Genomic DNA, 55,108 nt, shown 5'->3' on the forward strand with positions numbered 1-55,108 from the left:
GCCTCCACGAGGCGCTCGGCCTCCGCCAGCAGGGCCCGCTTGTAGACGAAGTAGCGGCTGATGATGCCGTACTTGGGGTACTCCCGGTACCCGATGAAGGTTCTGACCCGGTCGATCATCCGCTTGGCCTCGTCGGCTTTCCGGTCTCCGTCCGGCAGGGCCCGCAAGCGTGACAGTACGTCCCGTTCCTTCTCCCGCGCCTTCTGCCGCCCTTGCTCGAAGCGCCGCCCGGCGGCGCCCGGCTCGAAGTTCCTGACGTTGTCGAGAATCACGGGCACGAGCGTGGTGGGGCGTTCGCGCCACCGTGGCCTCGTGATGTCGATCTCGCCGACGCAGCGCATGCCGTACCGGTCGAGGTAGGACTCGATGGCGTCGCGCGCTTCGGCCCCGCCCGCGACCTTCGCCAGCTCGTCCAGGAAGGCGTCGTCCTCGATGGACTCGACGCCCCGCAGGAACGCCACCACCTCCGGATGCGGGCGGATCACATCCGCGACGTCGAGCAGCGCCAGTCCCATCTCCGATGTGACGTTGTCGGGGGCGGACAGCGTGAGCGTGTCGGCCGCGTTCTTCTCGCCCAGCCACTCCCGCAGCGTGTCGTTGAGCCACCACGTGGCCTCCATCCCCGCCATGATCGCCTGCATGCTCAGCGGATCCGTGAGGACGCGCTTGTGCTCCTCGAAGGCCTCCCGCAGGAAGTCGAACAGCGCCGGTCCGGTCTTCGTCCGGATATCGCGCTCCAGGGCGGCGATGGACGTCCGGCTGCGCTCGATCAGCCCGGTGACGATGGCCGGATCGGTCTCGATCGGAGCGGACGCGCCGCGGGCCGGGGGCCCGCCGGGACCCGCGTCCGGGAGTGACGGGACGAAATCATCGCGTTCGAGGACGGTCTCCAGAGCGTCCCTGATCAGCGGATCGCCTCTGCCCACGACGTCCAGGAGGGCGGCGCGGCTCGCGGGCGAGGCCAGGCGCCGGGTGGCGTCGACGAACAGCCTCCCGCCGGCCTCGTGCATCGGCGCCATGGCCGTCAGCTGCCATACGGAGATCCCCAGGGGCTTCATGGGGTCGGTCATCATCTGCTGATGGCCCACCGAGAGGTAGACGTGATTCTCCTGGTCGCCGCTCTCGGGGATGGGGAACAGTGTCGTGATCGGCCGGCTCTGGACGATCTGGAAGTCATCGTCGACCAGGCACCATTCGATGTCCTGCGGGCGGCCGAAGTGTGCTTCGATCCGCCGCCCGAGTTCCACGAGCCGCACGACCTGCGCGTCCGTCAGCGCCGGCTGCTCCTGCCGCCGCGCGTCGATCGCCGCTTCCCGCGTACCGCCGTCCGGCAGGGCGTGGACGGCACGCTGTTTGGCGGCGATCGTCCTGGCGACGATTTCGCCGTGTCGCACCGTGAAGACGTCCGGGTTCACCAGGCCGGAGACCAGAGCCTCGCCGAGCCCGAAGCCGGCGTCCACGGTGGCGACCTTACGGTTGCCCGTGACGGGGTCGGCCGTGAACAGGATGCCGGCCGCATCCGGGAAGACCATCCGCTGCACGACCACGGCCATGTGGACCGTACGGTGGTCGATGCCGCCGCGCCGACGATAGGTCACCGCCCGCTCGGTGAACAGCGAGGCCCAGCACCGGCTGATGTGCTGGAGGATCGCCGTCGGCCCCACGACGTTCAGGTACGTGTCCTGCTGGCCGGCGAAGGAGGCCGTCGGCAGATCCTCCGCCGTCGCGCTGGACCGGACGGCGTAGGCGGCTTGTTCGCCGTGCCGGCCGAGCGCGCGGGTGATCGCCCCCGCGAGATCGCCCGGGATCGCAATCCCTTCGATGGTCCGACGAATCCGCGCGCTGAGCGTGCGGATCGCCTCCCGGTCGTCCGGGTTCACGCGCGACAACTGATCGAGCTGATCGTCGATCGACGGCACTTCCGCCATGATCCGCCGGAAGGCGTCCGTCGTCACGCAGAAGCCATCCGGCACCCGGATGCCCTCGATCCGCGACAGCCCGCCCAGGTGCCCGCCCTTGCCCCCGACGACCGCGACCTGCGTCTCGGCAACCTCGCGGAGATCCAACACGTACCGCTCACTCATCGCGAGACCTCCGGGGCAGCCGTGCTCGGCCGCACCGCGAGCCGGTCCCACCGCTGGTCCGACGTCATCGCGTCCCCCATACGTCGACAACAACACACGTACGTCGTGCCCCCATTTCCGCAGGTTGTGGCATCGGCCGACGATTGTGCGCCATGCCCCGGGGCTTGCGGCAAGCCCCCCGGCGCGCTATATGTTGAAAGTGGCAAGGAGAGAGTGTTTCTCCTTGCCTTTGCCTTTGCCGTCCATGGGAACCGACCAGCTTCTCCGCGAAGCGGCGACGCACCGCGTAGACGGTCGCCGTAGCTCGGATCGGTCGGCACCCAGCGTTCCCCGGCACGGTGTCCCCTTCACAGACACGAGCCACATGGGCGCCGAGCACTCCCGCGGCCACGGGGAAGCGATGGTCCTGCACGGCTCCGACGAACTGGCCGTCCACGGGACCGCGAAGCGTCGGTCGTCGTCCTCGCATACGCGGTCCGCGGTCAAGCGGTCAGCACCGCGCCCGCCTACGACAACCACTTCGTCTCCATCGTCACGATCAAGGACCGAGAGATCACGCACTGGCGCGACTGCCGCAACCCCGTCGCCGTGTTCGACGCCATGGGCCGGCCGACTCCCCGCGAGTGAACGTCGAAGGGTGCGGCGCCGTCCGCCGCGAGCTGCGCCGCACGGCGCAGCCACGCCGGATCGGCCCGGGTCAGGGCCGTCCGCGCGGCCAGTCGCCAACCGATCTCGTACGCCGCGCCCGGTTGACGCGAGGCGCACTCCCGTCCATCCCGCGGTCTTCGCGCACCCGCCCTCGGATCCCCGCATCAGGGCAGCGCCTCCATCAGGGCGGCGCGTATCAGGCCGGCGCCTGACGTTCGCCGTCCACGCCCGCATCGGACGGCGCGGCGAGCGCGACCGCGATCACGGCGGCGTACGGCCGTCCGCCCGTCCCCGGCACGCCGCCGTGAGCGGCCTGCCGGGTGCCCGTGCGCGGTGCTGAACCGATGCCTGCACGGTTCAGCGATGGCTGGGAGAGCCGGGTGCGGTACGCGGCCGGGAAGGCGAGAGACGACCTCGGGTCAGGCGCCGTGCTCGTCCGGCCGGACGGCGTCGTCGCCTGGGCAGGTGAGCGCCACCCGGACCGTGAGGCGTTCGAGCGGGCCGCGGTCCAGTGGTTCGGCAGCCCCGGTGCTTGAGGTAGCTCCCCCGTGCCCTTCGCGCGCGCCGTCGAAGGTGGCGTGCGCGGATCACGGGGAGACGGTGGCGGCAGGCGGGGTCCACCGGTGGGTGCGGGGCACCGTGCCGGGGATGCCGTAGTCCTTCTTGAGCTGCTCGGGGATGGCGTAGTGCATCACGCGTCCGCGGGTGAGGGAGGACAGTTCGAGGATGGTGGTGAGGTGGCCGAGGCGGTCCAGCGCCCAGGCCCCGAGCGGGGAGCGGTCCTCGATGGTCTCCAGTACACCGAGAAGGTGGGGCACGGCCTTGACGACGGTGTCCCAGGGGGTGCGCGACACCTGGAGCCAGTCGGCGCAGGTGTCGCCGACAAGGTGGCGGATGAGGGCGGAGACGATCGGGTCGAAGAAGGTCCCGGGCACGACCTCCTCGTAGAGGTCGATGAGCTGCCGGGTCAGATGCGCGCCTTCCTCCGTCGGCCCCATGTGCCGGACCATGTACAGGTCGAGGAACCGGCGGGCGTCGTCGAGAGTCGTGGGGACGACGTCCTGGTCGACGCCGAGCATGGCTCCGACCACGCGCCAGGCGTAGTAATACGCCTCCGCGCCCTCCGTCGACATGTGGATGCCGAGGCGGTGCAGGCTGTCCAGGACCAGCAGGGAGAAGAACATCTGCCCGCCGATCATGTCCTCCTGGCAGATCGGCGTCCCGAGCGCGTCGGTGTCCCAGTGGTTCTCCCGCCTCAGGTGGTGGCGGATGGAGGCGTGCAGCAGGCGGACCTTCTGGGCGGCGGGGATGAAGCGGCTGCCGGCCTCGAAGGCGCCGGGCTGCATCAGATAGACGGTGAACTGGCCGGTCTCCGCCATGCGTTTGGAGGGGTACTTCAGCCCGTGGGTGGCCGACAGCAGCTTGGCCACCTGCGGGACGAGGTAGCACGCGGGCATGGAGGCGAAGGACAGCGCGGTGGAGATGTGCACGTTGTTGTCGATGAAGAACAGCCGGGCCTTCTCCATCTCCCCCCAGTCCACCCAGGCCGGCGGGGCGCTGGTGGCCCGAAGGTACTCGCGGGCGACATCGGGCAGCCCGTCCGGCAAGGGAGCGCCGACGGTGGAGACATAGCGCATCAGGGTGTTGAACTTCCCCACCTCCCCGCGCTCGAAGAGGGTGGCGACGGTGGCGTCGGCGAGTTCGTCACCGGCCTGCCGCAGGGCGTCCATCGATGCCTCGGTGTAGGTCATGACGGGACTCCTTGTCATTGACGGGTCGTCCACGACACAGGCGGGAGCGGCGGCCGTCCCGCCTGTGCGGGGGGGGTCAGGACAGGCGGACCGCCGCCGAACGCGCCAGCGCGGTCAGGGCAGCGGCGGCGTACGGGGGTGTGTCCAGCTCGTGCAGGGCGTCGAGGGCCTCCTCGACCCGCGCGGTGATCATGGCCTCGATACGGTCCGGGGCCTTCAGCCGGGACATCACCTCGCGGACCACGTCCAGACCCTCCGCATCCAGATCGCGTCGGCCGAGGAGGGCGCTCAGCCGCTCCCGCTCACCGTCACCGGCGATGCGCCAGGTCTCCGCCAGCAGAGCCGTGGGCCGGTGGCCGCGCACATCGTCGGCGTTTTCCTTGCCGGTGCGTTCCGGGTCTCCGAACAGGCCGAGCAGGTCGTCCCGGAGCTGGAACGCCTCGCCCAGCGGCAACCCGTACGCGGAGTAGCCCTCGCGCAGCCGCCGGCCGGCCCCGGCCAGGGCGCCACCGATCAACAGGGGCTGCTCGACGGTGTACTTGGCGGTCTTGTACCGGATCACCTTCAGCGACGCCGTGGTGTCCGGATCGGCCCCGGTCCGCAGGATCTCCAGGCACTCCCCCGCGATCAGCTCCCGGGCCAGCACCGACCACAGCGGGCGGGCCCGTGCCAGGTACGCGGCGGGCAGACCGCTGGTGGCGAACAGCTGCCCGGCCAGCGACATCAGCAGGTCGCCCACCAGCATCGCCAGCGACCTGGCGGCGGCGACGGCACGCGGCCGACGGCGTACGGCGGCGCGCAGGGCGATATGCGCCGTGGGCCGGCCATGCCGCAGCGGACTGTCGTCGATGAGATCGTCATGCACCACCGCGGCGGCATGCACCAGCTCCATCGAGGCCGCCGCCCGCACAAGCGCATCGCTGTCCGGCTGCCCCACCGCGCGCCAGCCCCAGTAGCAGAACGCCGCCCGCAGCCGCTTGCCGTCGGCGACTGCCGCCTCCAACTGCCCGGCCACGGGGCCCAGGGCCGGGTCGATCGCCGATAACTGCTCGGCCTCCTGGGCGACGAAGCCGTGCAGCACCTCGTCGACGCGGGTCTTGAACGCGACCGGCCTCCAGCGGTCGGACCCCCACCGATCAGACATCGCCGGCGGCCCGCCGGGCCAGCGCGTGCCGGGCGAGAATCTCCAGGTGGGCCGGGGGGACGGCCGCGGTATGCCGATCCAGCGCCAGGCGCCCGCGTGCCATCAGATCGTGCTCGGCCTCCGCCGCCAGCTCCGCGGCATCCGAGCGGCGCAGCAACCCCCGCGCCGCCCCCAGCACCGAACCCAGCGTGCTCACCGCCAGATCGGCCAGCCCGGCCGCCAGCAGCACCGCCCGCTCGTCCAGTCCCCCGCGTCGTCCCGTGCCTTGCGCCATCCCATCCCCCACCCTCAGCCGCCGGTCACACGCCGTGCTGGCCAGCGTGGCATCACACCGGGCATATGAAGGGAACAACTCACGATCGAGTGACGGCATCGCTCGTGCGTACGGACTGCTCCTTCCGTCAGGGGCCGGGCGATCACGGCCCGGCGCACCCCCCTAGCCGCGGGGGCTGCTGATCCGTTCCGGCTGGATCACATAGAGCACCCGGACTTGATCGCGGCCACCGAACCATGGGTAGGGCCCACCGAGGTACTTCTGCGCGAGCGCCTCGCTGTGTTCGGCCGCTCCCTCGGTGGTCACCCGCACCACACGGCCGCGGATCCGGACGTAGGAGGCGGGCTGCGCGGCGGGGTCCACGGCCGGCTGGCCGCGGGCGAGCTCGGCTTCTTCTGGCCCGCCGAGCCGGCCGAACGAGGGCGCGCCCGGCGCCGTGAGAAGACGCGGAAGCCGACGCCGCGGGCAAGCGCGGGCATGGGCCGCTCGGAGGGGCTCGCCGGCGCCTGCCTGATGCTGTGGGAGCTGCGGCGCGGGCAGCGTGCGGCGCCGCCGCCGTGGCTGTACGGCTGGACCCCGGACCCGGTGGCGGAGCGCATTGTGGCGCGGATGGACGAATACGCCGAGCGCTGGCACGCGCTGCCCGACGGCGGCAGCCTCACCGTCGGCTGGACCTGCGAGCCGGCGGCGTGGGCGAGAAGGCCCGCACGGCGGACGGCCGCCCAGCGCCGCCGCTGATCGTGGCGCGGCGACCGGGCACCACGCCCGATTCGCCACGCTCCGGGGTCCAGTGACCGGGGTCGGGGACGGGGCCGGGGACGGGGCCGGGGCCGGGGCCGGCCGCAGGGAGCCGACCCCGGTGGGCCGGGCCCGTCAGGGGGCGATCCCCACACCGTCGATCCTGCTCCACGCCCGCTCCTGCGCCGCGGTCATGGCGGGCCAGCCGAGCCCGCCCGGCCGGGGACGGACCCGCGAGGCGTAGGGCGAGGGGTGGAAGGCGGAGTCGTAGAAGCAACCGCTTCCGTAGATCTCGTCGAAGGCACCGCAGGAGGCCGCGATCGAGGACGGGGTCGGCTTACGGCCGGAGCGCACCCACGTGTCCAGCGCCGAGATCGAGTTGGCGTACTCGGAGTCGCTCAACGCACTGTGCTCGGTCTCCTTGGTGAACGTCTGGACGAGGTTTCCGCCCCGGCCGACACCCCGGAGAGTGGCCCGGTAGGCCGCCTCGTGCTCCACGAAGGCCGTCGGGTCGTCGATCGCGTGCAGGGTGAGGACCGGAAGGGAAACCCTGCCGGTGAGGTCGCTGTCGTAGGAGAGGTCGCGGCGGGCGGCGGGATCGGCCGAGAACCGCTCGACACCCGCGTTGAGCGCCTCGTCGTCGTGTGAACCCGAGTACCACACACCCCGGTTGCCGAACGGATTACGGCCGCCGAGCCGGTTCCACACGATGTCCCGGAAGGTGAAGGTCGAGAACTGCAGATGCGATGCGAGTGAGCGCTCCGGGACGCGGGTGACGGCGAGGATGTCGTCGAGGTTGCGCTGCTGCGCCGCGGTCCGGTCCGCGGGGTCGGACGCGTAGCCGGTGCACTCCTGCAGACGGGCGCGGAGCCCGGTGTTCGTCAGGGTGGAGTCCGGGCGCAGCCCCTGCCACAGCGGGTATTGCGGCTCCGTCGGCCGGGGATGGTTGTGGCAGTAGTACTGGTAGACCACCCGCAGGTCGACGCGGTAGTCGTAGCCGCGCGAGCCGCCGCCGAGGACACCGCTGGTCAGCAGCGCCCCGTCGTAGGCCCCGGGCTGTGTGCCGTAGGTTTCCGCGACCTTCGCGGCGACGTTGCCGCCCCAGGACTGGCCGTGGATGTACGTCCGCTTCGGCTTGCCGAACCGTGCGAGGAACAGGCGGCGTACGTTCTCGGTGTCGGCGGCGGCCATCCGGGTTCCGTAGCCACCGCGGCGGTAGGAGGAGCCGGCCCAGGCATATCCCTGGTCGACCATCACCGCCCAGCGCTCCAGGTCGTCGACACTGCGGGACGGGTCGGAGGAGTCGCCGAGATCGGGTCCGCCGTGTGCGTGCACGACGAGGGATCCGTTCCAGTGCGTGGGCACCGCGATCGTGTAGTACGCCCCGTTGGTGTCCTGGCCGGTGTAGCAGTTCGCCTTCCCGGCCAGCTTGGCCGGGCAGGCGGCGGCCTCGGGCTGGGTGGTCCGGGCGTGGCCGGTGGGTGCGTTGCCGAGGGCGCCGAGGGACACGGCCGCGAGCACGGCCGCCAGTACCGCTGGACGGCGTCGGCGGTGGGAGGCCCACCAGGAGACATGCGTGGGCGCGTCAGATGTGTTCAAGGAGTGGCTCCTATCGTGCTCCGCGCGAAGCTGCGCTGCGCACGGGGATGCTAGGAACCGCAGGGGGCGAGCGCCATGCCGTCGATCATTGCGTTCATATTGTTCGCCGGGTGCGCCGATGACGACGGCGGCGATGAGGTCAGGAGGACGCGCGGACCACGGGGCGTGGCTCGATCACCGTCGCGCCCGTTCCGGCACCGGCCATCTGGGCCGCGACCTGCCCCCGCCGGAGCTTGAGGATCACCGACCACGGCGCGGTCGGCGACGGGCGGACGATGAACACCGCGGCGTTCCGGGCCGCCATCGCCGCCTGCCACCGGGCGGGCGGCGGCCAGGTCGCCGTCCCCGAGGGCCGCTTCCTCACCGGAGCGATCCATCTGGGCAGCCGGGTGGATCCGCATGTCACCGCGGGCGCCACCATCGCCTTCAGCCCCGATCGGCGGCGAGGAGGGGACGCTGCCGGTGTCCGTGCGGAACATCCATATGGACCGTATGGCCATCGACGGCGCCCAGACCGTGCTGCGGCTGGTCGGCCTGGACGCCGACCACCTGCGCGGCGTACACCTCTCCCGCTCCGCCTTCAGCGGTATCCGCAACCCCGACAGCATCGCCTGCACCGACGACCTCACGTTCCGGCGGGTCATCGTCAACGGCCAGGAAGTGCCACCCCTGCCACACCCCTGATCGGCGCGCGGCCGGGAGCCATCGGCCGGGCTACTCGAACCGTGCCGTGTCACCCGCCCCCCGGCGTACGATCTCGGCCTCGCCGCTGGAGAAGTCGATGACCGTGGTCGGCTCGGTGCCGCAGTCCCCCGAGTCGACCACGGCGTCCACCACATGGTCGAGCCGTTCCTTGATCTCCCAGCCCTGCGTCATCGGCTCGTCCTCGTCGGGGAGCAGCAGGGTGCTGGAGAGCAGCGGCTCACCGAGTTCGGCGAGCAGGGCCTGGGTGACGACATGGTCGGGGATCCGGACTCCGACCGTCTTCTTCTTCGGATGCGGAAGCTGACGCGGTACCTCCTTCGTCGCCGGGAGGATGAAGGTGTAACTGCCGGGCGTCGCTGCCTTGATCGCGCGGAACACGTCCTTGTCGATATGCACGAACTGGCCCAGCTGCGCGAAGTTCTGGCACATCAGGGTGAAGTGGTGACGGTCGTCGAGGTTGCGAATCGACCGGATTTGATTGATTCCGTCACGATTGCCCATCTGGCATCCCAGCGCGAAGCAGGAGTCCGTCGGATAGGCGACCAGCCCGCCGGAGCGGATCCTGTCGGCCACATTGCTGATGGTGCGCTGCTGAGGGTTATCGGGATGCACATCGAAATACTTCGCCATCCACCGAGCCTACGTGCACCGCCGGTACGTCTCGACCTCGGTCGCCTGATCGGCCGCGCCACGATGGCCGGGCGGCGCTCGCGGCGACCGTGGCCTGGACCGTATGGAGGTCGAGACCCGCGGCCAGGCTGGTGTCGGAGGGGCCCGGGCCGTGCGGGTGCAGCAACGGGACGATGCCCACCGAGCGGCCGTCCTCGTCCAGCGACCGGCCCATGTGCTTGACCGTGCGCAGGACCGGCGAACGGTCGTCGATGGTCAGACGGGGCAGCCGCCGTCCCGGCCGTTGTCACCCGGACCGTGCGCGACACGGCGGCGGTGCTCGACGCGGTGAGCGGTGGCGCGCCCGGAGACCTGGGTGGCCCCGCGCCACTTCCGCCGGGCGGCCCGGCCGCGATGGCCGGCCGTGATCCGGGGCGGCGGCGGGTCGGTGTCCTCGCCCATGCGCCCGACCACGCGCCGCAGGTGGCGGATGAGGTGCGGGAGGCCGTTCTCGACACGGCCCGGATACTCGAACGGCTCGGCCACGAGGTCGAGGAGGCGTATCCGGCACGCATGCTCGAACCCCGGTGCCTCGAGGCGTTCTTCGACGCGCCGAGTGTCACCGCGGTACCGAGCGTCGAGACCTCGACCAGGGAACTCGGCGAGGAGCCGGGCCCCGACGACCTCGACCCCGTCACCTGGCTCCGGGTGCGGCGCGGGCGCGAGATCACCGGGCTGGAACTCGCCGGCGCGCTGGTCCGGCAGAACGGGCTCCGGGCCGCCATGGCCCACTGGTGGCAGGAGTTCGACCCGCCGCTGAGCCCCGTGTTCGCCACACCGCCGGGGCCGGTGGGGTGGCCGTGGCGGGAGCCGGACGGCCGCCAGAAGTCGGTGGACGCGCTCACCTTCACCGCCGTTCAACACCACCGGCCAGCCCGTGATCGCGGTACCGGCGGCGCTGAACGAGTCCGGCGAGCCCATCGGCATCCAGCTGGCGGCGGCCTACGGACGGGAGGACCTGCTGGTGTCCGTGGCCGCGCGGCCGGCGGCGGAGCGCCCCTGGGCGTCACATCGGCCCCAGGTCTTCCCGGCCGAGGGGATGCAGCACTCCTCGATGGGATGGTTCAGTCCGCCAGGGCCCGGCGGTAGACCGCTGGATCGACGTTGCCGCCCGACGCCACGAGCGCCACGGTCCTGCCCCGAACGTCCACCTTCCCGGACAGCAGGGCCGCCAGGGACGCGGCGCCGCCCGGCTCGACCACGATCTTGAGGAGGCGGTGGGCCGTGTTCATGGCGGCCAGGGCTTCCTCGTCGGTGACGGACAGTCCGGTCACATCGTGGTGGCGCAGGACGGCCAGCGGGCGCGCACCGGCCGCCGGGCCGGAGATGGCGTCCATGAGGCCGCCGGGCGGGTGGGGGTTGGCGCATACGCGGCCGGTCGCCAGCGACCGGGCCATCTTGTCGAAGCCCGCCGGTTCGACGATGTGGTGCGCCAGGCCGGGGAACGCGTGGTGAAGCGCGGTGATCACACCCGCGGCCAGCCCGCCGCCACTGCAGTTCACCAGGACCACCTCCGGGGTCAGACCCAGCTCGCGCGCCTGCTCGGCCATCTCCAGGCCGACCGTGCCCTGCCCGGCCATGACCCCGGGGTCGTCGAAGGGCGGGATCAGCGTCATGCCACGCGCCTCAAGGATCTTCCGGGCGACCTCTTCCCGGTCCTCGGTCCGCGGGTCGTACAGGACCGTCTCGGCGCCCCACCAGCGGCAGTTGTCGACCTTGATACGCGGGGCGTCCTGCGGCATGACGATGACCGCGGGACAACCGGCGAGCCGAGCCGCGGCGGCCACGCCCTGCCCGTGGTTGCCGGCCGAGTAGGCCACGATCCCGGCCCGGCGCGCCTCCTCGTCCAGGGTGAGCAGGGCGTTGAGGGCCCCGCGCACCTTGAACGAGCCGGTCAGCTGCAGGCATTCGGCCTTGATCAGGACGCGGGCGCCGACGAGCTCGTCCAGCATCGGGGAGTTCAGCAACGGCGTCCGGACCACGTGGCCGGCCAGGCGCCGCGCGGCCTCGTGGATGGCGTCCATGCCGAATCCGGGCACGATGCCGTCCGCGACGGCCGCCACGTTCACTTCCGAGGGCTCGGGCGGACGCGCCCCCTGCTCCCCGGTTCGGTTGTGGATCTCGGACAACGGTGGGTGTCCTCTCGCGTGGTCGGGGCGGGGTCCTGCACCGGCAGGGTACGCGTGTTGTATTCCTTCCGCCCGTGTCGTCAGGGTGCGAACGCGCGGCGCACGGTGGCGGCCAGGCTGTCGCGGTGGCGCTGCTGATCGGCTGCGGGATCGGCCGTTCTCGCGGCGCAGGTGAGGCCGGTTGGTGACCAGGTCATGGCCGGCCCGCCCGGTCGCCCGAGAGACGACCGGACAAGGCCGGCCCGGCGGTTGTGTCAGGCGGGCGGCCAGTTGCGCAGGGCCAGGTCGGCCACCTGCCGCAGGTCGTCGCGGGGGGCGCCGCCGACGGCCTGGACGGCGATGCCGTTCGCCACGGTCATGAGGTAGCGGGCGAGCAGTTCGGGATCGGTGTCCGGGGGCAGATCGCCTTCGCCGACGGCCCGCTGGAACCGGTCACGGAGGTGGGAGACGCCCTCGTCGCGCCAGGCGACGAGGGCCTCGCGGGCGTTGCGACCAGGGGCGCCGACGGCGAGGGAGCCTTGGACTCCGAGACATCCGGCGGGGCAGTCGGGGCGGGTGGTGGCCCGGACGGAGCCGTCCAGGAACGCGGTGGCCACCTGCCGGGCGGTCGGCTCCCGCAGGGCCCGGGCCGCGTACGAGGCGGGGCCTTCGGTGTAGCGCTCCAGCGCCCTGCGGAACAGGTCCTCCTTGTTGCCGAAGGCCGCGTACATGCTGGTGCGGGTGATGCCCATGGCGCTGGTCAGGTCGGTGAGGCTGGCGCCTTCGTAGCCCTGTTCCCAGAAGACCCGCATGGCGCGTTCGAGGGCCTCGTCGGCGTCGAATCCTCGCGGCCGGCCGATCGACGCCTTCCGGTGCGTATCCATGTCCCCCACCCTATCTCTTCCGCACCGGTCGGTACGGAAGTGCTACGGCCTTATTCGGTACCGATCGGTACCGAATTCTGGGGAGGTCATTCTCATGGGACAGCTCGAAGGCAAGACCGCCGTCGTGACCGGAGGCGGCACCGGCATCGGCCTGGCCACCGCCGTACGGCTGGAGCTCGCTGGAGGACCACCGCTTCCTCCTGGCCGCCCGTCTCGGCCTGCTCACGCTCGGCCTGCTGCCGAGTGCGCAGCGCACACCGGCTGACAACGGCCACTCAGCCCCCGGCCCGTGACGCTTCCCTGACGTCGCCCGCGGCCGGACCCGAGGCGCGGAAGGTGCGCCGGTACGCCGACGGGGCCACCCCCGCCTCCGCCGCCAGGTGCCGCCGCAGCGAGGTGGCGGTGGCGAAGCCGACCTCGTGGGCGACCCGTTCCACCGGCAGATCGCTGGACTCCAGCAGATGCCGCGCCCGCCGCAGCCGCTGCTGGGTCAGCCAGCGGCCGGGGCTCAGGCCGGTCTCCTCCCGAAAGCGCCGGGCGAAGGTGCGGGTGCTCATCGCCGCGTGCGCGGCCAGCTCGTCCAGCGACAGCGGCAGTTCCAGCCGCCGCAGCGCCCAGTCGCGGGTCGGCCCGGTGCCGGTTTCGCTCGCCGGTGGCAGCGGCCGCTCGATGTACTGCGCCTGCCCGCCGTCCCGGTAGGGCGGCACGACGCAGCAGCGGGCGACATGGTTGGCCACCTCGCTGCCGTGGTCCTGGCGCACCAGGTGCAGGCAGACATCGACACCACTCGCCGCCCCCGCGGAGGTCAGCACATCACCGTGGTCGATGAAGAGCACACCGGCGTCCAGCTCGACCTGGGGAAACAGCTCCTGGAAGTGGCCGGTGAGCGCCCAGTGGGTGGTGGCCCGGCGCCCGTCCAGAAGACCGGCGGCGGCCAGTAGGAAGGCGCCGGTGCAGATGGACACCAGCCGGGTGCCGGGGCGGACACGGGCCAGGGCGGCGAGGGCCCGCGGGTCCGGGGCGGCGGCCGAGGCGCGGGTGATCGCGTACGGCGGGATGACCACCGTATCCGCCTCGGCCAGCACCTCCGGGCCGTGGCCGGGGGTGACGGTCAGATCCGAGTCGGTACGCACGGGCCGCCCGTCCACGCTCGCGGACAGCACCTCGTAGCGGCCGTCGGCGGAGCCCAAAACCCGGTGCGGGATGCCGAGTTCGAAGGGATAGACGCCGTCGAGAGCGAGGACGACGACCTTGTGGGCGCCGGGCCGCGGCTCCGGGCGCATCCGGCGGTCCAGTTCGGCCGCGCGGGCGGCGAGCTCACGGGCCCGGGAGGGCGCGGCGGACGCGGCGGACGCCGGGCGGGCGGTCGGAGTGGTGCGGGCGCCGGGAACGGAGCGGGCGGCAGGGTCGATGGGCATGGCAGGAATGTATCGGAGGCTGACCTTCTGGCCATCGCCCCGGGCCGGACCGTACGGCCAGGATCGAGCCATGACTTCGACGGACACCCCTACGACGGACACCCCTACGACGGGGACCCCTTCGGCGGATACCCCTTCGGCGGACACCCCCGAGCACCTCGACTCCCCGGCCCCGGCGGCCGCCACGGACACCCCGCACCCCCCGGCCCCGGACGGCGCCCCCGTGATGCTCGCCCTGCACCAGACGGCCCTCGGCGGCCCCGAGGTCCTGCGGCTGACCGAGCTGCCGCGGCCCGCGCCCGGCCCCGGGGAGATCCTCGTCGCCGTACACGCGGCCGGACTCAACCCCACGGACTTCAAGCACCGCGCCCTGAGCATCTTCCTGCCGCCCCCGCCGCTGACCCTCGGCTGGGACGTCTCCGGCACCGTGGTGGAGACCGGCTTCGGCGTCACCCTCTTCCAGCCCGGTGACGAGGTGTTCGGCATGCTGCCCTACCCGTACGGGTCGGGCTCCCACGCCGAGTACGTGACCGGACCTGCCCGCGCCTTCGCCGCCAAGCCCGCCGGAATCGACCACGTCCAAGCGGCCGCGCTGCCGCTGGCCGCGCTCACCGCCTGGCAGGCCCTCGTCGAGACCGCGGACCTGCGGGCCGGGCAGCGGGTGCTGATCCACGCCGCGGCCGGCGGTGTCGGCCATCTCGCCGTACAGCTCGCCAAGGAGCGCGGCGCACATGTCACCGGGACGGCGAGCGCCCCCAAGCACGACTTCCTGCGCGGACTCGGCGCGGATGCCTGCGTCGACCACCACTCCGAGGACTTCACCGACACCGAGGAGCGCTACGACGTCGTCCTCGACGCCCTCGGCGGGGAGACCGCCACCCGTTCCGTGAGCGTACTCCGCCCCGGTGGCGTGCTCGTCTCCCTGCTGCCGGGCGCCGAGGACACCCGGGCCGCGGCGGAGCAGGCGCAGGTCCGCGCCGTCACCCTGCTCGTCGAGCACGACCATGCCGGGATGCGCGCCATCGCCGAGCTCGTCGAGCGGGGCAGGCTCCGCGCCCATGTCTCCGGCACCTTCCCGCTCGCCGAGGGCGCACGCGCCCACATCCAGGGGGAGATGGGCCGCACCACGGGCAAGTTGGTCATCACCGTGCGCTGAGGCGGGATGGCTCGGGGCCGTGCCGAGGCGCAGGAGGGCCGACCCACCGTGGCCGATCCGCATGGCGCCTCGCCCACCCGCTCACGATTCAGATACCGGCTCGGCTAGTTCCGCGGCCCAACGCGCTGCGTCCATCCCCGTGCGTACGGCCGGCGCGTAAGCCACGGAACGGCTGCTTCCATCGCTGGAGCACCCCGGTCCGCTCCCGATACGGCGTGTGGAGGCACCGTTGAGCACCGCCCCGAGCCCTCTGCCGGATCCGTGCCCGGCGCCCGCCGACCCGCCGAACCTGCCCCGGCGGAACACCCTCGCCGCCCCCGCCAGGCGCGACGCGGTCGGCACCGACTTCGACGGTTTCACCGCGGCCGTCGCCGATATCCACCGCCATCTGCTGCCCGACCCGGCGGGGCCGGGCGGCCGGACACCTTCCGGCCCCGAGCCAGGCCGGTCCCGACCGGTTCGCCGTGTCGGTGTGCCCGGTCGGCGGGCAGCGGTTCTCCGTCGGTGACTCCGGTACCCCCTTCGCGGTGTGCAGCCGGTGCGCAAACCGGTCAACTGCCTGATGGCGCGGGACGAGCACGGTCCGGAGGTGGTCCACCAGCCCGGCGGACACCAGCCCGGCGGGCACGGCTTCGCCGCGCCGACACTCACCCGTGACGGGCGCCCGCCCAACCCGTGACCAGCTCCGGGGCAGTCACGACCTGCTCGCTGCTGGAGTCGCGCCACCCCGCGACCAGGTTCACCCGGGTCCTGGACACCTGGCGGTGGCTGTACGGCGGCACCACCGCGCCCGAGCTCGACGAGGAGGGCTTCCACTCCGAGAAGAGCACCCTGATCCGCGACATCGCACACCAGTGCGGTGAAGGCGGTCGACCACACCACGGCCGGGACCCTGGTGTTCGACGCCACGCTGCTGCCGCTGCCCGAGCACCCCGGGCACCATCTGATCCTGCACCCCCCGGGCACCGACACCCAGCAGCGGCTGGAGGAGCTGATGCGGCGACGCAGCCTGGTGGCGGCACACCCAGGATGAACGGACACTGCCCGGCCCCCTGACCAAGCGGCAGCATCACTGCCATGAACCGCGATGACACGCAGATGAAGGCAGTGACCATCCCCGAGTTCGGCGACGCCGGGGTGCTCCGCGTCGGCACGGTGCCGATCCCTGCCCCGGGGCCGCGCCAGGTCGCCATCGACGTGGCGTACGCGGGTGCGAACTTCGCGAGCGTCCTGGTGCACGCCGCCGTCGGCGGCGTGGGCAGCCAACTCGGCCAGGCGGCCCGTCTGTTGGGCGCGGGCCGCGTCGTGGGCACGGTCGGGAGCGCCGCCAGGATCGACACCGCCAAGGGCTTCGGCTACGACGAGGTGATCCTCCGTGACCGGCTCGCCGACGCCGGTGAGTTCGACATCGTCGTCGACATGGTCGGCGGCCCCGCCCGCCGGGCGAGCCTGGACCGGCTGACCTCCATGGGACGCCTGGTGATCATGGGCAAAGCCTCGGGCGCCGAGGACGTCGGCGTCCCGGCCAACGAACCGTGGTTCAGCAACAAGACGGTCTCCGGATTCAATCTGGCCGACTTCGCCGCCGCCCACCCCGACGAGGCGGGCCGGGCGCTGCGCCGTGCGGTGGAGGCCGCGGCCAAGGGGGAGCCGCGGGTACAGGTTGAGGCTCCGCCGCTGGAGCGAGTCGCCGAAGCGCACCGCCGGATCGAGGCGGGGGCGACCACAGGCAAGCTGGTGCTGGACGTCGCGGCGCTATGACGTGGTCACGGTGCGCCGGAATTCGCTGGGGTTGACGCCTCGGACCCGTTTGAACGCCGCGCTGAACCCGAACGGGTCGGAGTAGCCCACGGTGCGGGCGATATCCGCGATGGTCGCGGCCTTCCGCTCGACCAGGAGGTCTGCCGCGAGCGTCATGCGCCAGCGGGTGAGGTAGGTCAGCGGGGGTTCGCCGACCAGGTCGGCGAATCGCTTGGCGAGTGTCGAACGCGACACTCCGGTCCGCTCGGCCAGCGCGGCGACCGTCCATGGTGCCGCCGGTTCGGCGTGCAGCAGGCGCAGCGCGTCGCCGACCACCGGGTCCCGCTGGGCGGCCCACCAGGCCGGGGGCTCGCCGCCGGGCCGGTCGAACCACTCGCGCAGCGTGCAGACCAGCATCCAGTCCAGCAGCCGGTCGAGGACGACCTGCTGGCCCGGTGTGTCGATGGCGACCTCGGCGGCGAGGTGGTCCAGCACGGGGTCGCCCGTGCCCCCCTCGTCCACCCGCAGCACGACGGGCAGCGCGTCCAGCAGTCGACGGCTGATCTCGCCGCGCACGGGATAGGCGCCGACGATCAGGGTCGTGGCACCACGGCCGTCGTCGGGGTTCCCGCCCGGGCCGTCACCAGTGTCCCCACCGAGGCCGTGACCGGTGTCCCCGCCCGGGTCGTTCCAGCCGCGCCGGTGCCGGGTCCCGCCCTGCTCGGGTGTCGCGCAGTGCTCGCCGCATGCGATCGGTTCGGCCCGGGTGCCGACCTCGTCGACGAAGGTGAACGTCGCGGGGCCGCGCACGACGATCGTCTCGCGGGCGCGCAGCGGCTCGGGCGGACCGTGCTCCGGCACGATCCAGCCCGCCCCGGTGAGGACGGTGCACAGGGTCAGTGGCGCGCCGTCCACGAAGTGCAGTGCCCAGGGCGGAGACAGGGTCGAGCTGCCGAACAACGAGCCGTGGGCTCGCACCCCGCGGATCAGGTCACTGAAGGCGTCCACCCCAGTGACTTTAGACGCACACACAGGCGATCCGGCTTTTTGCCCATGGGTTCGTCCGAATCGGCCGTGTTCAATCGGCGTTATGAGCAACGACACCACTCTCGTCCTCGGCGCGACCGGCAAGACGGGTCGGCGGATCCTCGCGCGGTTGCGGCTGCGCGGCACGCCGGTGCGGGCCGCCTCCCGATCGAGCCGGACCCGGTTCGACTGGTCCGACCCCGGCGGCTGGGACGCGGCCCTGCGGGGCATCGCCGTCGCCTATGTGGTGGCGCCGCGCGTACCGGGCCCGGTGCACGAGTTCGTGGCCCGGGCCGAGGCCGCCGGAGTGCGGCGGCTGGTCCTGCTCTCCGGGCGCGGCTCCGACACCTGGGGCGACTCCTCGTTCGGCCTTGACATGCGCTCGGCCGAGGACGCCGTACGTGGCTCGGCGCTGGAGTGGACCGTCCTGCGGCCGTCGAACTTCGCGCAGAACTTCGACGAGGACGTCTTCCACGCCCCGCTGGTCGCCGGGGAGCTGGCGCTCCCGGCCGGCAAGGTTCCCGAGCCGTTCATCGACGCGGAGGACGTCGCCGACGCCGCGGCCGCGGTGCTGACCGAGACCGGCCGGCACGCCGGACGGAGCTACGAGCTGACCGGGCCGCGCGCGCTCACCTTCGGTGAGGCCGTCGAGCTGATCTCCCGGGCGTCCGGGCGGCCCATCGCCTACCGGCAGGTCTCCCCCGCCGAGTACACCGCGGCACTGGTCGACGAGGGTGTGGGCGAGGAGGACGCCCACCACGTCGCCGAGATGTTCGTGCTGATGGAACGCGGGCTGCTGGCCGGGACGACGGATGACCTCGCCACCGTCCTGGGACGGGCGCCCCGGACCTTTGAGGACTACGTCGTACGGGCCGCGGCGGCGGGAGCCTGGGGGCTATGACCGCCCGGCGGCGGCCGAGCTGCCCGGCCACCGCCCTGGCCATGCGATCAGAACGAGCCGACGCCTCGTTCCACGACCTCGAAACCATTCCCCTCACTCATCGGAAGGGCCATGATGAGCACCGACGCCACTTCACTGACCACTCAGGACCTCGAGTTCCTCCGACGCCCCCTGTACGGGTTTCTGACCGTGGCCGGGGGGCCGCTTCCGCCACAGCCCCGGCCGGTGTGGTTCGAGGCCACCGCCGAGGGCACGATCCAGCTGTTCACCGGCCCGGACACGCTCAAGGTGCGGCGCCTGCGCCGCGACCCCCGCGCCTCGATCGTGGTCGCCGCCCCGGTGGGTGAACGCGAGCGCTGGCTGTCGGTCGCCGGCCGCACCACGGTGGAAACCGACGGAGCACACGACCTGGCCGCCCGCCTGGCCGCGCGCTACTGGGACCTGGACGACGACCCGGCCCGTGCCGACGACCTCGCCGGGATCCTGGCCGAGGAATGGGTCCGTGTCGTGATTCACCCGGAGACCGTGAGCCGCTACGCGTTCTGACCTCCGCGACACCTCTCGGAAGACCACCGAGGGACTCGGTCCAGGGGATCTCGGGGACGAGACCCCGTAGGTGTGGAGCGCGCTGTTCGACCCGTGGGACGTCCTCCACCTCATCAAGAGTGGACGTACCGAGGACGAGGCGGCCCCGCCGCCTCGTGGCCGCCCTGCGCGGCGCCCCGATCGGCTGGTCCGCCCCCAGCCCCTAATCTGGGCGCGGCAACCGCACGACCCACGGATCCACGCCCGGCTCGCCCTCACCTGAACAGAGAGACACCACATGGACGTCAGTGCCCAGATCGAAGCCGTCTACGACACCCTCCGCCGCCGGAACCCCGGGGAAGCGGAGTTCCACCAGGCGGCCCATGAAGTCCTGCACGCCATAGGCCCCGTGCTCAAGGCACACCCGGAGTACGCGGACGCCCGGATCGTGGAGCGGCTGTGCGAACCGGAGCGACAGCTGATGTTCCGGGTCCCATGGGTGGACGACCAGGGAACGGTGCAGGTCAACCGCGGTTTCCGGGTGGAGTTCAACAGCGCCCTGGGGCCGTACAAGGGCGGCCTGCGCTTCCACCCCAGCGTCAATCTGGGCATCGTGAAGTTCCTCGGCTTCGAGCAGATCTTCAAGAACGCGCTGACCGGACTGTCGATCGGCGGCGGCAAGGGCGGGTCGGACTTCGACCCCAAGGGCCGCTCGGAAGCCGAGGTGATGCGGTTCTGCCAGTCCTTCATGACGGAGCTGTACCGGCATCTGGGCGAGCACACCGATGTGCCGGCCGGGGACATCGGGGTGGGCGGCCGTGAGATCGGCTATCTCTTCGGCCAGTACAAGCGGATCACCAACCGCTTCGAGGCCGGTGTGCTGACCGGCAAGCCGGTCGGCTGGGGCGGTTCACACGCACGTACCGAGGCCACCGGCTATGGCACGGTCTTCTTCGCCCAGGAGATGCTCGCCACCCGCGGTCAGGACTTCGACGGACGCCGGGTCGTGGTCTCCGGGTCGGGAAACGTCGCCGTCTACGCCATCGAGAAGGTCCACGCCCTGGGCGGCCTCGTGGTGGCCTGCTCCGACTCCTCCGGCTACCTGGTCGACGAGAACGGCCTCGACCTGGCCCTGCTCAAGGAGATCAAGGAGGTGCGCCGGGAGCGGCTCTCCGCCTACACCGAGGCGAAGCCGAGCGCGCGGTTCTCCGACCGGGGGTCGGTGTTCGACGTGCCGTGCGAGATCGCCCTGCCGTGCGCGACCCAGAACGAGCTGCACCAGCAGGACGCCGGCGCGCTGGTGAAGAACGGTGTGCTGGCCGTGGCCGAGGGCGCGAACATGCCGTGCACACCCGAGGCGGTCGAGGTGTTCCGCGGCGCGCGGGTCCTCTTCGGCCCGGGCAAGGCGGCCAACGCGGGCGGGGTCGCCACCTCCGCGCTGGAGATGCAGCAGAACGCCTCCCGCGACCGCTGGACCTTCGAGCGCACGGAGGACCGGCTCGCCGGCATCATGGGGCAGGTCCACGCCCAGTGCCGCGCCTCCGCCGAGATCTACGGGGGTGACGCCGACGACTATGTGCTCGGCGCCAACACCGCGGGCTTCCGCCACGTCGCGGACGCGATGATGGCCCAGGGAGTCATCTGAGGCACGGGCGCACCCGACGTTCGCACACGAAGGCGGTTTCATCAGGGCTTGCCTTCGTGTGCGCTCCAACTCCTACTGTCTTCGGGCATGGAGACCACGGCGCACAACAGAACACTGGGCCGCAGCGGCATCGAGGTGAGCGCTCTCGGCTTCGGCTGCTGGGCCATCGGCGGTGAGTGGCAGTCCGCCGACGGGCAGCCCCTGGGCTGGGGCAAGGTCGACGATGAGGAGTCCGTACGGGCGATTCGGCGCGCACTCGACCTCGGCGTCACCTTCTTCGACACCGCCGACGCGTACGGCACCGGCCACAGCGAACGCCTCCTCGGCCGCGCTCTCGGCAAGCACCGCACCGACGTCGTCATCGCGACGAAATGGGGCAACCTCTTCGACGAGCGGACCCGCATCCGCGACGGGCAGGACGACTCCCCGGAACACCTACGCCGCGCCCTGACCGCCTCGCTGCGGCGCCTGAACACGGACCATGTCGATCTGTACCAGCTCCACATTTCCGACGCCGACCCCGAACGCGCCGCCCAACTCCGTGACGTCTGCGAGGAGTTGGTGGGCGAGGGCCTGATCCGCGCGTACGCCTGGAGCACGGATGACCCCGCCCGGGCCGCCGTCTTCGCCCAGGGCCCGCACTGCGCGGCCGTCCAGCACCGCCTGAACATCCTCCAGGACGCGCCCGAACTCCTCGCCCTCTGCGCCGAGTCGGACCTCGCCAGCATCAACCGCAGCCCCCTCGCCATGGGACTGCTCACCGGCAAACACACCGCCGGCCGCGCCCTGGACAACACGGACATCCGCAACGCGCCCCCCGCCTGGCTGCCGGGCTTCCTCGCGAACACGGGCGCGGACCCGGCCTGGCTCCAGCGCGTCGACGCCCTGCGGTCCATCCTCACCAGCGACGGCCGCACCCTCGCCCAGGGCGCCCTCGCCTGGATCTGGGCCCGCAGCCCGCGGACGATCCCGATCCCCGGTTTCCGTACGGTCGCCCAGGCCGAGGAGAACGCGGGCGCCATCGCGAAGGGACCGCTCACCGCCGGGCAGATGGCGGACGTCGACCGGATCCTGGGGCGCTGAGCGCCCGGCCGGGCGGCAGAGGGCCCACGGCGCGACATAGGGTGCGTTCGACTTCTTCAGGCGAACCTCGCCGTGGCGCTCTTCTTGCTTCATCTCTTGACGTGTCTGGTTCAGACCTTTAGCTTCACCCATCGCCCGTCTGCGAAAAGCCGTGCCTCTGCGATGGTGGACGAACCCGCTCCGCAGCTGTGTCGGCGTTGGCCGTCGGTGTCCAGATCCCCCACCCGTGACAGCGGCAACATCCGTCAGCGAGGAGCGCACATGCAGGAGAGCAGAGACGTCGGATCGCCCAGAACGGCATCCGTGGGCATACGGCTGCTGGTGCTGTTGGCCACGCTGCTGGGCCTGGCGGTCGCCCCCGTCCACGCGACGGCGCGCGGCGCGGCCGCGCCGTTCAAGGTCTTGGCCTTGTACAACGGAACGTGGGACGCCGCCCATATCAACTTCGTCCATGAAGCGAACGAGTGGTTCCCCCAGCAGGCCGCGCAGAACGGCTTCACCTACACGGCGAGCGACAACTGGAACCTGCTCGCCGACGGCGGGGTCGACGAGTACAAGGTGGTGCTGTTCCTCGACGACCTGCCGCAGACCTCCGCCCAACGTGCCGGTTTCGAGCGCTATATGCGCGGGGGTGGCGCCTGGATGGGCTTCCACGTGGCGGCCTTCACCACCGAGGCGCAGAGCTGGCCCTGGTACCACAATGAGTTCCTCGGCACCGGCAACTTCAAGTCCAACACCTGGGGACCGACCACGGCCACCCTGAAGGTCGAGGACCGCACACACCCGTCCACCAAGGCCCTGCCCGCCACCTTCACCTCGTCGGTCAGCGAGTGGTACAGCTGGTCCAACGACCTGCGGCAGAACCCTGACATCAAGATCCTGGCCTCCGTCGACCCGAGCAGCTTCCCGCTCGGCACCGACCCCAACCAGACCTGGTACAGCGGCTACTACCCGATCCTGTGGACGAACAGCGAGTACAAGATGCTGTACGCGAACTTCGGCCACAACGCGATGGACTACGACACCAACACCCCCCTGTCCTCCACCTTCGCAAGCGAGACTCAGAACCGCTTCCTCCTCGACGGCCTGAAGTGGCTCGGCGGCGCAGGCGGCACCCAGTCGCCGGCGGCCCCCACCTCCGCGTCCGCCCGGACGGCCATGAGCCAGAAGTAGACCGCGCGCCATCAAGAAACCGCGGGGACACCCCGGGAGCCCCGCTCCCGCCCACCCCCGCCCAGGCCGCCCCGGAAATCCGGGGCGGCCGCCTTCGTTTCCGACTGGGACGACGACACCTTGTCAACGCTAGAGATGCTGCCGAGACTGGATCTATCGTCCGGTGATGCCGGCGATCAGCGTGCTCCTGCTCGTCGCGTAACCGCGGGCGGCGGCGCCAGGGGAACCGGGTGCGGCTTCCGCGTCGCCTGATACCCCAGTGATGATCACCGGGTAGAGTCCCTGCACACCTGCGGACCCCGCCAGGCCCCTACGACCTGCAGTGACGCATTGATGCACGGCACACGATCAGCCCTCATGCGCAGGAGGCCGCCATGTCCCCCCAATCCGTCCTCGCCGCCCTGACCACCGGGTTGCGAAGTGGTGCGATCGAAGTCGTCGACCTCACCTCGCCCCTGTCGTCCGCAACGCCGGTGATCCAGCTGCCCGCCGAGTTCGGCCAGACCGCGGTGTTCGAGCTGGAGGAGATCAGCAGGTACGACAACCGGGGACCGGCCTGGTACTGGAACAACTTCCGCAGTGGTGAGCACACGGGCACCCACTTCGACGCGCCGAACCACTGGGTCACCGGGAAGGACCTCACCGACGTGGCGTCGGTGCCGGCAGGGCGGCTGATCGCACCGGCGGCCGTGCTGGACTTCTCCGCCGAGGCGGGGGCGGACCCCGACTTCCTGGTCGAGGTGGAGCATGTGAAGGCATGGGAGGCCGAGAACGGGCCGCTGCCCGAGGGGGGCTGGCTGCTGGTGCGTACCGGGTGGGACGCCCGCTCGCACGCGCAGGAGCCGTTCCTCAACGCCGACGCGAGCGGCCCGCACACCCCTGGCCTGTCGCCGGAATGCGCTCGGTGGGTGGCGGAGGAGTCGCCGGTGATCGGGCTGGGTGTCGAAACGGTGGGCACCGACGCGGGACAGGCGCCTTCGTTCGACCCGGCCTTCCCATGTCACTCCTCTCTCATGGGCAGTGGCAAGTACGGGCTGACGCAGTTGCAGAATCTCTCGGTGCTGCCGCCGACCGGCGCGGTCATCATCGCGGGGCCGTTGCCGATCGTCACCGGGTCCGGTGCTCCGGCGCGGGTGCTCGCGCTGGTGGAGCGCTCATGAAGGTCGCGGAAGCCGTTGGCCGGGCGTTGTCCGCGGCAGGTGTCGACCATGTATTCGGCGTGGTCGGCTCGGGCAACTTCCACCTGACCAATGCCATGGTGGCGGCCGGTTCCCGGTTCGTCGCCGCACGCCATGAAGGTGGCGCGGCCACCATGGCCGATGCCTACGCGCGAATGAGCGGCACGGTGGCCGCGCTGACCGTGCATCAGGGGTGCGGACTGACGAACGCCCTCACCGGTATCGGCGAGGCGGCCAAGAGCCGTACGCCGCTCCTCGTGCTGGCGGCCGAAGCCACCGAGCCGAGGTCCAACTTCTCCGTCGACCAAGAGGCGCTGGCGCACGCGGTGGGCGCGGTCACGGCGCGTGTGACATCGGCGGAGGACGCGGTCGAGCAGGCATGCGCCGCGGTGCGACGAGCCCTGCACGAACGGCGCACCGTGCTGCTCAACCTCCCGTTGGACGTGCAGACCCTGGAGGCGCCCGACGAGGCGCCGACCGTGGCCGCGCCACCGCCCGAACGGACCGCGGTCGAGCCGGTAACGGACGACGTGGCGGCGTTGGCGCAGGTGCTCGAGCAGGCACGACGTCCGGTCTTCGTGGCCGGCCGGGGATCGCGCGCACCCGGCGCCCGAGATGCCCTGGCGGCGCTCGCCGAGCGCCACGGTGCGCTGCTGGCCACGTCGGCCGTCGCGCGCGGGCTGTTCCACGCCGACCCGTGGTCGCTCGACGTGTCCGGCGGCTTCTCGTCCCCCCTTACGGCAGAGCTGATCCAGGGGGCGGACCTCATCGTGGGCTGGGGCTGCGCGCTGAACATGTGGACGATGCGCCACGGTCGGCTGATCGGCTCGGACACGAGCGTCGTACAGGTCGACGACGACACCTCGGCGCTCGGTGCGCACCGGGCGGTGCACCTCGGCGTCACCGGCGATGTGGAACTCACGGCCCGGCAGGTGCTCGATACGCCCGGACGGCAACGGCAGGGCTACCGGACCGCCGACGTCGGGGCGGCCATCGCCGCACGGGTGCGGTGGCGGGATGTGCCGTACGAGGACGAGAGCAGCCGTGAACGGATCGACCCGAGGACGCTGAGCATCGCGCTCGACGACATCCTCCCCGCCGAGCGGGTGATGGGCGTGGACTCCGGAAACTTCATGGGCTACCCGACCATGTACCTGGCCGTGCCGGACCACAACAGCCTGTGCTTCACCCAGGCGTTCCAGTCGATCGGCCTGGGGCTTGCGACGGCCATCGGGGCGGCGCTGGCGCGGCCGGACCGGCTGCCCGTGGCCGCGCTCGGCGACGGCGGTGCGCTGATGAGCGCCGCCGAACTCGACACGGTGCGCCGTCTCGGGCTGCCGATGGTGGTCGTCGTCTACAACGACGACGCCTACGGAGCGGAGGTGCACCACTTCAAGCCCGGTGGATATCCGCTCGATACGGTCGAGTTCCCGCCGACGGACATCGCCGCCGTGGCGCGAGGGTACGGCTTCGAGGCGGTGACCGTACGCACGCCCGCGGACCTCAAGGCCGTCGAGGACTGGGTTGCCGGACCACGATCCGCGCCACTGCTCATCGATGCCAAGGTGGTCGGCGACCACGGGGCCTGGTGGCTGGAGGAGGCGTTCCGCGGCCACTGAGCCATCGGGACCCCGGACTCCTGGCTAGAACGGCATGCGGCCCCTGGCCCGCCGTCCGGCGGAGCCGCTGCGGCCGACCGCCTTGGAACTGCTGCGGAAGGGCTTGCTGAGGATCCGCCCCAGGATGCCGGGGGCCTTGCCGCCGGCGCGTGAGCCGACTCCCAGGGTGCGCTGGGTGCCCCGTTCGGGATGCCGGGACAGGCGCGGGACCAGGAAGGCCAGCACGGCCAGGAGGACACAGAGGCCAACAATGCCGAAAATCATGGCGAAGCACTCCTCAGACGACGTGTGCCTGCCGAGTACCCCACCCGCCCGACCGCATGCGCCGCCGCCCGGTCGACCGCGCCCGATGCGCTTCCGGTGCCGGCGCGACTGAGTCGGCGCCGACCGGGTCGGCGCCGACACCGAGGGTTTACGACACGACGGGCTGCTCGTCGCTCTCCAGTTCCTCCGGCGAGTGGCTGAGCTGCTCGCGCAGGTAGTTCCAGACCACCGCGATCAGCGCGGCAACCGGTACGGCGAGCAGACTGCCCACGATCCCGGCCAGGCTGCTGCCCAACGTCACCGCCAGCAGGATGACCGCCGCGTGCAGACCGAGCCCACGGCTTTGGATCATGGGCTGGAACACATTGCCCTCCAGCTGCTGCACCACGATGATGATCGCCAGTGCGATCAGTGCGTCCGTCGTGCCGTTGGACACCAACGCGATGAGCACCGCGACCGCACCCGCGAACAAGGCCCCCACAATGGGTACGAACGCGCAGATGAAGGTCAGGACCGCCAGCGGCAGCACCAGCGGCACTCCCAAAGCCCACAGGCCGAGTCCGATGAAGACGGCGTCGAGCAGGCCGACCAACGCCTGGGAGCGCACGAAGGCGCCCAGAGTGTCCCAACCGCGCGCGGCCACCACGGGGATGTCGGTGGCGAGCCGACCGGGGAGCTGACGGGTGAGCCACGGCAGGAACCGCGGGCCGTCCTTGAGGAAGAAGAACATCAAGAAGAGCGCCAGGACGGCGGTGACCACGCCATCGATCACGGTGCTCACCCCCGTGACGACAGTGGTGACCAGGCTTCCGGCACTGCTCTGCAGCCGGTCGGCCGCGGTGTCGGTGGCCTTGGTGATCTGGGCATCGCTGATGTTCAGCGGTGGCCCGGCGGCCCATTCACGCACCTGCTGGATGCCTTCGGTCACACGGTCGGTCAGCTCGCCGGACTGGGACGCCACCGGCACCGCGATCAGCGCCACGATGCCCGTGGCGACCAGGAGGAACAGCACGGTCACGACCGAGGCGGCCAGCGCGGGCGGCCACCCGTTCCCACGCAGAAAGCGCGCCAGCGGCCAGGTCAGTGTCGTAAGAAGTAGGCCGACTACTAGTGGCCAGACCACCGACCACATCTGGCCCAGGACCCACAGGACCACCGTGGTCATGACGAGAACCAGAAGCAAATCAAGGGAAATACGCGCCGATTGGCGGAGCGCGACACGGGTTTTCGTTGAACTCAACGTGGGAGGCATGGGCCACCCGTACCCCATGGCTATTGCCGCTGTCCAGGAGCGCCCTCGCCGGGGACCCACGCCGCACCGCGGTCCGCGAGGACTGACGGCCGGCGGTCTTCTCCGGGTCGATGCCGCAGGCGACTTGGGCGACGCGCGGGGTGCCGCGGGCGGCGGTCACGGTGTCGGGACGGCGGGACCGTCGGCAGTCCCGACGCCCCGGAACTCACTCGCAGAACACCTGCACCTTGGCGTCGGGATCGTCGACGTCGACGGTGACCTCGTCGAGCTGATCGATGAGCTCCTCGAGATGCTGCGGCTTGAGCTCGGCGAGGTCGATCGGCACCCCTGACTTGTTCAGCTCCGCGTTGACCCGGGTGAGCGCCTGCGGCGGGATGAGGCTTGTGAGCCGGACCCCGGCGCGCAGCAGCTGCAGCGGGACCCGGACGTTGACGCGACCCGCCTTATACCTTGAGTTTGTTAAGCTGCCAACTAGAAACCCTTGATTTCTCGCATGTGATGTTCAACATTTCGGTGAGGGACGGCCGGGTCACGTCCTTGCTCCGTGCCCTCTCAGCCGGCGTGGAGGACCCGAAGTCGAGCGGGGTCCGCCGGATCCCGATCAACGACCTGGACGGGCGTCCAAGCCCATTGCCACACGCTGATGCCCGGCGTGCGGGAGAACTGGATCTGCCCGCGGGTGCCCTCGACCGCGACGCGCGGCCAGGCTTCGGCAGTGCGCGCCCAGTCCACGCCGTGCGAACGCAGCACCTCGGCGAGTACGGCGATCGTGTCGTAACCCTCGAAGGCGACGAAGGAGGGCGCTTCGGCCAGCCGCTCGCGGAGAGCCGTCTCGACTCGTGCACCGAGTGGGCCGGGGCGCTCGGGCAGATAGCGCAGGAACGGGATCGCGGCGCCGTCGCCGCCCAGCAACGTCGCCCATTCGGCGAACTCCGGTTGCCCGGCCGGAGCACCCATCATCACCTCGGCGAGGCGCTCGTCGCGGCGGACGGCCTTGACGATCGACACGGCCGGCTCGGGGTGGCCGACCAGAAGCAGGAGCGCTGTCGCGCCGTGTTCGACGAGTTCGTCGCACACCGCCGTGGGGGTGAGCGAGCTTATGCCGAGTTCGACGACGGTGCCGCCGCGCGGCGCGAGATAGTCCCGCAGAATGCGGGTCCCGGATGCCCAGTAGACACTCGGCTGGGCCGCTACGGCGATTCGGCTGTGGCCCGCACCGAGGAGGAAGTCCGCGAAGATCTGCCAGCCGTGGGACTGCGCCGGGGCGAGGCGCGCGACCCAGTCCGTCGGCTGTTCGGTGAGCGCGTCGAGAACCGCTGACGAGCAGAGGAACGGCAGGCCGAGGGCGTCGGCCCTGGCGGCAGCGGCACGGGCGACGACGCTGTGATACTCCCCCGCCAAGGCGGCCACGCCGAGGCGAGCCAATTCGTCGACGGCCACCGCGGCTCTCTGTGGATCAGCCGCGGTGTCCCGGACCACCAGCTCGAGCGGTCTTCCGGCGATCCCGCCGCCGTCATTGACGTCGCGAACGGCCAACTCAAGCCCAGCGAGCAGGTGTTGACCTGCCCCGACCCAACCAGGCCGAGTCAGCGGAACGAGAGCGCCGATCTGCACGGCTGACCCGTCGGTCCGTCCCGCTCCAAGCGGGGTTGGTGGTGATGGTGGCGTATTCATGTGCTGGCGTCTCCCGCGCGACGATTCGGTTGCGGTCGCCAGGATCGCAGAGTGATCGTCAGTGGCACCGAGCGTGGCCGAGCCTCACTACGCGGCCCCGCAAGCGGCCCCTCCCCCGACGGCGGCGAGAGGCTGCACGCGTGAACGATGAATTCAGGCGGCCGATCGGGTCTGCCCTGACATGACTCGAATCGTCGCTGACATCTCGGTCTCCCTCGACGGCTTCGTCACCGGGCCCGACCCCGGCCCGGACAACGGTCTGGGCACCGGTGGCGAGGCCCTGCACACCTGGGCGTTCTCCGAGGACCCCGACGACCGCCGGATCCTGCACGAGGCCACCGCCCGCTCGGGCGCCGTCGTCCTCGGCCGCCGGCTCTTCGACATCGTCGACGGACCGAACGGCTGGGACGACACGACCGGCTACGGCGCCGGCGAGGTCGGCAAGCCCGCGTTCATCGTCGTGACGAGCTCACCGCCGGAGACGGTGCGGCTCACCGACCTCGACTGGACGTTCGTCACCACCGGCCTGCCCGCCGCCGTCACCGCCGCGCGCGAGCGCGCCGAGGCGGCGTCGTCCACCAGCGGCAAGGACCTCGACGCCTTCCTCATGGGCGGCGGCGCCACGATCGGCTCGGCGCTCGCCGCCGGTCTGGTCGACGAGCTGACGCTGCACCTCGCCCCCGTCGTACTGGGCAGCGGGACGCCACTGTTCACCGGCGGCGCGCCACGCACGCTGGTGCAGCGGAGCGTGACCTCGACATCGACCGTGACACACCTGACCTACGACGTCCGCTGACGCCTAGGACCGGAGCTGACGGGAAGCGGGCGCCTCCCAGCCGAAGCCTTCGGCGATCAGTCGCACCGGCCGCACAGATATCCACGCCGCGAAGCGGACTGAGAGTTGGCCAACCCCGGCACAGGCGCCCACCGGCCGCGGTGTGTCCGGTGCGGCGGCGGGCCGTACGGCGACTGCCAGGCCGGCCGATCGGCTCGGCCCGAGCCGCGCACCGCGTGGCGCCGTACGACCGGGCCCGGGAGCAGTCCGGTTACCAGGCCGGGGTCGTTGTCGTGCGACATGGTCAGGAGCTCGGGTTGTACGGAACGCCACAGCGCGGGGAGCCAGGGGTTGCGGAACTCGTGGTCCGCATGGACGCGGAACGTGTCGTTCGCCCGGAAGTGCCCGGAGGCACACCTGTGGCAACGGCGGAGAACGATCGGCAGGCAGGTGGGCACGACAGCCCAGTTCTTGGACACAGAGTTACACCGCTTCCAGTGAGAAGACCGCAGCGAAAAGGAGCACGGCGCACAGGTGCGACGCGCGACGGATCAGCGCTTGGGGGGTCTCACTTGGTGTACAACGGCATGTCCTTGACAGAGTGACTGTGGGCGGGAGCACCGTAACGGCACACGGGAGTGCGGCTCCACTGATTTTCGGGCGGGTGGCGATGCCTGGCGGCGGGCGCCCGCTGCCCTGAATGGCGTGGGCACGCTCGCCGAAGCGGGTCGCTACCGCGCGGACCCGCTCCGGGGGTGCCGATGTCGGGGTGGGAGTCGATCCAGATGACGGCCAGCTCGTCGCCGTAGCGGCGGGCGAGTTCGGCGAACGGGGCCACGCTGACCGCGCACTCGCCACCGAGCGCGCGGTCCAGCAGGCCGACCTGGGCGAGCACGGCGGCTTGATCCCAGTAGACGTGTTCGTACGCCACCGCGGTGCCCAACTCGACCTGCGCCGTTGACGAGGTGGACATGCGTCGGGTGGGCGTCGTGGTTGGGATTGATACGCTCCCAGATTTCGGTCGCGCCCGCCTTGATGAAGTCCTGGGACGGCTCCATGCATGGCACCGCGTCGAACGTCATGGTGCCGAGGAGCTGGTGCTGGTACTCGGCCGGGGAACGAACGGCGGGCGTCCCGGCCGGTGCGATCAGGGGGCGATCAGGACGGTCTTGCCGGGCAGTCGCCCGGCGGCGGAGTCGTCATGCACGGCACGCGACTCGGCCACCGGGCGGCGGTCGGCGATGTGGAGGCGGAGCCGAGCGTCGTCGACCCTGGCCACCAGCTCGGTCAGCTGGGTGGCGTCGCTGCGGACCCACAGGCCGGCGCTGCGTACCGAGCGGGCGGGATCCTCCGGTATCGGACCCGCTGTGCTGGCGGCCACGCCGCCGTCGGCGACATAGCGCGACAGCCGCGCGGCCTCGTCCTCGGTGCCGCGCACATGGTTCAGCAGCACCTCGAAGGGACCACCGACCGCGGCGGGGCCCGCGGCGAGATCGAGGCGGTCGACGACCCGGGCGCCGTAGCTCTGAAGGCGCTCGGCGTGCCGCGGACTGGCGGCCGCCGTCACATGCGCTCCCGCGTCCACGGCGAGCTGGACCGCGAGACTGCCCACCGCGCCCCCTGCCCCGTTGACCAGGAGGGTCTGCCCGCGCTTCAGTCCGGCGAGCCCGAACAACACCTGCCAGGCCGACAGGCCAGTAAGAGGCAGCGCCGCGGCGTCGACCAGGTCGATCGACCGGGGCGCCGCGACCAGGGCCTCGGCCGGGGCGAGCACGTACTCGGCGGCCGCGCCCACGGCGTCGAGGGGCAGCATGGCCACGATCCGGTCGCCCACCTCCACGCCGGTCACCCCCGCGCCGAGTTCGGCGACCGTGCCCGCCAGGTCGATCCCGGGCACGTGCGGGAGAGCGATGGGGAGCATCGCGTTCAGGGCTCCGGCGCGGATGTGGTCGTCGACCGGGTTGAACGACGTGGCCGCGACCCGTACCAGCACCTGCCCGGTGGCGGGGGCCGGACGCTCGATGTCCTCGTAGCGCAGGACCTCGCTGCTGCCGAAGTCGTGGTAGCGCACTGCCTTCATGGCATTTCCTCTTGTGTGTGTCGGTGTGGCGGTGTGGCGGTGTGGCGTATCGGCGTATCGGTGTTGGGCGAGAGCGTCCACGGCGCATTCGTCGAATGCCGCGGTCTCAGCGGCGAGTTCGGGGAAAGTCGGCCGTCACCGGCTCCGAAGTCGTCCGTTGACTTGCCCAGGCAAATCAAACGTAACCCCGATTGAGTTGCCTGGGCAAGTCATCTGAGTTGCCCAGGCAAGTAGGATGTGGGGTATGGACACCTCATCACCCTGGCTCGACGACGATCAGCAAGAACTGTGGCAGGCCCTGCTCACCGTCGTCATCGCACTTCCGGCGGCCCTCGACCGTCAACTGCAACGCGATGCGGGCATCTCCAACTTCGAGTACGGCGTTCTGGCCCGGCTGTCCATGTCCGACGAGGCCACCATGCGACTCAGCGACCTGGCCCGGGACTGCGACAGCACGCAGCCTCGCCTGTCGAAGGTGATGGACCGCTTCGAATCCCGCGATTGGGTCGTCCGCCGCCCCGACCCCACCGACGGCCGGTACACCCTCGCCACACTGACCGACATCGGCCGGCAGAAGGTCGTGGCGAGCGCGCCGGAACACGTTGCGCAGGTGAAGCGACTCGTCTTCGATCCGCTCAGCGCCGCTCAACGCCGCCACCTCAGCGCCGCACTCACCCGCATCGCCGCCACCGTGCGCCAAGAAGTCGAAGGAGGGTGAGCCTCGTCCGACGCCCAGACGCTGTCGTTCCATGGATGGTTCGGCTCAGCCGATCGGTGCGCTCGGAAACTCGCGCTTGTTCCGCCACAGGGCCGGCAGGAAGCTGATGGCATCCAAGCGGTTCCGACGCACTGCGGGTGGCGAGCCCACCGAGTTCATGTCGTACGAAGTCACCGGCCGCGTCGAGATCGGTGGCCAACAGCGCGATGGCGGCGAACGCCTCGGTCGTTGCCGCATGCCCGATCCGGACGCCGTGCAACACCCGCTCGAGCGGTACGGCCCGATGGACGCACTCGTGGATGCCCTCCAGGATCGCCTCATCGGTGGGCGGGGGCGGCTGCCGGGCCTTCCACCAGGGTGAACAGCGCCCGCAGGGTGGTCGCTTCATTGCCTCTGCGGAGCAGCTCGACCGCGGCCGGGCTCCCGCCGAGGACCGGCACCTCGCCGACGATCCGCCGCACGACCACGGAATTCAGCTCGATCGCCCAGCGCACGGGGTCCGCACCGACGCGCGCGACGGCGTCCTCGACGACCGCGCGCGGGCTCGCCGCTCGGTCCACGTCGACCTCACCCCGCGGCCCCAGCCGCGCGATCCAGGCCCGTCGCGGCCGCCGCCCACCGGTCTCGGTCACACTGTCTCCCTCGGGCTACGAGGCCGCGGCGGGGTCATCGATCCCGGTCGCGGTGATCGGATGTGACGCCCATACTCGGTCCCACGCGAGGGGCTGATCAACTGCGGATCGCCGAAGCCATCGTTCGGCAAAACCGAACGATGTGGTAGAGGAGTCTGGCTGCTCGTCGCGGTGCGAACACCATGGAGTTCGCACTCGGAGCACGGTCTGTGACAAGGACCCGGGGAACGACACGCGCTGAGGACCCGCCGGACCGGCGTGGCGGGCAACACCCCTGGCCGGCTGTTCAGGCTGCTACCCGAACGGCCGGTCAGGAATCCGGCATGGAGGAAGACGACGGACGGGCCCGGCCCTCGGCCTACGCCACGGGGATGATGCCGCCGTCCACCCGGAACTGGGCTCCCGTGAGCCACTTCGCGCGGCCGGACGCGAGGAAGGCGATCATCTCCGCCACGTCCTCGGGATCGCCGGGCCGGCCCATCGGCACCTTGAGGTGATCCACGATCTGCTGCTGGACCTCCGCCACGCCGACGCCCTGCCGGTCGGCGATGTGCTGGAGGTGCTGGACGGCGCCCTCAGTGGCCACAAAGCCCGGCAGCACACACACCACCCGCACTCCGTGCTCTCCCACTTCGGTCGCCAGCTCGCGACTGTAGGCGTTGAGCGCCGCCTTGGCCGCCGCGTAGGACGCTTCGGTGCGCTGCGGCAGACGGCTCGCGATCGACGAGACGTGCACGACGACGCCGGAACCCCGCTCGACCATCCCGGGAACCAGGGCCCGGTCGAGCCGGACGGCGCTGAGCAGGTTCATCTCGAGGTCCGCACGCCACGACGCGTCGGACCGCTTCAAGGTGGGCATCGGGGCGCTCGCGGCGGCCGCGTTGTTGACCAGGACATCCACCCCGCCCACGCTGTCGATGACCCGTCGGCCGAGCTCCGCCGCTCCTTGATCCGTCGCGAGGTCCGCGGGGATGAAGGTGGCCGGCAGATCCTCCGGAGGCGCGCTGCGCGAGGCGGTCAGCACCGTCGCGCCCGCGGCGGCGAATCGACGGGCGGTGGCCTCGCCCAGACCGCGGCTGCCTCCTGTGACCAGCACACGAAGGCCGCTGAACTCCTCTTTGGGAACTGTCATGAGAGTGCCCCTCCAGTAAGGTGAACCCGACTCCGGAAACTATACATAACCGGAACCCGACTCACCTTACGGAGGCACTGTTGCCGTCGTCACGTCCGATGCGCGCCGATGCGCGCCGCAACCGCGAAGCGCTGCTGGCCACGGCGCGGGAGGCGTTCCTCACCGGCGAGGCCGACGCCCACGTGGAAGAGATCGCCCGGCGGGCCGGAGTGGCGGTCGGGACGCTCTACCGCCACTTCGAGACACGCGAAGCCCTCATCGAGGAGGTCTACCGCCAGGAGGTCGACGAGCTGTGCGCCGCACCCGCGGAACTCCTCGGCCTGCATGCCCCGGACGAGGCCCTGCGCCACTTCCTGCTGCTGCTCGTGGACCACGCCGCCGTGGGCAAGGGAATGGCCGTCGCGCTGGAGAGCATCATGGCGACGGACTCACCGATCTTCGATGACGCCCGCACGCGGATGGCGCGGGCTCTCCATCAGCTGCTCGAGGCGGGCGCAGCGGCCGGCACCATCCGTCGCGGCGTCAGCGGACGCACACTGCTGCGCGCGCTGGGAGGCATCTGCGGAATGCACACCACGGAGGGCTGGCAGGACGAGGCCGCGCAGATCACGGCGATCCTCTTCGACGGCCTGCGGTTCGGCGCGCGGAACGCGAGCTGAGCCGCCGCGCCTCGCGCCGACGAGACCTGTCCGGGAGACCGGCGCGTCGGACGCGTCAGACCCCGATGGCCACCATCACGACCAGCACGATCAGGAGCAGGACGACGTAGGCGACGGAGTGGACCCGGTCCGGGACCCGGCCGGTGACGCGCCTCGCCACGGCGATGGTCGGCAGTGATCCGATGAGCAGGGCGGCGCCCGCGGTGAGATCGACGTAGCCAAGCTGTCCCGGGCCGGCGGATGTGGCGGGGGCGAGGGCGTAGACGAGGGTTCCGGCCAGGGCGACGGGGACGCTGAGGGGGTTGGCCATGGCGGTCGCCTCGGCCATGGGAAGACCCCTGCGGCGCAGCAGCGGAACCGTCATGACGCTGCCGCCCACCCCCAGGCCAGCGGCCACCAGGCCGATGCCTACGCCGCCGAGGGTGGTGGTGCGCCGCCCCAGGGGCTCCGGACGGGTTTGATGCGCCACGGAGAGGAAGCCCTTCCTCAGCAGGCTGTCGGCGATCGTCACCAGCAGATAGGCGGCGAACAGCAGGCGCAGCGCCGTACCACCGATCAAGGTGGCCGCGAAGGATCCGGCGACGGCGCCGACCGCGATGAACGCCGCCAGCGGCCAGACGTAGGCGCGGCGCAGCCGGCCCTGCCGCCACTGGGCCAGCGCCGCCGCGGCGGCATTGACGACCATGACCGCTGCCGAGGTCGCCACGGCGATGTGCATGGCGTCCGCGTCCTTTCCCGGAGCCGCCGTCACGGTCAGGACGCCGTAGACGACGGGGACCGTGATGAAACCGCCGCCGAAGCCGAAGAGCACCGTCGTGATGCCGGTCAGGCACCCGAGGAACAGAAGAGTGGAGAACGAGGTCAGCACTGGTCAGACGCTATTGACCGGCAGGCGTGGCGGGCAATCGACGGATCGCCATGTTCCTACGCGCAGCAGACAGGGGCGGGCGGTCCCGCGTAGCCTCGCGGTATGCGCAACATCCGGGTCGCGGACGTGGACGACCTCGATCGTGCCGTGCTGGCCATCGGCACCGACTACCCCCAGGACCATCTGCTCGTCCGGCATGAGCACCGCCGCGCCCAGGTGCTGTACGCGGCCACCGGGGTGATGCGGGTCGAGACGGCGGACGGCAGCTGGACGATACCCACCGCCCGCGCCGTGCTGATCCCGCCCATGACCGGGCATCAGGTCACGATGACGGGCGTCAGCACCCGGAGCCTCTACATCGAGCCCGCCGCCGTGCCGTGGTTTCCCGCCCGCTGTCAGGCCGTCGATGTCTCCGCGCTGCTGCGGGCGCTGATCCTGGAGGCCGTCGAGATGGAGCCGCGCTACCCCGAGCACAGCCGCGACGCGGCGGTGGCGGCCCTCATCCTCCACGAGCTCAAGAACCTCACCCCGCTGCCGCTCGATGTGCCGCTGCCCTCCGATCCGCGGCTGCGTGGCCTGTGCGAGGCGTTCCTGCGGAAGCCGGACATCCATGACCCGCCCGCCCGCTGGTGCGCTGCCCTCAATATCAGCGAACGCACCCTCGCCCGCCTGTTCCAGCGCGGCACCGGTCTGAGCTTCTCGCAGTGGCGGCAGCGCGCCTGCGTCCTGCACTCCCTTCAGCACCTCACCGCGGGCATGCCCGTCACACGCATAGCGGCCCAGCTCGGCTACGACAACCCCGCGGCCTACACGGCCGCGTTCAAGAAGCTCCTCGGCCAACCGCCGACGGCGTACCGGAGCCCCGACGCCACGGGCCTCGGCGACCGGGGCGCGCGGTGAAGATGTCCACGGCTTCCTGCGCCCGCGCGAGCGCCTGCTCCCTGCGGCCGGACCGCCGCAGATAGGGGACCGCCGGATACATCGGCCAGTCGCCCAGCCCTCCGCGAAACCTCCCGGGGTTCACGGTGGCGAGTCGGCGGAGCAGGTCGGGGGCCCTGGGCCACTCTGGTGGCGCCGGTGGGGCTACACCTGGGTGAGGATGCCTCCATCGACGCGGAACCGCTATCCGGTGAGCCAGCGCGCCCGCTCCGACACCAGGAACGCGACCAACTCGGCGGCGCCCTCAGGGGTTCCGGGCCGGTTCATCGGCACGTTCAGGCGCTCCGCGAGGCCGCGCTGCGCCTCCTGCAGCGAAACCCCCTGGCTGTCGGCGATCTTCTGATGGTGCGCGATCACCCCCGGGGTGGCGATGAAGCCCGGCAGCACGCACACCACCCGTACCCCGGCCGGGCCGACCTCGGCCGCGAGCGAGCGGCTGTAGCTGTTCAGCGCGGCCTTGGCCGCCCCGTAGGCGGCCTGGCCCGGCTGCGGCAGATGGCTTGCGATGGACGAGACCCGCACCACGACCCCCGAGCCGCGCTCCACCATGCCCGGGACCAGCTCCTGGTCCAGCCGGGCCGCGGCCAGCAGATTGCTCTCGAGGTCCGCCTGCCAGGTTGCCGGTGGCCGGGTCAGCGTGTTCTCCGGGGCGCTGCCGGCGCCGGCGTTGTCGACGAGGATGTCCACCCCGCCAACGGCGTCGCGCACCCGCTTGGCCAACTGCCGCGCTCCGTCGGGGTCCGCGAGGTCCGCGGTGAAGAACCGCGCGGGCAGCGAGCCCTCGGGCGGCGCCGATCTGGCTGCCGCGAACACGGTCGCGCCCGCCGCGGCGAGTCGCCGCACGATCGCCGCGCCGAGCCCGCGGCTGCCGCCCGTGACCAGCGCGCGCCGCCCCGCAAGCTCTTCGTCGAGGATCGGCGAGGACCCGTCGATCCCGCTCCCACCAGTGGGTAGGCAAGCCGTCGAGGAGTTCGACGCCCTGGTCCGTGGCGAGCACGGTGCCTCGCTGGTGCGCGCCCAGGTCAACGAGCACGCCCCGTGGGGCCTGGCCGCCGCGCGCACACTCCAGCAGCGGCTGGGCGACCTGACCCGCGCACTGGCCACCGGCGAAGGGCCCGAGGGCATGCTGCGCGGACGGCTGGCCCTGTCCGCTGTGATCATGGCCGCGGCACGCGGACGCGAACTGGGCGGTCGGCAGGCGGAGCGCCACGCAGCGGCGCTCGCGGTGGCCCGCTCACTGATCGCACCCGAGACCGGGTCCTGGAAGGAGTCTCCCCGCCGCCGCCCGGCGGATCACGATCCGAGCCGTTCAGGGGTGCAGTCCGGTGAGGAGACTGCGGCGGGCGGAGTCGACGTGTTCTTCAGCGCGCCGGGCCAGGGTCTCGCGGTCGCCTGAGCGCAGGAGCGTCGCCAGTTCATGGTGCTCGTCCACCACCCGGGCACGGTAGTGCTCGTAGCCGAGGGCGATACGGCGGAGCTGGAAGAGATAGATCTGTGAGCGTACGGCGCGCCATGCCGCGCCGAGCCTGCGGTTGTTCGAGGCCGCGTAGATCACGTCGTGGAAGGCGATGTCGAGCGCGAGCAGCCGCGCGCCGGACGCCTCGCCGCCGATCTCCTCCGCCATCGCCTGGACCAGCGTGTCCAACTCGGTCAGCTGATCGGCGGTCGCGTTGCCCTGCGCGCTCGTCGCCGCGAGGCGGTCGAGGGCGGCGCGCACCGCGTAGACCTCCTCGACGTCCTGCTCGGTGACGTCGATGACGGTGGTGCCACGGTGCCAGGCGCTCCGGACCAGCCCTTCGCGTTCGAGGAAGGCGAGTCCTTCGCGTACCGATCCGCGGCTGACCCCCAATGAGGCGGCGAGTTCGACCTCGCGCAGCGGCGATCCGGGCGGGAAGTGGCCGGCGAAGATCGCCTCGCGGATGAGGTCGGCGGCCTCTTGTGCCAGTCCGCGGCGGCTGGCTTTGGGGAGCGGTGCGGTGGGCATGTCGAATGTTGACATTGGGATGTGCGGTGCTGCAAGGTCTGAAGCCATCCGAGCCGAGGGAGCCGCTCCATGTCTGTGCGTCCTGCCGTGCATCTGGCCATACCCGTGGATGATCTGGATGCCGCACGCCGGTTCTACGGAGGCGTCCTCGGGCTTGCGGAGGGGCGTTCCACCGGCCAGTGGGTCGATTGGGACCTGCACGGCCATCAACTGGTGACCCATGTGGTCCCCGGCGGCCCCGTGTCCACCGGGACCAGCTCGGTCGACGGGCAGGAGGTGCCGATTCCGCACTTCGGGCTGCTGCTGTCGACCGGGGACTTCCACGCGCTCGCCGACCGACTCCGTGCGGCGGGCACCGGCTTCGTCATCGAGCCCTGCCTTCGCTTCCGGGGCGAGCCGGCGGAGCAGTGGACGATGTTCCTCCACGATCCGGCCGGCAACGCGCTGGAGTTCAAGGCGTTCCGTGACGAGTCGAAGGTGTTCGCGCGATGAGGCGGGTGCTGGTCACAGGGGCGTCGCGGGGCATCGGCCGTGCCGTGGCCCATGCGTTCGCCGAGCGCGGCGACCGCGTGGGGGTGCACTACGCCACCGGTCTCGCGGATGCCGAGGACACCTTGCGGGGCTTGCCCGGCTCCGGCCATGGTCTGTTCGGCGGCGATCTCGGTGAGCCACGAGCGGCGCAGGACATCGTCGAGCAGGCCGTGCGGACGCTGGGCGGGGTCGATGTGCTGGTCAACAACGCGGCCATCGCGCCGTCCACCGGCAACCGGCACTCCGTGGCCGATGTGTCCTACCCGGACTGGCAGCGGATCTGGCACCGCATGATCGATGTCAATCTGCTCGGCGCGGCGAACATGACCTACTGCGTCGCCCGGCATCTCATCGACCGCGGCGCGACCGGAAGCATCGTCAACATCGGTTCCCGCGGTGCCTTCCGGGGCGAGCCCGACTTCCCGGCGTACGGCGCGAGCAAGGCCGCGCTGCACGCTTTCGGGCAATCGATGGCCGTCACGCTGGCGCCGCACGGGATCGCGGTGGCGTCCGTGGCCCCCGGGTTCGTCGCGACCGAACGGCAGGCCGCCAAGATGGCCGGTCCGGCCGGGGACGGGCTACGGGGCCAGAGCCCGTTCGGGCGGGTCGGGACGCCCGAGGAAGTCGCCGCCGCCGTGCTGTACCTGGCCTCACCGGAGGCCGCGTGGTCCTCCGGAGCCGTGCTCGACCTCAACGGCGCGTCCTACCTCCGGACCTGAGACAGCACCTCGGTCATACGGCCCGGCCGAGGGCGACGGCGAGCAGCGTGAAGGCGAGCACGATGACGCCCACCCGAACGTAGTGAAACCGGTCCCACCGTCCCACCTGCTGCTTCCAGTCCGCGGGCACGCCCTCGCGCGACCAGGTCGCGACCCGCGAATTGATCGGCACGAGCAGGAGGACCGACATCACCACGCTCAGTACGAGCAGGAGCGTGCCCGCGGCGATGAACGACGCGCCCGCGTCACCCCACGTCACCGCGGCCCACACCGCGCCGAGGACGACCGAGCCGATGTACCAGAACGGCATGACCCTGCCCAGGACGCGCGCCCCGTCGCTGCGAGCGTCGAGTCCGCCGTCGTCCGGGAGCCGGTCGAGGATCGGGTTGACGAACGCCGCGACAGAGAACTCCACGCCCACCATCACCCCGACCACGACGACCGTGACGACTGCCAGTACGTCCCGCATGTCCCCTCCAAGGTTTTCCCAGCATTGATTCCTAGCACCGCTAGAATCTGGTGCGACGATAGACCTGCCGACGCACGATTGTCTAGCGATGCTAGAATCGGGCCATGTCGGTACACGAACGCAAGGCACGTGAGCGGGCCAACCGCCACAAACTGATCGTCTCAACGGCCCGCGAACTCGCCGAGACCCACGGCTGGGACGCGGTCACCACGCGCCGGCTCGCCGAGCGGATCGAGTACAGCCAGCCCGTGCTCTACAGCCACTTCCGGAGCAGGAACGAGATCGTGGGAGCGGTCGCGCTGGAGGGTTTCGCCGAGCTGACCGCCGCGTTGCGCGCCGCGGTGCCGGAGGGGCCGGTCGACCGGGAGGCGGTGACCGCGCTGGCCCACGCCTACACCGACTTCGCCGAGCGCAACCCCGCCTTGTACGACGCGATGTTCAGCCTCGACAACGGCCTGCCCTTCGCCGACGAGGCCACGCCCGCCCCCCTGCGCGAGGGGTACCAGGCCCTGCTGGACCCTCTCCAGGACCACGCGGGCTCCGATGCACCGGGGTTGTTCGTCGAGACGTTCTGGGCGGCGCTGCACGGACTGGTCACCCTCACCCGTGCCGGACGCATGCCCGCCGACCAAGTGCCCCAGCGCCTCGCCCTCCTGATCGACCGCTTCATCCCCCGCCGAGGCCCGCGGGACGCCGCCTGACACCCCCGCCACGGACGCGAAGCGTGACCGATCGGCTCGGCCCGCCCGGCGACCCCGGCCCGGTTCGCCAAGCGGTGTCGTGGACGTACGTCGCGGCGAACCCGGCGAGGCACCGCGGGGCCGGCCGACTACCCGACGCTGACCTGGCGCCTGCTGACCGACCTTCCGCTGCGGGCCTATGTCGCCCCCGGCCACCGCTGGGCGACCGAGGGCCGACATGCGAACACGATCACCGAGCTGGTCACCGAGAACCTGTTGCTGCTGCCCCGGGAGCACCCGGCGCGCGTGATCCTGGACCGGGCGGCGTCCCAGGCGGGCCTGGCCTATGCTTCGCCGACCCCATGCCGATTCGGCGCCGGACTGCCTTCATCAACAGCAGCGTCTACGTCGGCCCGCTGGTGTGGTCCCTCGGCGGCGCCGATCTGTCCTGGCCCATCGGGCTCGTCGTGGGCGCGGTGGGGTACTACGCCTGTACCAAGCCGTGCCCCGGCCACCGGCCCCGGCCGGTCGCGCCACCGCGGGAGCACGCCACGCTCGCCGGCACCGATCCGGCCCCTGCCGACCGGCGCTGACCAGGCGCCCGCGGGCCTCGGTCACGCCCGGACCGCTCAGGAGCGGACGGCCGCCATGCCCGTCGGGCGTGCGGAAAGCAGCGCCAGGCAGTTCTCCCACAGGGCTTCGAGGTGCTGGGTGTTGTTGTACAGCTTGGCGAACAGCACCTGGCCCTCGAGCTGAGCGACGACCGACCGGGCGGCGTCACGGGTGTCGCCGACGGTGACCTCCCCGCGCTCCCGGGCTTCGGCGATGACCGTATCGACCATCTCCACCTGGGCGTCGAAGATCTGCTGAAGGCGTGCGCGGATGGGCTCGGTCTGATTGCTCAGTTCCAGGGTGAGGTTGCCGAACATGCACCCGGAGACCGTTCCACAGCTCTGCTGGCCCGCGCGCAGACCGGCCTGGGTCTGCTCGAACAGCCGGCGCAGCCGCGACAGCGGCTCCGCGTCGTCCTCCAGGGCCCGGGCCCACTGACCGCGCTGCGTGTGCCAGTGCTCGTCGAGGACGGCCAGGGCAAGCGCCTCCTTCGACTCGAAGAAGTAGTAGAAGCTGCCCTTGGGAACGTCGGCCGCCTTGCAGATCTCGGCGACGCCCAGCGCCGAATAGCCCCGCAGTTCGATGAGCGAATGCGCGGCGTTGAGGATCTTCTCCTTCGCATCACTGGTGCGTCCCATGGCGGCAAGTGTACGACCGATCGTCTATACCCAGGATCCGCGGCCCCCGGGGCCCGTCGGGCGCCCGGGGTCGGCCTGTCCCCCGTGGATCCATGGTGATGGTTGACCAGTCCACTAATCTTAGGGCACCGACCCCGCCGGCCACCTGGTCCGGCTGTGGCGCCCGGTGGGCGTCCGCAGCATCGGCGTGTGGCGTGCCGACAGCGAGGCGGATCGCGCGCACAGGTGCTGGGGACCCTGCCCCTGTGGCCCTGGATGACCGCGGTGGTCACGGCCGTACAGCCGCACCCCAACGACCCGGGACGGCGCTAGTGCCATCGGGCGAATTCTGCGTGGCCGAGAGGGCCTTGATGCGTATTTAGGCATCCATCCCGTTGCGCTGAGCGGTGTTTCGTGGCCTGTTCCAGAGGCCGTTACGGTCGGATTTATGGAGTGGAATTTTGAGACGGCCGAAAACCTCGGGGCCGCTTTGCGTGCCGGTGAAGTGACCTCGGCGGAACTGACCGACCAGGCGATCACCCGTATCGAGCGGGACGACAAGGCGATCAACGCGATCTGTGTGCCGGACTTCGACCGCGCGCGGGCCGCCGCGCGCCGTGCCGACGAGGCGCGCGCCCGTGGTGAGGACCGGCCGCTGCTCGGCATTCCGGTGACGGTCAAGGAGTCCTACAACATCGCCGGGCTGCCCACGACCTGGGGCATGCCGCCACACCGGAACTTCATGCCCGCCGAGGACGCGGTGCAGGTGTCGCGGCTCAAGGACGCGGGCGCGGTGGTGCTCGGCAAGACCAATGTGCCCTTGGGGCTGCAAGACATCCAAAGCTTCAACGAGATCTACGGCACCACCAACAACCCGTGGGACCACGGCCGCACGTCGGGCGGATCCTCCGGCGGATCAGCGGCGGCCCTGGCGTGCGGATTCGGCGCGCTGTCCATCGGTTCCGACCTCGCCGGTTCGTTGCGCACCCCCGCGCATTTCTGCGGTGTCTACGCACACAAGCCGACACTCGGCCTTGCGGCCGGCCGCGGCATGGTCCCGCCGTCGGAACCGGCCTTGCCGGTCGACCTCGACCTCGCCGTCGTCGGTCCGATGGCGCGCACCGCCCGCGACCTCACGCTCCTGCTCGACGTCATGGCCGGACCGGATCCGTTGACGCTCGGCGTGGCACACGACGTGAGGCTGCCGCCCGCACGCCACGAACGGCTCGACGACTTCCGGGTCTTGGTCCTCGACGAACATCCGCTCATTCCCACCGGGGCGGCGGTGCGGGCGGGCGTGAACCGAGTCGCCGACGCGCTGGTCGACGGCGGCGCCCACGTCGAACGGCGCAGTCCGCTGCTACCCGATCTGGCCGAGGCCGGGACGCTCTACAGCCAGTTGCTGGTTTCGGGCTCCGTCGCACGTTTTCCCGTCGAATCGTACGAGCAGTTGCGGACCCGCGCCGCCGGACTGCGCGCGGACGACCAGAGTCTCGACGCGGCACGGCTGCGCGCCATGGTGTTCAGCCACCGCGACTGGCTCCAGGTGATCAACCGCCGCGAACTGCACCGCCACGGCTGGCGGCAACTGTTCGCCGAGTTCGATGCCGTGGTGTGCCCGATCACGCCCACTCCCGCGTTCCCGCACGACCACGACCCCAATCCGCTGGAACGCCGGATCGACATCGACGGCGTCGAGTACCCGTACTTCGACCAGCTCGTCTGGGCCGGTCTGGCCACCATGCCCGGCCTGCCCGCCACCGCCATACCAGCGGGCCGGACCTCCGCTGGCCTGCCGGTGGGAGTGCAGCTCATCGGCCCGATGTTCGAGGACCGCACCCCGCTGCGGCTGGCCGAGCTGCTCGAGCGGAAGATCGGCGGCTTCCAGGCACCGAAGTAGGGCGTACCACCGGGCGTCCCCCACTCCGCACCAGGGCAATCCGTGAGGGATAACCGGGTCACGGCCAGGTGATCCGGCTCCCCCCGCACACAGGTAACGAGCTTTTCAGCCGCCCACCCGCAGGTGCCGTCGTTCGGCCAGTTCCTCCGGGCCGACCACGGTCAGAACCGGGGTACCGGGAGGCGCGAACATGGTCACCACCAGCTGCGACCGCGCGTCCGCGAGGTTGTTGGCACCCTGGTAGTGGATCACGTCTCCGCCGGGCTCGAACAGGGCGTCACCGGCCTTGAGCACCCGGGGCGCCTCCCCTTCCAGCTCGAAGAGGATCTCGCCCTCGGTCACGTAGCCATAAAGCGGTCCGGGGTGCCGGTGCGGCGGCGCGCCAGGGTCACCGGGCGCCAGGGTGACCCGGACGGTCCTGGCCTCGGCACCGGCCGGGATCCGGTCCGACGCCTCCGGCAGGATCGCGATCACCTCAACGCCATGTGGCAGGTGTGCGTGCTCAGCACTCATGGGTTCCTCCACACAGGGACTGTCCATAGAAAGGACAAGACGGCCTCCCGGTTTGTGACAGCCCCGCCTCCGCTCTTCGAGAAGTCCGACGAAGGACGAGGCGACGAGGGCGACCGCGCGGTCGTCGTCGCGGGCCAGTTGGCGCAGGACCTCCCGCACGGTGGTTCCCGACAGCTCGACCAGCGCCTGGGCCAGGCGGATCCGTGTCGCGGAGTCCGCGGTGGGGGCGGCGAGTTCGTCGACCAGTGCGGTCATGATCCGGTCCGCGCACTCGGGGTCCTGGGACAGCGTTCCCAGGATCTCCGCCGCGTCGACGTCGTTGGAGCCCTCGACCACCATGCCGACGAGGGTCGGCACGGCCGCGGTCACGCCACGCCTGCCCAACGCCAGAGCGGCCTGTCTGCGCACCGTCGGGTCCGGGTCCCCGAGCGCGTCCGCGAGCGCCGCGGTGGCGCCCGGGACCTCGGGCAGTTCGGCAATCGCCAGTACCGCGCGCCGCCGGATGTCGACGTCCTCCGAGTACACACCGGCGGCCAGCGTCGCCACGCCGTCGCCGCCGGATCGGGCGAGCGCCCAGCGCAGAGCGCCCGCGACGTTGGGGTCGGATTCGGCCAGGACCGCCCCGGCCAGCAGTTCGGCGGGAACCGACACATCCCCCGGCCGGGCCAGGACGGCCTGCTGCCGGCGCGCGGCGCTGGTCGAGTTGAGCCCCTGCATGAGTTCGACGACGCGCAGAACGTCCTGCCAGCCGGTGGGCGCCGACGCATCGATCGCGCGGAGCCGCTCGAGCAGCTCCGCTTCCTTCGCCAAGCGGTCCTCCGTCCATTGGATGAGGTCGCTGACCAGGGCGGACGGGGTGAAGGCCGGGTCGTCCAGCGCGCGCCCGATCTGCTTGAGCGAGAGCCCGAGGGACCGCAGGCTCTCCACGTGGAAGATCCTGCGGACGTCCTCGGCGGAGTACTCGCGGTAGCCACCGACGGTGCGACCGGTCGGGCGCACCAGCCCGAGGGCGTCGTAGTGCCGGAGCATCCGGGCGCTCACGCCCGAGTGACGGGCCACCTCGCCGATCAGCAATCCGCGATCTCCGCAGCCTCCGCGGACGCCGCAGCCTCCGCGGTCTCGGCGAGGCCCGGCGCTGCCGCGGCGGCGGCCTCCGCGGCAGCGGCCCCTTCCGGGCCGAGTGCGACGGCTCGCCTCGCCTCGTCGATCGCCGCGTCGAAACCGGTCTCCGGGTTCTGCCGGAGCAGCTCGGTGGCACGGGCGTGCGTGGCCACCTCCGGGTCGGGGTTCGCCGCGGCCCGCTCCAGGGCGGGCTCGGTCACATCGCCGAGGTCGGCCAGGGCGCGGCTCAGGCTCAGCCGCGCATCGCGGTCGCCGCGGCCGAGCCGCGTGACCAGTTCCTCGACCAGGCCCTCCTTCTCGTCCTCGGGTACGAGAACGACCGCGACGCGCCACGCGGTCCGCGCCACCTCGTCGTCCGCGTCGTGCAGCAGGTCGCGTGTGATCCAGGCCCACGCGCCCTTGTCGCCGATCTTGGAGAGCGTGTGCAACGCCTGGCTGCGGGCCTGAGTGCGCTGGGAGTCGAGCTCCCGGCGGATCCGGGGCAGGGTGATCTCCGGTGGGAGCCGGGTCAGCGCCCAGGACAGCATGTCCCGTACGAAGAAGTCCGGCTCGACCGCGCACCGCTCGACGAGCGTCTCCAGGAAGCCGGGGTCGGGGTTCGAGCCGACCGCCAGGGCCGCCTGAAGCCGGACCGAGGAGTCCTCGGCGCTCAGGGCATTGGCCACGCGGGTGTTCTGTGGGGTTCCGATGGTTGTGTTGATCGGGGCCACCTCCTGCACCCAGGGCACACGTTATCACCGTGTCAAGGTCAAGCCCGTGACCGGCGGATCAGAAGATCCGCTGGTCACGGGCCGAAACCGGTGCACCCTGGGGAACGGCGCTCAGTCGCGCGACGCGGATGCGGAGGACCGGTTCGCGGAGCCGTTGATCACGAACTGCGAGCCCGGCTCCTTCACCACATCGCCCTCGGCCGAGTTGGTGATCGTCACGTTCGTCAGCGTGGCGCTGCCGCGCGCCCCGCTCATCGCGAGGATCCCGGACCCGTTGGTGGACTTGTCGATGGTGACGTTCTCGATCCGGACGCCGGGCATCGCGCCGCCGCCCGTCTTGAACTGGATGCCGTCGTAGGTGGAGTCGTGGATGTCGGTGTCGCGGATCGTGACTCCCGGGATGTCCTGTCCCTGGGCGAACAGGGTGATCGCGCCGAACTCCTGCGCCTCGCCCCAGAACGCGCCGCCCGTGCGGTACAGGCCGTTGCCTGCGATGAGCGTCTGGCCCGAGAAGGGCAGCGGGTCGTGGTCCGTGGCCAGCATGATCCCCGGGTAGTTCATGGTGTCGGAGATCACGTTGTTCTCGATCGTGTTGCCGTAGCCGCCGTAGACCGCGATGCCATTGGCCCGCCAGGGCAGCTGGATCGTGTTGTTGCGGAAGTGGTTGTCGTGGCCGATGTCCGTCGACGTGTCCTTCACGTATTTGTTGGCCCAGACGGCGAGTGAGTCGTCGCCGGTGTTGCGGAAGGAGGAGTTGTAGACGGTCGAATCGCGGGTGCCATTGGTGAAGTTGACGCCGTCGGCGTAGGTGTTGCGGATCCGTACGCCGCTGAATTCGAGGCCGTCACCGGGCCCCCACAGCTCGGGGATGTTGGAGTAGTCGCGGCCGACCCAGGCGCCGACGTTGGCGTGTTCGAGCCACACATTGGTGATCTTGGTGTTCTTGCCGAAGCGGCCATTGAGTCCGACGCCGCCCTCGGCGCCGCCGTCGCCACCGCGGATGGTGCCGGAGCCGAAGATGGCGATGTCGGAGATCTTGGTGTTGTCGTCGATGTCGAAGCCGAAGTTGCCCTCGTGGGGGTGGTTGATGCCGCCCGCTTCCTGGGGCGGGATGAGCGAGTAGAGCTGGGAGTGCCACATCCCGGCGCCGCGGATGGTGACGTCCCGGATGCCCATCTGGTTGTACTGGCCGTGGTTCTGGGGGTCGTCGGTCAGGATCTTCTTCTCCTGGCGCCACTGGCCCGCGGGGATCCACACACAGGGGATCTGGCCCTCCTGGTCCGCCGTGACGGCGCGCTGGATGGCGTCCGCGTCGTCGATACCGTCGTTGGGCACGGCCCCGTAGTCGGTGATGGAGGCGCAGTCGGCGGGCTTGGTGGCCGGTGCGGCGACCTGCTCCAGGTCGACCAGGTCGATGATGTAGAAGGCCGCGTCGTCACCGGCATCCCGCTGCAACCGGAACGTCGTACCCACCGGGTAGGAGTCGGTCAGCAGGGCGTGGGACTCGTCGAACAGCCGCCGGGCGTCGCCTCCGGGCCGATTGGTCAGGCCCTCCGGGTCATCGGTCGTGCCGTAGAGCCAGCTGTGCTTGGAGGACAGGGTGAGTTTGCGGACGAACTTCCCGTCCGCGTAGAGGCTGATGGTGGCCTCCTTGCCGCCACCGGCTGCCGCGTCCGGGATGGAGTTGCGGACGACGATCGAGTTGGACGGGGTGGTGGAGGTGAACTCCACGTACTGCCCCGTGCTGTCGAGCCGGACCGATTCGCGCCCGGAGGACTCGGTGGCGAAGTTGGTGTGCCCGAAGGTGCGCTTGGCGTCCGACTTCAGCAGGGTCCCGTCGTACCGGCCGTCCTCCGCCTCGTACTCGGTGTACGGCACGGCGGCGCCGCGTCCGACGACGAGGGAGCGGGCGAAGGTGTTGTTGTCCTCGTTGGTCTCGGCGACGGTGCCGGTGGCGTCGGCCGTCGCGGTGAGTGTCGCTCCGCCGTTGGTCGCGGTCCACTCGCCGCCGATGGCCACGGTGGCGGTGCCACCGGCCGGGATGGCGCCCGCCGTGCCGTTCAGCGTGGTCTCGCCGGCGGTGAGCCGGGTGACCGATCCGGCGGGCACCGCGCCCGTGCCCCTGTTGTGCACCGCGACGGTGAAGGTGACCTTGGCGCCGACGGCCGGGCTGGAGGGGTTGGTGGTGATGCCGGTGACGTCCAGGTCCGGCCCGGGGGCCTGGCCGACGACCAGCTTCGTGGCGGCGTTGCGGCTGTTGTTGCTGTTGTCGAGCTCGGCGACCGTGTCGGTCGGGTCGACGACGGCGGAGACGGTGTAGCTGCCCATGGCCCTCTTGCCGACCTTGACCGGCACCTTCACCGACGCGCCCGGCGCGAGCGCGTCGACGGCGCCGCTGCCGGCGACCGCGCCCTCGAGGCTGACGTTCACGGTGGTCGCGGGTGCGGCGACCGGCCCGGCGTTGCGGACCGTCGCCTCGACGGTGACCGCGTCCGTCTCGGAGGGCGACTGGGGCGACCAGGAGAGATCGGCGACGGTCAGATCGGGGGCGGGGGCGGCCGCGCCGACGACCTCGAACTCGGCGACCTGTCCCCCGCCGGCGCCGGTGTTTCCGAAGAACTGCAGCCGTACGTCCGCGTACCGGCCCGAGACCGGGATGGTCACCGCGTTCTTGTTCTGCGACGGGTTGAACGTGTAGTCGGCCCGGTCCTTCAGCGAGGTGAAACCGGACTCCCCGACCGGCCGCCCCAGCACCTGAATGCTCTGCGACCGGGTGCTCCAGGCGGGATCGGGGTTCAGCTTGACGACGACGCCGGTCAGATCGGCATCGGCGCCGAGCTTCGCGGTCAGCGTCGAGGACTGCCCGCTCGCCTCCCAGTAGCTGGAGGTGCTGCCGTCGTTGGCGTTGCTCGCCACGTAGTTCTGGGTGGTCGACGACGCCTCGATCGGCTTGCGCAGGGCCAGGTTGGTGCCCGCGGGCGGGTCCCCGGGGGCCTCCCCGCCGACCTCCCCGCGCACCTCCACCTCGGAGAGCTGGGCGGCGTTCCAGCCCGTGTTGCCGGTCACCCGCACGCGCACGTACCGCGCCTCGGCCGTGACGTCGAGCGCCACGGTGTTGCCGGACGACGGCGAGAAGTCTTTGGCCGCGTCGGCGACCACGGTGGTGAAGTTCTGGCCGTCAGCGCTGGCCTGGATCCTCACACCCTCGGTGCGGGACTCCCACGACGCGGGGAGCTTCAGGACCACCTCGTCGATATCCGCCGTGTTCCCGAGGTCGACCTGCACCCACTGCGGGAACGAGCCCGCGGGACCCTCCCAGTAGGAGGACTGGCTGCCGTCGGTGACATTGCTCGCCGGGTAGGAGCCGTGAGCCCCACTGGCTGTCACCGGCCTGCCCAGCGCCAGGTTCGCTCCCTCTGCGGCATGGGCTGCCACGGGCAGCAGCCCGACCGTGAGCAGACCCGCCGTCACCAGCCCGGCGGCCAACCGCCGACCGTGATGTCTTCTTCTCATGAGGCCCTCTCGATCCCTTCCCCTGAGCGCCCGCAACCGACCCCGCCACCCGCCGCCCACAGACGCGCAGGATTTCTCGGGGCAGGGAGCACGCAGGCAAGAGGGAACGGTGCGCCTGGTGGACGATGACGGTGTTCAGCGGGCCCAGACGATGTCGCGGTGAAGAGCCGAGCCAGCCGCAGTGCAAGAGTTGAGTAATTTCGTCTATCTTTTGCAGTGCCTTGACGACAGATTTCTACTGCCCATCGACTTTGTCAACGGCCTGGTACATCGCAGTACTTGGTGCGGAGCGCTCCAGCCGGCCACCGGCGCGGTGAGCGTCGCGTCCCCGGAGGCGGCGGCTACTCCTGCCACGTCCCGTCGCGCATGATGGCTCTCCCGCGCAGCTCCTGCTCGCCGCGCCAGGCGAGCACCCTTTTCGGCACCACGCGGACGTACAGAAAGGGCTCCTCCTCCGTGCGGGGGTCCCAGCCGAACTTGGCGGTGAACGCCTCGGCCGCCTCTCCGGGGACCTCCTGGTCCGGGAAGCACTCCGCCTCCCCCTGGAGCAGCACCACGTCGAAGGTGTCCGGCAGTGCCAGGCGCACGCGCGGCTCCTCGCGGAGGTTCCGCGCCGTCATCGAAGTGGCGGTGGTGCACATCCACACGGCCTGCCCATCCCACAAGAACCACAGCGGCACCTGGTGGGGTCCGCGCTCGGGATGCCCCGTCGACACCCATACATCCCGCTCGGTGACGAGCCGGTCCAGTGTGTCGCGCCTTCGCTCCGCCGTCTGGCGACGAACGTTTCCCGTGGTCCGCATGGGAGCCCACGCTAGCCAGCGGACTCACCGCGCGCATGAGGCGCGGGACCTACTACCAGCGACCGGTGGACGGGCCGAGATTCGGCGAGGTCGACGCCGATGTCGGATTCCCGGCAGAAAGGACCACCCGGCAGTGTCCGGCCCGGCGCGGGACCGCCACGCAGCAGGCCAAAGCCCACCTCTTCCGCCCCCTGCACACCGTCGCGCCGCCTGACCCGCCTGCGCGCCGCCTGACCCGCCTGCGCGGGCACGTCATAGGAGGCCGCGGGCGGGGACTGGCCGCAGCCCGGCAGGTCGGCCCGAATGACGTGATGGTGGCGAGCGAGCGCCGGGACCACCGGGCCCCGCTTCCCCGCCCGGGAAGGGGAAGGAAGCACGCCGGTGCGCGCCGCGGCCGGCGAGGGTGAAATTTTTCGGATATCCGCGTGAGGTAATCCGTCACGCCGCGCCTCGTCCGTTCCTGCGCTCCAGATCTGCGGGTGTTACCCCTTCGTGATGTACACGGTGCCGGATCGCCCGGCTGTGACCAGGAGCGATGCAGGATTCCCTCATTGACGAGCGGAAAAGCGCTCATTAGCGTCCGCCCCATGACCCACCAAGCCCTCGTGGACACCATTGATGACCTGGACCGTTGCGTGATCGCGGCGCTCCAGCTCAACGGTCGTGCCCCGTGGTGCGCGGTGGCCCGTTGGGTGGGTACCAGCGAGACGACCGCCCAGCGGCGCTACAAGGCCCTGCGCGAGCGGGGAGTGCTGCGGGTCGTCGGCACCCTGGAGCTGGACCGCACCCGGGAGGGCTCGTCCATGCTCGTCCGGGTGCAGGCCAAGCCCGGTCGCGGGCTGGACCTCGCCGAGCAGCTCGCCGCCAGCCCGGATGTGCGCTTCCTGGCCGTCGTCACCGGTGCCGCCGATCTCATCGTCGATTTCGTCGCCCGTGACAACGAGGAGATGATGCGGATGCTCTTCACGGACCTGCCCGGGGCCGACCTGATCACCAGCACCGAGGCGGTCGCCGTCATCCGCGCGTTCACCTCCGCGTCGATGTGGGACACCGGGCTGCTGCCCGCCGAGGCGGCCGCGGACCTGCGGCCCGCTTCGCTCGCGTCGTCGTGCGACCGCGACGACTGGGACGAGGCGCCAAAAGCGCTGACCGGTCTGGAGCAGGAGGTCGCGGCGGCTCTCAAGGAGGACGGCCGGGCCCAGATCAGCGCCCTGGCCCGGCGCCTGGGCCACACCGAGGCCGGTGTCGCACGGGCCATGGAACGTCTCATATCCCGCGGCATCCTGCAGTTCCGGACGCTGGTCGAACCGGGCCTGCTCGGGTACGACGCCGAGTTCATGGTGTGGCTGTCGATCGAGCCCGACCGGCTCGAAGCCGCGGGACGCCAGCTCGCGCGGCATCCGGGAACCAAGTTCCTGGGCGCGGCGACCGGGCGTTTCAACCTCGTCGGACACATGGTTCTGCCCCGTCGCACCGATCTGCTCCGCTACACCAGTGAGGTCATCGGGGCGCTGCCCGGCCTGATCGCCTCGGATGTGACGTTGCACCTCGCCACCCTCAAGTACTCCTGGCACCGGATGGTCCGCACCGTCTGAGCCCCCGGCCGGCCGCCGGGCACATCGCCCGGTGGCGGCCCGGCCGTACCCTCTTCCGCTCTCTTCCGTCCTCTTCCGTCCTCTTCCGCTCTCTTCCGCTCTCTTCCGCTCTCTTCCGCTCTCTTCCGTCCCCTTCCGTCCCCTTCCGTCCTCTTCCGTCCTCTTCCGCTCCGATCCTTGTGGAGATTCACCATGCCCACAGACGACTTCGGCCTGCCCTCGGAGAGCTGGCGCTGGCCCGAACACACCTGGCGCGGCCACGTCGACGCGGTCCGTGCCGGGCGGCGGCTGGTCCCGGACCGCTGGCCCGGCGGTGCCCGTGTCGCGGTCGCCCTCTCCTTCGACGCCGACCACGAGACGATCCCGCTGCGCGACGGCGGGACCAGCCCCGGTCTGCTCGCCCAGGGCGAGTACGGAGCCCGCGCCGGCTCCCCGCGGATCCTGGACCTCCTCGCCCGCTACGGCGTTCCCGCGACCTTCTTCATGCCGGCCGTCTCCGCCCTCGTCCACCCCGAGGAGGCCCGCGCCTACACCCGTGACGGGCACGAGCTGGCCGTCCACGGCTGGATCCACGAGCGCAACATGCTGCTGGGCCGCGAGGACGAGAAGGACCTCACGGCGCGCGCCCTGGACACCCTCACCACGCTGACCGGCCGGCGCCCGGTCGGCATCCGCACTCCGTCCTGGGACTTCTCCGACTCGACCCTCGCCATCATGCTCGAGCTGGGCTTCGCCTACGACTCCTCGCTCATGGCCGACGACGAGCCGTACGAGATCGTCGCCGACGGCCGGCCCACCGGCCTGGTGGAGATCCCCGTCGACTGGATCCGGGACGACGCCCCGTACTTCACCATGGACCGCTACGGGTCCGCCCGCCCGCACAGCCGGCCGCGCGACGTACGGGAGATCTGGACCGACGAGTTCGACGCCGCCTACCGGGACGGCGGCGTCTTCCAGCTCACCCTGCACCCGCACGTCATCGGCCACCGCTCGCGCCTGGTGGCGCTGCGGGAGCTTCTCGACCACATCGCCGCTCACCCCGGCGTCTGGTACGCCACGCACGCCCAGCTCGCCGACACGGCCCGCGACGTGCTGCACGGCCGGACCACCGCCGGCTCCGCCGCCGACACTCCGGAGCACACGCCATGAACACCGGATCCGCCACGCCCACCGGCCCCCTGCGCCAGGACGGCGCCGCCCCCGCCACGACCCGGCTGAGCGGCGCCCAGCGCAAGGCCATCGTCGCCGGCACCATCGGCAACACCGTCGAATGGGTCGACTGGGCCCTGTACTCCATCTTCGCCAAGATCATCGCCGATGAGTTCTTCCCGAAGGGCGACGGCGCGGTGGCCCTGCTGTCCACGCTCGCCGTCTTCGCCGTCGGGTTCGTGATGCGCCCGGTCGGTGCCGCCGTCCTCGGCGCCTACGCCGACCGCCACGGCCGCAAGAAGGGCATGACCCTCACGGTCGGTCTGATGGCGGCCGCCGGTTTCGTCATCGCGATCACCCCCTCCTACGAGACCATCGGCGTCGTCTCGCCGCTGCTCCTGCTGGTCGCCCGGCTGGTGCAGGGCTTCTCCGCCGGCGGCGAGTTCGGCTCGTCCTCCGCGTTCCTCGTCGAGTCGGCGGCCCGTGGCAGACGCGCGTTCGCCGGGTCCTGGCAGCAGGTGTCGGTCGCCGGCGGTGTGCTCGTCGCCTCCCTCCTGGGCACCCTCGCCACCTCGGCACTGAGCGAGGACGCCCTGCACTCCTGGGGCTGGCGTGTGGCGTTCATCCTCGGCGGCCTCCTCGGGCTGGTCGGCCTGTGGCTGCGGGTCTCGGTGGCGGACACCGACTCCTTCGCCCAGGTGCGGGGCTCCGGCCGCACCCGCGCCAATCCCGTCAAGACCATGTTCGTGGAACACCCCGGGGCGGCCCTGCGCGTCGCCGGCATCACGGTGGCGGGCACCCTCACCTACTACATCTGGGTCAACTACCTTCCCACGTACGCGAATCTGACCACCGGCATCCCGCTGAAGACCGCGCTGCTGTCCCAGACGCTGTGTCTGGTCGTCTTCGTCATCGCGTTGCCGCTCGTGGGCGTGGTCTCGGACCGGCTGGGACGCAAGCCGACCATGGCGGGGTTCGCCGGTGGCTTCGTCGTCCTGGCCTGGCCGCTGCTGCACCTGCTGAGCAACAGTTTCCTCAGCCTGTTCCTGGTCCAGCTCGTCGGCATGCTGCTGATCCTCGGCTACTCCGCCAACTGCGCCGTCATCATGGCCGAGCAGTTCCCACCGGAG

At 71.1% G+C, this 55,108-nt stretch carries 53 protein-coding genes and 7 pseudogenes (2 of these 60 cut by a window edge); 29 read left to right on the top strand and 31 right to left on the bottom strand.

Annotation, left to right across the window (positions count from 1 at the left end; all coding sequences use genetic code 11):
• On the bottom strand, positions 1-2,084 hold the 5' portion of the coding sequence (gene rph, locus AS97_RS07570; RefSeq protein ID WP_125757395.1) for a rifamycin-inactivating phosphotransferase. It extends 523 nt beyond the left edge of the window; only the first 2,084 of its 2,607 coding nucleotides appear in the window; its start codon is at positions 2,082-2,084; the stop codon falls past the left edge of the window.
• Positions 2,085-3,097: 1,013 nt separating this feature from the next.
• Here rph and AS97_RS07575 point away from each other — a divergent pair.
• A pseudogene (locus tag AS97_RS07575) lies at positions 3,098-3,268 on the top strand (FAD-dependent oxidoreductase); the annotation flags it as partial.
• A 51-nt stretch (positions 3,269-3,319) separates the two neighbouring features.
• Here the strand turns inward: AS97_RS07575 and AS97_RS07580 are convergent.
• The 3 genes from AS97_RS07580 to AS97_RS07590 form a co-directional block, all read right to left on the bottom strand.
• Positions 3,320-4,483, bottom strand: coding sequence for an oxygenase MpaB family protein (locus AS97_RS07580; protein WP_125757393.1), 1,164 nt, complete (start codon positions 4,481-4,483; stop codon positions 3,320-3,322).
• 76 nt (positions 4,484-4,559) lie between these two features.
• On the bottom strand, positions 4,560-5,627 hold the full coding sequence (locus AS97_RS07585) for a polyprenyl synthetase family protein (RefSeq protein ID WP_125757391.1): 1,068 nt from the start codon (positions 5,625-5,627) through the stop codon (positions 4,560-4,562).
• Complete coding sequence (locus AS97_RS07590; protein ID WP_059142965.1) at positions 5,620-5,901, bottom strand: hypothetical protein; 282 nt, start codon at positions 5,899-5,901, stop codon at positions 5,620-5,622. Before AS97_RS07590 ends, AS97_RS07585 begins: the two co-directional genes overlap by 8 nt.
• Positions 5,902-6,117: 216 nt before the next feature.
• On the opposite strand from AS97_RS07590, the gene AS97_RS07595 reads away from it, so the two are divergent.
• Positions 6,118-6,639 carry a hypothetical protein gene (locus AS97_RS07595; RefSeq protein ID WP_210564583.1) on the top strand — a complete coding sequence of 174 codons (522 nt, stop codon included), beginning with the start codon at positions 6,118-6,120 and terminating at the stop codon, positions 6,637-6,639.
• Between the two features lie 135 nt (positions 6,640-6,774).
• On the opposite strand, the gene AS97_RS07600 is transcribed toward AS97_RS07595, so the two are convergent.
• Both AS97_RS07600 and AS97_RS46965 read right to left on the bottom strand, forming a co-directional pair.
• Complete coding sequence (locus tag AS97_RS07600; RefSeq protein WP_125757389.1) at positions 6,775-8,238, bottom strand: hypothetical protein; 1,464 nt, start codon at positions 8,236-8,238, stop codon at positions 6,775-6,777.
• 139 nt (positions 8,239-8,377) lie between these two features.
• Positions 8,378-8,602 (bottom strand): hypothetical protein, encoded by a 225-nt coding sequence (locus AS97_RS46965; RefSeq protein WP_247204266.1) that lies wholly within the window; start codon positions 8,600-8,602, stop codon positions 8,378-8,380.
• Between the two features lie 98 nt (positions 8,603-8,700).
• On the opposite strand from AS97_RS46965, the gene AS97_RS46970 reads away from it, so the two are divergent.
• Positions 8,701-8,922 (top strand): hypothetical protein, encoded by a 222-nt coding sequence (locus tag AS97_RS46970; protein WP_247204267.1) that lies wholly within the window; start codon positions 8,701-8,703, stop codon positions 8,920-8,922.
• 30 nt (positions 8,923-8,952) lie between these two features.
• On the opposite strand, the gene AS97_RS07610 is transcribed toward AS97_RS46970, so the two are convergent.
• Entirely contained in the window at positions 8,953-9,573 is a 621-nt protein-coding gene (locus AS97_RS07610) for an L-threonylcarbamoyladenylate synthase (RefSeq protein ID WP_059142969.1), read from the bottom strand.
• 163 nt (positions 9,574-9,736) lie between these two features.
• A pseudogene (locus AS97_RS46975) lies at positions 9,737-9,847 on the bottom strand (Lrp/AsnC family transcriptional regulator); the annotation flags it as partial.
• A 23-nt stretch (positions 9,848-9,870) separates the two neighbouring features.
• Here AS97_RS46975 and AS97_RS48920 point away from each other — a divergent pair.
• Positions 9,871-10,701: an amidase family protein gene (locus AS97_RS48920; RefSeq protein ID WP_247204268.1), complete on the top strand. Its 831-nt coding sequence runs from the start codon at positions 9,871-9,873 to the stop codon at positions 10,699-10,701.
• Here the strand turns inward: AS97_RS48920 and AS97_RS07620 are convergent.
• Positions 10,677-11,741 (bottom strand): threonine/serine dehydratase, encoded by a 1,065-nt coding sequence (locus tag AS97_RS07620; protein ID WP_210564584.1) that lies wholly within the window; start codon positions 11,739-11,741, stop codon positions 10,677-10,679. The two genes, AS97_RS48920 and AS97_RS07620, sit on opposite strands and share 25 nt — an antisense overlap.
• A gap of 254 nt (positions 11,742-11,995) precedes the next feature.
• A complete protein-coding gene (locus tag AS97_RS07625) occupies positions 11,996-12,604 on the bottom strand; it encodes a TetR/AcrR family transcriptional regulator (RefSeq protein ID WP_210564585.1) in 609 nt (202 codons plus the stop codon).
• 94 nt (positions 12,605-12,698) lie between these two features.
• Between AS97_RS07625 and AS97_RS46980 the strand changes: the two are divergent.
• A pseudogene (locus AS97_RS46980) lies at positions 12,699-12,776 on the top strand (short-chain dehydrogenase); the annotation flags it as partial.
• 103 nt (positions 12,777-12,879) lie between these two features.
• Here AS97_RS46980 and AS97_RS07630 read toward each other — a convergent pair.
• Positions 12,880-13,887 carry a helix-turn-helix domain-containing protein gene (locus tag AS97_RS07630; RefSeq protein ID WP_125757407.1) on the bottom strand — a complete coding sequence of 336 codons (1,008 nt, stop codon included), beginning with the start codon at positions 13,885-13,887 and terminating at the stop codon, positions 12,880-12,882.
• 361 nt (positions 13,888-14,248) lie between these two features.
• Between AS97_RS07630 and AS97_RS07635 the strand changes: the two genes are divergently transcribed.
• Complete coding sequence (locus AS97_RS07635) at positions 14,249-15,178, top strand: NADP-dependent oxidoreductase (protein ID WP_210567158.1); 930 nt, start codon at positions 14,249-14,251, stop codon at positions 15,176-15,178.
• Positions 15,179-15,825: 647 nt separating this feature from the next.
• Here AS97_RS07635 and AS97_RS07640 read toward each other — a convergent pair.
• On the bottom strand, positions 15,826-16,023 hold the full coding sequence (locus AS97_RS07640; protein ID WP_210564587.1) for a hypothetical protein: 198 nt from the start codon (positions 16,021-16,023) through the stop codon (positions 15,826-15,828).
• Between the two features lie 14 nt (positions 16,024-16,037).
• Between AS97_RS07640 and AS97_RS07645 the strand changes: the two genes are divergently transcribed.
• Together AS97_RS07645 and AS97_RS07650 are read left to right on the top strand one after the other, a co-directional pair.
• A complete protein-coding gene (locus AS97_RS07645) occupies positions 16,038-16,211 on the top strand; it encodes a hypothetical protein (RefSeq protein ID WP_210564588.1) in 174 nt (57 codons plus the stop codon).
• Positions 16,212-16,255: 44 nt separating this feature from the next.
• Positions 16,256-16,939 carry a zinc-binding dehydrogenase gene (locus AS97_RS07650; RefSeq protein ID WP_210564589.1) on the top strand — a complete coding sequence of 228 codons (684 nt, stop codon included), beginning with the start codon at positions 16,256-16,258 and terminating at the stop codon, positions 16,937-16,939.
• Here the strand turns inward: AS97_RS07650 and AS97_RS07655 are convergent.
• A complete protein-coding gene (locus AS97_RS07655) occupies positions 16,934-17,926 on the bottom strand; it encodes an AraC family transcriptional regulator (protein WP_059142972.1) in 993 nt (330 codons plus the stop codon). The two genes, AS97_RS07650 and AS97_RS07655, sit on opposite strands and share 6 nt — an antisense overlap.
• Before the next feature lie 82 nt (positions 17,927-18,008).
• Between AS97_RS07655 and AS97_RS07660 the strand changes: the two genes are divergently transcribed.
• The 7 genes and pseudogenes from AS97_RS07660 (at position 18,009) to AS97_RS07690 (ending at position 26,068) form a co-directional block, all read left to right on the top strand.
• A complete protein-coding gene (locus tag AS97_RS07660; RefSeq protein WP_059142973.1) occupies positions 18,009-18,845 on the top strand; it encodes an NAD(P)H-binding protein in 837 nt (278 codons plus the stop codon).
• Positions 18,846-18,956: 111 nt separating this feature from the next.
• Positions 18,957-19,391, top strand: a complete 435-nt coding sequence (locus AS97_RS07665) for a pyridoxamine 5'-phosphate oxidase family protein (protein ID WP_236670244.1) — start codon at positions 18,957-18,959, stop codon at positions 19,389-19,391.
• Between the two features lie 277 nt (positions 19,392-19,668).
• Positions 19,669-21,015: an NADP-specific glutamate dehydrogenase gene (gene gdhA, locus AS97_RS07670; RefSeq protein ID WP_125761245.1), complete on the top strand. Its 1,347-nt coding sequence runs from the start codon at positions 19,669-19,671 to the stop codon at positions 21,013-21,015.
• Between the two features lie 87 nt (positions 21,016-21,102).
• Positions 21,103-22,098, top strand: coding sequence for an aldo/keto reductase (locus AS97_RS07675; protein WP_059142975.1), 996 nt, complete (start codon positions 21,103-21,105; stop codon positions 22,096-22,098).
• A gap of 261 nt (positions 22,099-22,359) precedes the next feature.
• Positions 22,360-23,223 (top strand): annotated as a pseudogene (locus AS97_RS07680) (ThuA domain-containing protein); the annotation flags it as partial.
• Positions 23,224-23,645: 422 nt separating this feature from the next.
• Positions 23,646-24,431 carry a cyclase family protein gene (locus AS97_RS07685; RefSeq protein WP_059142977.1) on the top strand — a complete coding sequence of 262 codons (786 nt, stop codon included), beginning with the start codon at positions 23,646-23,648 and terminating at the stop codon, positions 24,429-24,431.
• Positions 24,428-26,068, top strand: a complete 1,641-nt coding sequence (locus AS97_RS07690; RefSeq protein ID WP_210564591.1) for a thiamine pyrophosphate-binding protein — start codon at positions 24,428-24,430, stop codon at positions 26,066-26,068. The genes AS97_RS07685 and AS97_RS07690 overlap by 4 nt, the downstream gene beginning before the upstream one ends.
• Before the next feature lie 24 nt (positions 26,069-26,092).
• Here AS97_RS07690 and AS97_RS07695 read toward each other — a convergent pair whose 3' ends face one another.
• The 3 genes from AS97_RS07695 to AS97_RS07710 all read right to left on the bottom strand — a co-directional run bounded on the left by AS97_RS07695 (position 26,093) and on the right by AS97_RS07710 (position 29,258).
• Positions 26,093-26,332, bottom strand: a complete 240-nt coding sequence (locus AS97_RS07695; protein ID WP_210564592.1) for a DUF6411 family protein — start codon at positions 26,330-26,332, stop codon at positions 26,093-26,095.
• A gap of 148 nt (positions 26,333-26,480) precedes the next feature.
• Positions 26,481-27,584, bottom strand: a complete 1,104-nt coding sequence (locus AS97_RS07700; protein WP_059142980.1) for an AI-2E family transporter — start codon at positions 27,582-27,584, stop codon at positions 26,481-26,483.
• A gap of 552 nt (positions 27,585-28,136) precedes the next feature.
• The gene (locus AS97_RS07710) at positions 28,137-29,258 is read right to left on the bottom strand and encodes an ABC transporter substrate-binding protein (protein WP_210564593.1); all 1,122 of its coding nucleotides are present in this window, start codon (positions 29,256-29,258) and stop codon (positions 28,137-28,139) included.
• Positions 29,259-29,439: 181 nt separating this feature from the next.
• On the opposite strand from AS97_RS07710, the gene AS97_RS07715 reads away from it, so the two are divergent.
• Positions 29,440-30,054: a dihydrofolate reductase family protein gene (locus tag AS97_RS07715; RefSeq protein WP_210564594.1), complete on the top strand. Its 615-nt coding sequence runs from the start codon at positions 29,440-29,442 to the stop codon at positions 30,052-30,054.
• Between the two features lie 547 nt (positions 30,055-30,601).
• Here AS97_RS07715 and AS97_RS07720 read toward each other — a convergent pair.
• Together AS97_RS07720 and AS97_RS07725 are read right to left on the bottom strand one after the other, a co-directional pair.
• Positions 30,602-31,006 carry an arginase family protein gene (locus tag AS97_RS07720; RefSeq protein ID WP_059142983.1) on the bottom strand — a complete coding sequence of 135 codons (405 nt, stop codon included), beginning with the start codon at positions 31,004-31,006 and terminating at the stop codon, positions 30,602-30,604.
• A 174-nt stretch (positions 31,007-31,180) separates the two neighbouring features.
• On the bottom strand, positions 31,181-32,113 hold the full coding sequence (locus AS97_RS07725) for an NADP-dependent oxidoreductase (protein WP_086710591.1): 933 nt from the start codon (positions 32,111-32,113) through the stop codon (positions 31,181-31,183).
• 244 nt (positions 32,114-32,357) lie between these two features.
• On the opposite strand from AS97_RS07725, the gene AS97_RS07730 reads away from it, so the two are divergent.
• A complete protein-coding gene (locus AS97_RS07730) occupies positions 32,358-32,831 on the top strand; it encodes a MarR family winged helix-turn-helix transcriptional regulator (RefSeq protein WP_059142985.1) in 474 nt (157 codons plus the stop codon).
• 317 nt (positions 32,832-33,148) lie between these two features.
• Here the strand turns inward: AS97_RS07730 and AS97_RS07735 are convergent, their stop codons facing one another.
• Both AS97_RS07735 and AS97_RS07740 read right to left on the bottom strand, forming a co-directional pair.
• Positions 33,149-33,463 carry a hypothetical protein gene (locus AS97_RS07735; protein WP_247204269.1) on the bottom strand — a complete coding sequence of 105 codons (315 nt, stop codon included), beginning with the start codon at positions 33,461-33,463 and terminating at the stop codon, positions 33,149-33,151.
• 358 nt (positions 33,464-33,821) lie between these two features.
• Entirely contained in the window at positions 33,822-34,595 is a 774-nt protein-coding gene (locus tag AS97_RS07740; protein ID WP_210564595.1) for an oxidoreductase, read from the bottom strand.
• 80 nt (positions 34,596-34,675) lie between these two features.
• On the opposite strand from AS97_RS07740, the gene AS97_RS07745 reads away from it, so the two are divergent.
• Positions 34,676-35,254: a TetR/AcrR family transcriptional regulator gene (locus AS97_RS07745; protein ID WP_059142988.1), complete on the top strand. Its 579-nt coding sequence runs from the start codon at positions 34,676-34,678 to the stop codon at positions 35,252-35,254.
• A gap of 55 nt (positions 35,255-35,309) precedes the next feature.
• On the opposite strand, the gene AS97_RS07750 is transcribed toward AS97_RS07745, so the two are convergent.
• Entirely contained in the window at positions 35,310-36,122 is an 813-nt protein-coding gene (locus tag AS97_RS07750) for a sulfite exporter TauE/SafE family protein (RefSeq protein WP_210564596.1), read from the bottom strand.
• A 102-nt stretch (positions 36,123-36,224) separates the two neighbouring features.
• Between AS97_RS07750 and AS97_RS07755 the strand changes: the two genes are divergently transcribed.
• The gene (locus AS97_RS07755; RefSeq protein WP_210564597.1) at positions 36,225-37,022 is read left to right on the top strand and encodes a helix-turn-helix transcriptional regulator; all 798 of its coding nucleotides are present in this window, start codon (positions 36,225-36,227) and stop codon (positions 37,020-37,022) included.
• A gap of 222 nt (positions 37,023-37,244) precedes the next feature.
• Here the strand turns inward: AS97_RS07755 and AS97_RS07760 are convergent, their stop codons facing one another.
• The gene (locus AS97_RS07760; RefSeq protein ID WP_210567159.1) at positions 37,245-37,994 is read right to left on the bottom strand and encodes an oxidoreductase; all 750 of its coding nucleotides are present in this window, start codon (positions 37,992-37,994) and stop codon (positions 37,245-37,247) included.
• Between the two features lie 13 nt (positions 37,995-38,007).
• Between AS97_RS07760 and AS97_RS07765 the strand changes: the two genes are divergently transcribed.
• Positions 38,008-38,457, top strand: a complete 450-nt coding sequence (locus tag AS97_RS07765) for a hypothetical protein (RefSeq protein WP_210567456.1) — start codon at positions 38,008-38,010, stop codon at positions 38,455-38,457.
• Here the strand turns inward: AS97_RS07765 and AS97_RS07770 are convergent.
• Positions 38,371-39,045, bottom strand: coding sequence for a GntR family transcriptional regulator (locus AS97_RS07770; protein ID WP_210564598.1), 675 nt, complete (start codon positions 39,043-39,045; stop codon positions 38,371-38,373). The two genes, AS97_RS07765 and AS97_RS07770, sit on opposite strands and share 87 nt — an antisense overlap.
• A 69-nt stretch (positions 39,046-39,114) precedes the next feature.
• Here AS97_RS07770 and AS97_RS07775 point away from each other — a divergent pair, with 69 nt between their 5' ends.
• Positions 39,115-39,537, top strand: a complete 423-nt coding sequence (locus tag AS97_RS07775; RefSeq protein ID WP_125759617.1) for a VOC family protein — start codon at positions 39,115-39,117, stop codon at positions 39,535-39,537.
• Positions 39,534-40,295 (top strand): SDR family oxidoreductase, encoded by a 762-nt coding sequence (locus tag AS97_RS07780; RefSeq protein ID WP_125759615.1) that lies wholly within the window; start codon positions 39,534-39,536, stop codon positions 40,293-40,295. Before AS97_RS07775 ends, AS97_RS07780 begins: the two co-directional genes overlap by 4 nt.
• A 13-nt stretch (positions 40,296-40,308) precedes the next feature.
• Here AS97_RS07780 and AS97_RS07785 read toward each other — a convergent pair whose 3' ends face one another.
• Positions 40,309-40,764 (bottom strand): DUF1772 domain-containing protein, encoded by a 456-nt coding sequence (locus AS97_RS07785; protein WP_210564599.1) that lies wholly within the window; start codon positions 40,762-40,764, stop codon positions 40,309-40,311.
• Between the two features lie 104 nt (positions 40,765-40,868).
• On the opposite strand from AS97_RS07785, the gene AS97_RS07790 reads away from it, so the two are divergent.
• Together AS97_RS07790 and AS97_RS07795 are read left to right on the top strand one after the other, a co-directional pair.
• On the top strand, positions 40,869-41,465 hold the full coding sequence (locus AS97_RS07790; RefSeq protein ID WP_059142995.1) for a TetR/AcrR family transcriptional regulator: 597 nt from the start codon (positions 40,869-40,871) through the stop codon (positions 41,463-41,465).
• Positions 41,466-41,806: 341 nt separating this feature from the next.
• Positions 41,807-42,037 carry a hypothetical protein gene (locus tag AS97_RS07795; RefSeq protein WP_210564600.1) on the top strand — a complete coding sequence of 77 codons (231 nt, stop codon included), beginning with the start codon at positions 41,807-41,809 and terminating at the stop codon, positions 42,035-42,037.
• Between the two features lie 36 nt (positions 42,038-42,073).
• On the opposite strand, the gene AS97_RS07800 is transcribed toward AS97_RS07795, so the two are convergent.
• Entirely contained in the window at positions 42,074-42,694 is a 621-nt protein-coding gene (locus AS97_RS07800; RefSeq protein ID WP_059142997.1) for a TetR/AcrR family transcriptional regulator, read from the bottom strand.
• A 139-nt stretch (positions 42,695-42,833) separates the two neighbouring features.
• Here AS97_RS07800 and AS97_RS46985 point away from each other — a divergent pair.
• Positions 42,834-43,006: pseudogene (locus AS97_RS46985) on the top strand (muconolactone Delta-isomerase family protein); the annotation flags it as partial.
• 115 nt (positions 43,007-43,121) lie between these two features.
• Complete coding sequence (locus tag AS97_RS07805) at positions 43,122-44,573, top strand: amidase (protein ID WP_210564601.1); 1,452 nt, start codon at positions 43,122-43,124, stop codon at positions 44,571-44,573.
• 105 nt (positions 44,574-44,678) lie between these two features.
• Here the strand turns inward: AS97_RS07805 and AS97_RS07810 are convergent, their stop codons facing one another.
• The 6 genes and pseudogenes from AS97_RS07810 to AS97_RS46995 all read right to left on the bottom strand — a co-directional run.
• Positions 44,679-45,113, bottom strand: a complete 435-nt coding sequence (locus AS97_RS07810) for a cupin domain-containing protein (RefSeq protein WP_349017636.1) — start codon at positions 45,111-45,113, stop codon at positions 44,679-44,681.
• A gap of 42 nt (positions 45,114-45,155) precedes the next feature.
• Positions 45,156-46,160, bottom strand: a pseudogene (locus AS97_RS07815) (MerR family transcriptional regulator); the annotation flags it as partial.
• On the bottom strand, positions 46,154-46,927 hold the full coding sequence (locus tag AS97_RS07820; RefSeq protein ID WP_059143100.1) for a hypothetical protein: 774 nt from the start codon (positions 46,925-46,927) through the stop codon (positions 46,154-46,156). The pseudogene AS97_RS07815 and the gene AS97_RS07820, both read right to left, overlap by 7 nt.
• Positions 46,928-47,029: 102 nt before the next feature.
• Positions 47,030-50,431: a CARDB domain-containing protein gene (locus AS97_RS07825; protein ID WP_210564602.1), complete on the bottom strand. Its 3,402-nt coding sequence runs from the start codon at positions 50,429-50,431 to the stop codon at positions 47,030-47,032.
• Between the two features lie 341 nt (positions 50,432-50,772).
• The gene (locus tag AS97_RS07830; RefSeq protein ID WP_210564603.1) at positions 50,773-51,234 is read right to left on the bottom strand and encodes a pyridoxamine 5'-phosphate oxidase family protein; all 462 of its coding nucleotides are present in this window, start codon (positions 51,232-51,234) and stop codon (positions 50,773-50,775) included.
• A 236-nt stretch (positions 51,235-51,470) separates the two neighbouring features.
• Positions 51,471-51,578 (bottom strand): annotated as a pseudogene (locus tag AS97_RS46995) (alpha/beta hydrolase); the annotation flags it as partial.
• Positions 51,579-51,821: 243 nt separating this feature from the next.
• Here AS97_RS46995 and AS97_RS07835 point away from each other — a divergent pair.
• The 3 genes from AS97_RS07835 to AS97_RS07845 all read left to right on the top strand — a co-directional run.
• Positions 51,822-52,829: an Lrp/AsnC family transcriptional regulator gene (locus tag AS97_RS07835; RefSeq protein ID WP_059143001.1), complete on the top strand. Its 1,008-nt coding sequence runs from the start codon at positions 51,822-51,824 to the stop codon at positions 52,827-52,829.
• A 192-nt stretch (positions 52,830-53,021) separates the two neighbouring features.
• Entirely contained in the window at positions 53,022-53,978 is a 957-nt protein-coding gene (locus AS97_RS07840; protein ID WP_086707926.1) for a polysaccharide deacetylase, read from the top strand.
• Positions 53,975-55,108, top strand: partial view of an MFS transporter gene (locus tag AS97_RS07845; protein ID WP_086707928.1) — the 5' portion only. It continues 195 nt past the right edge of the window; 1,134 of the gene's 1,329 nt are visible here — the first part of the coding sequence; it begins with the start codon at positions 53,975-53,977; its stop codon lies beyond the right edge, outside the window. The genes AS97_RS07840 and AS97_RS07845 overlap by 4 nt, the downstream gene beginning before the upstream one ends.

Source organism: Streptomyces sp. AgN23 (assembly GCF_001598115.1).
GTDB classification, from domain to species: Bacteria; Actinomycetota; Actinomycetes; order Streptomycetales; family Streptomycetaceae; genus Streptomyces; species Streptomyces antimycoticus.

What these genes read in the sequence shown, in the direction of transcription:
- AS97_RS07580 (WP_125757393.1), bottom strand. Translation starts at nt 4,483, where the DNA reads ATGACCTACACCGAGGCATCGATGGACGCCCTGCGGCAGGCCGGTGAC.
- AS97_RS07585 (WP_125757391.1), bottom strand. Translation starts at nt 5,627, where the DNA reads ATGTCTGATCGGTGGGGGTCCGACCGCTGGAGGCCGGTCGCGTTCAAG.
- AS97_RS07590 (WP_059142965.1), bottom strand. Translation starts at nt 5,901, where the DNA reads ATGGCGCAAGGCACGGGACGACGCGGGGGACTGGACGAGCGGGCGGTG.
- AS97_RS07610 (WP_059142969.1), bottom strand. Translation starts at nt 9,573, where the DNA reads ATGGCGAAGTATTTCGATGTGCATCCCGATAACCCTCAGCAGCGCACC.
- AS97_RS07625 (WP_210564585.1), bottom strand. Translation starts at nt 12,604, where the DNA reads ATGGATACGCACCGGAAGGCGTCGATCGGCCGGCCGCGAGGATTCGAC.
- AS97_RS07630 (WP_125757407.1), bottom strand. Translation starts at nt 13,887, where the DNA reads ATGCGCCCGGAGCCGCGGCCCGGCGCCCACAAGGTCGTCGTCCTCGCT.
- AS97_RS07635 (WP_210567158.1), top strand. Translation starts at nt 14,249, where the DNA reads ATGCTCGCCCTGCACCAGACGGCCCTCGGCGGCCCCGAGGTCCTGCGG.
- AS97_RS07640 (WP_210564587.1), bottom strand. Translation starts at nt 16,023, where the DNA reads ATGTCGCGGATCAGGGTGCTCTTCTCGGAGTGGAAGCCCTCCTCGTCG.
- AS97_RS07650 (WP_210564589.1), top strand. Translation starts at nt 16,256, where the DNA reads ATGAACCGCGATGACACGCAGATGAAGGCAGTGACCATCCCCGAGTTC.
- AS97_RS07660 (WP_059142973.1), top strand. Translation starts at nt 18,009, where the DNA reads ATGAGCAACGACACCACTCTCGTCCTCGGCGCGACCGGCAAGACGGGT.
- AS97_RS07665 (WP_236670244.1), top strand. Translation starts at nt 18,957, where the DNA reads ATGATGAGCACCGACGCCACTTCACTGACCACTCAGGACCTCGAGTTC.
- gdhA (WP_125761245.1), top strand. Translation starts at nt 19,669, where the DNA reads ATGGACGTCAGTGCCCAGATCGAAGCCGTCTACGACACCCTCCGCCGC.
- AS97_RS07675 (WP_059142975.1), top strand. Translation starts at nt 21,103, where the DNA reads ATGGAGACCACGGCGCACAACAGAACACTGGGCCGCAGCGGCATCGAG.
- AS97_RS07685 (WP_059142977.1), top strand. Translation starts at nt 23,646, where the DNA reads ATGTCCCCCCAATCCGTCCTCGCCGCCCTGACCACCGGGTTGCGAAGT.
- AS97_RS07690 (WP_210564591.1), top strand. Translation starts at nt 24,428, where the DNA reads ATGAAGGTCGCGGAAGCCGTTGGCCGGGCGTTGTCCGCGGCAGGTGTC.
- AS97_RS07695 (WP_210564592.1), bottom strand. Translation starts at nt 26,332, where the DNA reads ATGATTTTCGGCATTGTTGGCCTCTGTGTCCTCCTGGCCGTGCTGGCC.
- AS97_RS07700 (WP_059142980.1), bottom strand. Translation starts at nt 27,584, where the DNA reads ATGCCTCCCACGTTGAGTTCAACGAAAACCCGTGTCGCGCTCCGCCAA.
- AS97_RS07710 (WP_210564593.1), bottom strand. Translation starts at nt 29,258, where the DNA reads ATGAATACGCCACCATCACCACCAACCCCGCTTGGAGCGGGACGGACC.
- AS97_RS07715 (WP_210564594.1), top strand. Translation starts at nt 29,440, where the DNA reads ATGACTCGAATCGTCGCTGACATCTCGGTCTCCCTCGACGGCTTCGTC.
- AS97_RS07720 (WP_059142983.1), bottom strand. Translation starts at nt 31,006, where the DNA reads ATGTCCACCTCGTCAACGGCGCAGGTCGAGTTGGGCACCGCGGTGGCG.
- AS97_RS07725 (WP_086710591.1), bottom strand. Translation starts at nt 32,113, where the DNA reads ATGAAGGCAGTGCGCTACCACGACTTCGGCAGCAGCGAGGTCCTGCGC.
- AS97_RS07730 (WP_059142985.1), top strand. Translation starts at nt 32,358, where the DNA reads ATGGACACCTCATCACCCTGGCTCGACGACGATCAGCAAGAACTGTGG.
- AS97_RS07740 (WP_210564595.1), bottom strand. Translation starts at nt 34,595, where the DNA reads ATGACAGTTCCCAAAGAGGAGTTCAGCGGCCTTCGTGTGCTGGTCACA.
- AS97_RS07755 (WP_210564597.1), top strand. Translation starts at nt 36,225, where the DNA reads ATGCGCAACATCCGGGTCGCGGACGTGGACGACCTCGATCGTGCCGTG.
- AS97_RS07770 (WP_210564598.1), bottom strand. Translation starts at nt 39,045, where the DNA reads ATGCCCACCGCACCGCTCCCCAAAGCCAGCCGCCGCGGACTGGCACAA.
- AS97_RS07775 (WP_125759617.1), top strand. Translation starts at nt 39,115, where the DNA reads ATGTCTGTGCGTCCTGCCGTGCATCTGGCCATACCCGTGGATGATCTG.
- AS97_RS07780 (WP_125759615.1), top strand. Translation starts at nt 39,534, where the DNA reads ATGAGGCGGGTGCTGGTCACAGGGGCGTCGCGGGGCATCGGCCGTGCC.
- AS97_RS07785 (WP_210564599.1), bottom strand. Translation starts at nt 40,764, where the DNA reads ATGCGGGACGTACTGGCAGTCGTCACGGTCGTCGTGGTCGGGGTGATG.
- AS97_RS07790 (WP_059142995.1), top strand. Translation starts at nt 40,869, where the DNA reads ATGTCGGTACACGAACGCAAGGCACGTGAGCGGGCCAACCGCCACAAA.
- AS97_RS07795 (WP_210564600.1), top strand. Translation starts at nt 41,807, where the DNA reads ATGCCGATTCGGCGCCGGACTGCCTTCATCAACAGCAGCGTCTACGTC.
- AS97_RS07800 (WP_059142997.1), bottom strand. Translation starts at nt 42,694, where the DNA reads ATGGGACGCACCAGTGATGCGAAGGAGAAGATCCTCAACGCCGCGCAT.
- AS97_RS07805 (WP_210564601.1), top strand. Translation starts at nt 43,122, where the DNA reads ATGGAGTGGAATTTTGAGACGGCCGAAAACCTCGGGGCCGCTTTGCGT.
- AS97_RS07810 (WP_349017636.1), bottom strand. Translation starts at nt 45,113, where the DNA reads ATGGACAGTCCCTGTGTGGAGGAACCCATGAGTGCTGAGCACGCACAC.
- AS97_RS07825 (WP_210564602.1), bottom strand. Translation starts at nt 50,431, where the DNA reads ATGAGAAGAAGACATCACGGTCGGCGGTTGGCCGCCGGGCTGGTGACG.
- AS97_RS07830 (WP_210564603.1), bottom strand. Translation starts at nt 51,234, where the DNA reads ATGCGGACCACGGGAAACGTTCGTCGCCAGACGGCGGAGCGAAGGCGC.
- AS97_RS07835 (WP_059143001.1), top strand. Translation starts at nt 51,822, where the DNA reads ATGACCCACCAAGCCCTCGTGGACACCATTGATGACCTGGACCGTTGC.
- AS97_RS07840 (WP_086707926.1), top strand. Translation starts at nt 53,022, where the DNA reads ATGCCCACAGACGACTTCGGCCTGCCCTCGGAGAGCTGGCGCTGGCCC.